A 45,939-nucleotide genomic window follows, 5' to 3' on the forward strand; every position below is an offset into this window, starting at 1 on the left:
GCCCGGCCGATTCGGGCGGGGCCGGCGGCGCACACCCCTCGCCGCGGGCAGGCTGCGGAGCAACAGCCGACGGCGCGCGCCCCGCGCCGCCGGGGGACAGGCCCGCCTTGAGCTTGTCGACGCCTTCGGGCGGGATCTCGTCGAGGCACCCCCAGAGGCCTTCCAGCTCATCCAGGGCGGCCTGATGCTCGGGATCGGCCGCCAGCCAGTCCTGGAGTTCGGCTTCTTCCTCAGGACTCAGGCCATCCTGGCGGCGAACCATCCAGCCGGCCGCGGCAACCTGGACAGGCGCCTGCCCGGCGAGGAAGTCCGCGAGTTCGCGCGCCTCCGCATCGGCATTGCGGGCCGCATCGTTCATGGCGCCGGCCGCTCCCCGCCCTGGCCGCTGCAGTGAAAACGATCGCTGCAGGCCTTGCAGACGAGGATGCCGCGCATGATGTGCTGGGCGACCATGTTGCGCGAGATGCCCATGCGCTCGGCGACCTGCTGGTGGGTCAGGCCGTCGAAACGGTTGAGGATGAAGGCTTCACGGCAGCGCGGGGGGAGGCTTTCGATGGCGTCCGCCATGGCCTCGGCGTAGCGGGCGAAGGCATAGATTTCCTCCGGCTGCTGGTGGCGCGGCGCTGCGGGCTGGCCGGCATCGGGCCGCTCGTCGAGGCTTTCGTGATTGCGCACCGCGCCATGCCGATGGCGGTCGATCAGCAAGTTGCGGGCGATGCGGTACAACAGGGCACGCGGATCGGCAACGGCCTCGCCGGATTGCTGCAGGGTGAGGATGCGGACGTAGCTTTCCTGCGCCAGATCGGCCGCCGCATCGCGGTCGCGGATCTGGCGCACGAGAAACTTCAGCAGTTCGGGGTAATGGCGTTCAAGCACGGTCGGACCGGGACATGTCGGCGCTGAGGCAGCGCATTGCGGAATCCTGGCGGCGGCTTGGCGTTCCGGGGGTGAGAAGAGCACGCATTCTTGCAGATATGGCCCGGAATCGGAACCCGGCGCCCTGCCGCGGCCGATGCCTTTCCGGCCATGAAACGAAAAAACGCAGCGCCTTTCTCCGGCGCTGCGTTTCCTGGCCCGATGCGAACGGGAAGCCGCCTATTCGGGCTGCGCGGGATGCCCCGGCGGGTGCATCACGTCCGGCGCGACCGAATCGCGGCCGACGCCGATGTTCTGGTCGACCGGCGGCAGCGAGTGGGCGATTCCCTTGTGGCAGTCGATGCAAGTCTGGCCCGCGGCAAAGCCGGTCTGGTGCATCTGGTTGGAGCGGCGCCCCTGCACCGAGTAGTCGAAATACTCGTAGTTGTGGCAGTTGCGGCATTCCTGCGAGTTGTTCGCCTTCATGCGCCGCCACTCGTTCTGTGCCAGGCGCAGGCGTTCGCTGGCGAACTTCTCGGGCGTGTCGATGGTGCCCATGATCTTGCCGTACACCTCGCGCGAAGCCTTGACCTTGCGGATCATCTTCGGCACCCACTCCTTGGGCACGTGGCAGTCCGGGCAGGTTGCGCGCACGCCGGTGCGGTTCTGGTAGTGGATGGTGTTGCGGTACTCCTTGAAGACGTTTTCCTCCATCTCGTGGCAGGAAATGCAGAATTTCTCGGTGTTGGTCATTTCCAGGGCCCAGTTGAAGCCGCCCCAGAAGATGACGCCCGCGGCGAAGAGCAGCACGATGGCGCCCCAGCCGGCCCCGCGGATGCGCTGCATCAGGCTCTTTTTGTTGTCGGTCATGACGATCCCCGTTTGTCGATGCGTCAGCGCAGCCCTTCCGCGCGCTGGAACCTGTTCCCGACCAGCGGCTTGGCGTCGGTCTGCGAAACGTGGCACTGCATGCAGAAGTAGCGGCGCGGCGAGATGTTGGACAGTTCGCCGCCGTCACGGTCCTTGAAGTGCGTCAGGCTGACCTTGGTCGCGCCCGAGTCCTTGTAGCGGCTCCAGGCGTGGCAATCCATGCACTTGTTGAAGTTGATCGAGACTTCATAGCCCTCGACCTTGTGCGGGATCAGCGGCGGCTGCTGCACGTATTCGCGATCGATCGGCGCCTGGTCCGGCAGTTGGCGGAAATTGCCCACCTGCAGCTCCTGCTCGGCGACGTCGGCGCCGCGGATGCTCTTGACGCCCTGCGCCATCGCGGCGGACGGCACGACCGCGCCAAAGCCGACTGCGGCAATGAGCGCGAGCACCAGATTTCGGGTTGGGGTCTTTCTCATGACTCGCTCCTGTTGAATCGGGTCGTAATACGGAAAACGTCCTTGCCGCAGACATCCACGCAGCGTCCGCAGGTGGTGCAGTCGGCATCCAGAATGAGGGGGTGGTCCTGCCCCACGCCTTTCAGCGCGGGACGGATGACCTGGGGTTCGGGGCATACGGCGAAGCAGTCCATGCAGTCGTTGCAGGCGCTGCGCTTCGCGGCGGACACCTTGACCAGCGAGGCCCGCCCCAGCAGGGCATAGAAGGCGCCCTGCGGACACAGGTGGCCGCACCAGCCACGCGGCGCGATCAGCAGATCGTAGAAGAAGATGCCGCCAACGATGCCCCAGGCCAGGCCGAAACCGAAGATCAGCCCGCGATGCAGCATCGATACCGGGTTCACCCACTCCCAGGCCAGCGAGCCGGTGACGGCCGCGATCACCAGCACGAAGCCGAGCAGCCAGTGGCGCGTGTTGCCCGCCGGCGCCTTGCCGCCCTTCAGGCCGAGGCGGCGGCGCAGCCAGGCGGCGGCGTCGGTGACGAGGTTCACCGGGCATACCCAGGAGCAGAACAGCCGCCCCCCGACCAGCAGGTAGAAGGCGAGCACGATGCCGCCGCCGATCAGCGCCTCACGGTAGGGCCACTGCCCCGCGGCGAGCTGCTGCGAGACCAGGAAGGGGTCGGTCAGCGGCAGCACCCCGAGCGTCAGGCTGGACGACAGGTTGCCCTTGACGATCCACCACCCGAACCACGGCCCGACGAGGAACAGCGCCAGGATGCCCAGTTGCGACACGCGCCGCAGCAGCAGCCACTTGTGCGCGCGCAGCCAGCCCTTGGTCTCGATCGCCTCGTGCCCGGGACGTGCCGCCACACCGCGCATCGCCGCGCCGCGCACGCTGGTGGGCGGGACCTTGCGTTCCGGCTTGGCGCCGGCAGCCGTTTGCGCGTTCATGGCTTCCACCCCGAATCGAGGCCGCCGCCGGGTAGCTGGGCCGGCTTGTAGTCGGGCACCTGCGGCCCCTCGCCCGGTGCCACCCGGGTGTCGCCGTAGGCCTTGTCCTCCAGGCCGCGTACCGGCAGCTCGACCTGATCGCCGATCAGCGATTCGCCCGCCGCATCCTTCTCTTCCCAGCCGCGCAGGTAGTGCTCGGCCTTCGAGCCCTGCGCCAGCTTGATCGGTAGCACCTTGATCGCCGATTCGCCGGGCAGCACACAGGACTTCTCGCACTTGCCGCAGCCGGTGCAGTGCTCGGAATGCACGGTCGGCAGCAGCATGGCGTGGCGGTCCGAACGCGGGTTGTGCATGCGTTCGAGCGTGATCGCCTTGTCGATGACCGGGCAGACGCGGTAGCACACGTCGCAGCGCAGGCCGAGGAAGTTGAGGCAGTTCTCCTGGTCGATGAGCACCGCCAGCCCCATCTTCGCCTTGCCGATGTCGGTGAGCCCGCGGTCGAGCGCACCGCTCGGACAGGCGACGACACAGGGGATGTCCTCGCACATCTCGCAGGGGATGGCGCGCGCCTCGAAGTAGGGCGTGCCCGTCGCCACGCCGTCGCCGAGCTTGGCCAGCTTCAGCGTGTCGTACGGACAGTCGCGCACGCACAGGCCGCAGCGCACGCAGGCCGCAAGAAAATCATCTTCGGCGAGCGCGCCAGGGGGGCGGATGGCAGTGGCCGGCAATGCCGATGCCTGCTTCGCATACATGCCCGCACCGAGCGCGAGCAGGCCCGCGCCGCCGGCGACGCCCGCCGCGTCCTTCAGGAAGCGGCGGCGCGGCGACGGCGCGCTGGCTGCGGCACGTGCGGTCGGTTTCACTTTGTCGTTCATGGTCATCGCGAGCCCGCGCCCGGGCCGTCCCCCCGGCCGGCGGGGGCTACGGTGCTCGCGTCTCCTGTCGATCAGGCCTTCATCACCTTGACTGCGCACTTCTTGTAGTCGGTCTCTTTCGAGATCGGGCAGGTGGCATCGAGCGTGAGCTTGTTCACCAGCCGGCCCTCGTCGAAGAAAGGCACGAAGATCAGCCCGACCGGCGGCTTGTTGCGACCGCGCGTCTCGAGGCGGGCGACGATCTCGCCACGCCGCGACACCACCTTGACCGCCATGCCGCGCTGCAGGCCGCGCTTGTGGGCGTCGTCCGGGTGCATGAAGATCTGCGCCTCGGGCACCGAGCGGTGCAGCTCGGGCACGCGGCGGGTCATCGAGCCGGTGTGCCAGTGCTCCAGCACGCGGCCGGTGCACAGCCACATGTCGTACTCGGCATCAGGCATTTCGGGCGGGTCCTGGTAGGGCAGCGCGAAGATGATGGCCTTGTTGTCCTTGTAGCCGTAGAACTTCACGCCTTCGCCGGCCTTGACGTAGGGGTCGTAGCCTTCACGGAAGCGCCACAGCGTTTCCTTGTTGTCCACCACCGGCCAGCGCAGGCCGCGCGCCTTGTGATAGACGTCGAAGTCGGCGAGGTCGTGGGCATGGCCGCGGCCGAAGGAGGCGTACTCCTCGAACAAGCCCTTTTGCAGGTAGAAGCCGAGCTCCTTCGATTCGTCGTTCATGTAGCCCGGAATCGCGTGGGCGTTGGCCTTCTCGACGTCGGACAGCGGGAACTTGTTGACCTGGCCGTTGGCGTAAAGCACGTCGTACAGGGTCTTGCCCTTGTACTCGGGCTTCTTCGCGATCAGCTCGGCCGGCCACACTTCCTCGACCTTGAAGCGCTTGGCGAACTGGATGTACTGCCACAGATCGGACTTGGCCTCGCCCGGCGCCGAAACCTGCTGGCGCCAGAACTGGGTGCGGCGCTCGGCGTTGCCGAAAGCGCCTTCCTTCTCGGCCCACATCGCGCACGGCAGGATCAGGTCGGCCGACAGCGCGGACACGGTCGGATAGACGTCCGACACCACGACAAAGGCTTCCGGGTTGCGCCAGCCGGGGTAGATCTCGTCATTGACGTTGGGACCGGCCTGCATGTTGTTGGTGGTCGAGGTCCAGTAGCACTTGATCTTGCCGTCCTTCAGCGCCCGGCTCTGCGCCACCGCGTGGTAGCCGACCTTGGCCGGGATGGTGCCTTCCGGCAGTTTCCACAGCTCTTCGGTGTGATGGCGGTGCGCCGGGTTGGTGACGACCATGTCGGCCGGCAGGCGGTGGGCGAAAGTGCCGACCTCGCGCGCGGTGCCGCAGGCCGAGGGCTGGCCGGTGAGCGAAAACGGGCTGTTGCCGGGCTCGGATATCTTGCCCACCAGCAGGTGGACGTTGTAGATCATGTTGTTCACCCAGGTGCCGCGGGTGTGCTGGTTGAAGCCCATGGTCCAGAACGAGATGACCTTGCGCTTCGGGTCGGCGTACTGCTCGGCGAGCTTGAGCAGGCGGTCTTCCGGCACGCCGGAGAGTTTCGACACCTTCTCCAGCGTGTACTCGGAGACGAAGGCGGCGAAGTCGTCGAAGCTGCAGTCCTTGGCCGCGCCGGTATCGCCCTTGGGCTTGCCGTCGGCGCCCGGATAGCCGTTGCTGGCGGCCTTGGCCTCCAGCGGATGGTTGGGGCGCAGGCCGAAGCCGATGTCGCCCTCGCCGATCTTGAACTTGACGTTGCGATTGACGAACTCGGTATTGACGCGCTTGGTCTGGATGATGTGGTTGCAGATGTAGTTCAGGATCGCCAGGTCGGTCTGCGGCACGAAGATCATCGGATTGTCGGCCAGTTCGTACGAGCGGTGCTCGAAGGTCGACAGCACGTGGACCTGGCAGCCTTCCTTGGACAGGCGGCGGTCGGTGATGCGGCTCCACAGGATGGGGTGCATCTCGGCCATGTTCGAACCCCACAGCACCACCGTGTCGGTGTTCTCGATGTCGTCGTAGCAGCCCATCGGCTCGTCGATGCCGAAGGTGCGCATGAAGCCGGCCACGGCCGAGGCCATGCAATGGCGCGCATTGGGATCGAGGTTGTTGGTGCGGAAGCCCGCCTTCATCAGCTTGGAGGCGGCATAGCCTTCCCAGATCGTCCATTGGCCCGAACCGAACATGGCGATCGAGTCCACGCCGTGTTCCTTGATCGCGGCCTTCCATTTCTGTTCCATGACGTCGAAGGCCTGGTCCCACGAGATCGGCGTGAAGTCGCCGTTCTTGTCGTACTTGCCGTTCTTCATGCGCAGCAGCGGCTGGGTCAGGCGGTCGTCGCCGTACATGATCTTGGACAGGAAATAGCCCTTGATGCAGTTCAGGCCGCGGTTGACCGGCGAGTCCGGGTCGCCCTGGGTGGCGACGATGCGCCCGTTCTGCACGCCCACCAGCACCGAACAGCCGGTGCCGCAGAAGCGGCAGGCCGCCTTGTCCCAGCGCACCTTGGTGCCAGCGCTGGCAACGCCCTGCGCCTGGGTGACCACCGGAATGCCGATGCCGGCCGTCGCGGCGGCCGCAGCCACCGCGTTGTTCTTGATGAATTCGCGTCGATTCATGCTCATTTCATGCCTCCGTCAATTCGAGACCGTCATCGGTATATTCGTAAGCCAGCGTCACTGCCTGCACCTTGGGGGCGAGATTCACCGCGAGGATCGAGTCGGTGACCGACCAGCCCTCGCCATCCTCGACGGTGACCACGATGCGGCCGACCTCCTCGGAAGCGCCATGGATCTCGACCCCCGGGATGCCCGCCAGCGCCGCCTTGATTTCCGGGAAATCCGCGGGCAGCGCCCGCAGCACCAGACTTGCAATCTTCATCGTTCGCTCCCCGTCGGAAATTCGTCCGGCATTCTTTCTGCAGCTTCCGCTCCCAGCGCGATCGCCCGTGTCGGACAGGGCGCGAAGCAGGCGCCGCAACCCGTACAGGCGCTGTCATCCAGCTGCGGCAAGGCCACGCCGCCCAGGCGCGGGCGAAAGCGGATGGCGCCCATGGGGCAGTTCTCGCCGCAGACACGGCATTCGACGCCCGACTCGGCGAGACAGCCATGGCCGATGCTCGCCTTCAGCGCCCACGGCGCCGCGCCGTCCGCGCCACGCACCAGCGCGCGCGGCTCGCAGCGCGCCGCGCACTCGCCACAGAAGGTGCATTCACCCAGGGAGAAATCGGCCGCGGGATAACCGCCGTCGGCACGCACCAGGATGGTGGTCGGACAAGCATCGATGCAGGCATCGCAGCGCGTACAAGCGGCGAGGAAAACCGGCTCCACCAGCGCCCACGGTGGGCGCATGGCAGGGGCCACCGCGCGCATCCTGCCGCGCAGAAAACCCCGTCGAGTGGGTGAAGCCGATTGCACGAAACCTCCCGAACCTTATGTACTACGCCCCATATGTGTGTGCCGATTTAAGCCCACACCGGCAACCCGGTCATTGACTCCGATCAAGAACGGAATCAGATGCAGGACGGAGATCGGCAGCGGGCGCCGGACGGCAAGGGAGGTTCGGAGGGCGGCGCGGAAGAGGAAATCAGACCCGCAGGTGCTCCACGGCCCACACCGCGGCCTCCACCCGTGAACGGAGGTCGAGCTTGCGCAGGATGTGCTTGACGTGGACCTTGACCGTGCCTTCGGCGATCTCGAGCTCGCGCCCGATCATCTTGTTCGACAGCCCGGCGGCGATCTTTTCCAGGATGCGCTGCTCCTGCTCGGTCAGGCCGGCGGCGTCGAGCGACTGCGGCCGCGCCTCGCTGCGCAGCGCCGCGGCCAGCAGGTGGTTGAGCTGGGGCGGAATCACGACCCGGCCGGCGGCGACGGCGACGAGCGCCTCCAGCATCGCCTCGGGTTCCATGTCCTTCAGCAGATAGCCGTCTACGCCGCCGCGCAGCGCGGCGACCACGTCCTCGCCCTGATCCGACACGGTGATCATGACCACCCTCGGCTCGGGCCGCAGCAGGCGCAGCTGGCGCAGCGCCTCCAGACCGTTGAGGTCGCGCATGTTGAGGTCGAGCAGCACCAGATCGGGCTGCAGCGCGCGCGCCATCTCGATGCCTTCGGCTCCGCCGGTCGCCTCGCCCACCAGGCGGAAGCCTTCCACCGTCTGCAGCAACTGGGCGAGCCCCTTGCGGAACAGGGGATGGTCATCGACGATCAGGACGGATTCGACGGACAGGTCGCTCATCAACGGTCTCCTTCTTCTTGTGGGCGTGCATCGGCCGGGGCGACCGGCTGGGGGAAAGGGGGCAAGGTGGAAAAGCTCTGGAAGCTGACGCTGACCCGGGTGCCGCCCTCGCGGCGGCGGCCGATCTCGATCACGCCACCGAGGCTGCGCGCGCGTTCGCGCATGATCGACAGGCCATGGTGGTCGCGGCCGTCGATCGGCCCATCGTCGATGCCGACACCGTCGTCCTCGATCGCGGCCGTGACCTGCCCCATTCCGTCGCACGCCAGGCTGACGCGCGCATGGCGCGCCAGCGCATGGCGCATCATGTTCGACAAGGCCTCGCGCACGATCTGCAGCACGTGCACTTCCTGGTTGGGCGTCAGGCTGCAGCCGGCCAGGCTGATGTCGAGGGCGATGTCGACGCCGGCACGCTCGCCGTATTCGGCCACCGCCGCGCGCAGCAGACTGCCCAGGTCGCCGGACAGCTCTAGACGGAAGGACACGAGGAGTTCGCGCAACTGGCGGTAGGCGTCGTTCACCCCGCTGCGCAGGTCGGCAAGAATCGTGTCCGCCTCGGCCAGGCGGGCCGGATCGGCCAGCGCGCGCTGCAGCAGGCTCATCTGGATCTTCATGTAGGACAGCGCCTGGGCGAGCGAATCGTGCAGCTCGCGCGCGATCACCGAACGCTCTTCCTGCAGCGCCAGCAGCCGTTCCTGCTCGCCGCGCCGGGCTGCACCGAGCGCCATGCCGATGTGGCGCGACAGTGCCTCCACCAGCTGGCGCTGCCAGTCCTCCAGCCCGCCGCCGGCGGGCAGCGCCAGGCGCAGCATGCCGTAATGGTGCTCACGGTCGCGCAGCGGGAAGCGCAGCAGCTTGTGTTCGCCCACGTCGACCGAGGCAGTGGCCGACACCGCGCGACAAGCGCTGCATGCCTCGTCCCCGTTCGCCGTGCGATCGACACAGGGGCCGATGGTCGATGCGATCACCGTCGCCGCCCCGCCCTGGCGGGGCTCGATACAGGCAAAGCTGCCGTGCAGGCCGGCGACATGGTCGATGTCGCGCAAGGTGGCCTCGTATACCGCCGGCTCGGTCGGCGCCTGGTAGAGACGGCCGATCGCGTGGTAGAGCAATTCCAGCGCACGATTGCTGCGCTGCAGCTCGGCAGTCTTCTCGGCCACCCGCTGTTCGAGCGTCTGGTACTGGCGCGAAATCTCGCCCGCCATCAGGTTGAAGGTCGCCCCCACGCGCCCGAGTTCGTCGTGGCCGACATGGGCCACGCGGGCGGAGTAGTCGCCGCGCGCGATCGCCCGCGTCGCCGCCAGCAGCCCGCCCAGCGGCTTGAGCAGCGAAGCGCGCAGCACGACCAGCGCGGCGGCAATGACCACCAGCGTGGCGACGATGGCGCCGGCCAGGATCTGGCGCAGGTCTTCGATGCGCGCCTCGGTGTCCTGCTCCAGCACAAACACCAGCGTATTGAGCTGGTCGACGAAGCGGTCGACATTGCTCAGCAGGGCTTCGATCTGATCGACCGATGTGGCTGGCCCCAGTTGAGCCACCGCCTTCAGGTTGGGCTTGACGTTGAGCCGCCACGACGATTCGACGCCGCGGTAGGTGGCGGCGAACAGTCCGCTGGGCTCGCGCTGCACGATGCGCAGCAATTCCGCATGGCTCAGCAGGCGCTCGAAGTCCGCGATCGCGGCCTCGACCCGCCGCAGTGAAGTCGCTCCGCTCGGCGCGCCGGCCACCACCAGGCCCGCCGCCCTGTGGGTCAGCCGCCGCAGCGCGCCGGCGTGGTTGATCGCGCTGGCGCTGCCCTGGACGCTTTCGGCGACCATCACCGACACGCTCATGCCGGCGAGGCTGATCAGCGCAAGGGCGAGCATGGCGAACGCCACCAGCAACAGAATCGAATGCCTGACGAACAGGCGCGGCATCGCGAACTTCATGCGTATTCTCCAGCCCCCTGTCTTCCAGCGCCCGCCCGGCGCGTTTCCCGGCATTCCGCCCAGCCTACCCCTTTATACCTGCAAGCGCCGGATTGCGCCCGACTCCAGTCACGTCATCCAATGTTTACAAATACTTGCGTCACGTACCGATACCTCTTTGGAGGTATGCCGCAGCCGATCGCGCCGGCGCACCGCCTTTGACGGGGGCGCCCCCCTGTCTAGACTTCGTTCCAGCAAGCAGGAGCGCCCGATGACACGAGCAAAAGCCCCCCCCAGCATTCCCAGCCTGAGCGAGATTGCGCCGTTCGATCTGCTCGACGACACGCGACTGCACCGGCTGGTGGCCGCCTCGCGCTTGGTGCGGGCCGAACGTGGCGAAGTCCTCATCCAGGCCCAGGACACCTCCACCTGTATGCACGTGGTGCTCGATGGCGAAGTGAAGTGCCTGCTGCTCGCGCCCTCGGGCAGCGAAAAGCTGATCAGGATCGTCGGTGCGGGCGACATCTTCGGCGAGGAAGCCGCCCTGCTCGGCCGTCCCGCCATGGCGATGGCCCAGGCCGCGAGCAATACCCGCCTGCTGCATGTCCCGATCGCCCTGGTGCGCGAGGCCATGGCCGCCGTGCCCGCCTTCGCCGAAGCCATGACCACCCGTCTCGCGGCAGCCAGCTACGAGATGATGATGCACATGCAGCTCTGTATCCAGCTCAGCAGCACGCAGCGCGTGGCGCAGTATCTGGCCCAGCTCGCCCCACAGGGCGCGGAGCATGCGGAAGTGCACCTCGCCGCCGACAAGCAGACCATTGCCGCCCAGCTCAACCTCACGCCCGAGACCTTCTCGCGCGTGCTGTCGCGCTTCGTGCGCGACGGCCTGGTGCGCCCGCGGGGCCGCCGGGGCCTGGTGCTGGACAAGGTCAGCCAGCTGCGCCGCGCCGCGGCGCACTAGGACGGCGCAGGCGCCAGCGGCTCGACCGCCGCGGCATGGGCGGGCACGCCGAACCAGCGCCCCAACAGCCGCCAGGTGTCGACGTCGAAGCGCCGGCCCCGGTCGACGGCCTGCAGGTCCTCGCGCCGGTCCACGCTGCCGAGATGGCACCACTGGTCGAACACATGCCAAGCCTCGCATCCCGAATGGGGATCGCGCTCGGCGACCACCACCGCACCCGGCCACGGCCAAGGTTTGACACCGAGCGATGCCAGGCCGCCGCGCAGCCTGGCATCGTGCTCGGCCACCGTCTCGCGACGCGCGCATACGCCCGCGCAGCGCCGCGCCTGAAACGCCGAACAGGCCCCCGTGGTGCCGGATTCCAGCCCGAGGCGGCGCGGACACAGGCGGTACAACAGGGCCAGCTCGCGCAGCCGGTTGTCCACCTCGCGCCGGTTGCGGAACACGCCGTGCAGATCTGCCCAGGCAGCGGGATCGGTGCCGGCAACCGGCACCCGCTCGTAGATCGGCGGCCGCCGGCGGTTGTCGATAAAGCGCAACGCAAAGGCGTCCTCGCCCTCCTCCGGCGCGCGATTGCAGGGCGGCCGCAGGCGCTTGACGCGTTCGGCCTCCAATAGCAGCGAGCCGAGTTCGCCCGCCGTCTCGATCCACTCCACGCGGCGCGTCCGCTCGCGCAGTTCGGCATCCTTGCCCTTGCGCGTGTTGCCGGCGAAATGTTCCCTGACCCGCGCCCGCAGGCTGGCCGCACGGCCGATGAACAGGGGGCGGTCACTGCGCCCTGGCGGCGGCGCCTCCGGCTCGGCATGCAGGAAGTAGACGCCAGGCACATCCGGAATGGCCTCCAGCAGCCCTTCAGGCAGGCCGGGCGGCGACGCCGGCGCCTTCATCGCCCGCTCGGCCGCGCGCAGCAGCGCGTCGGGGGCGAAGCGCGCCTGCGCCATCTGCACGAACTGCCACAAGGCCTCGGTATCGCCCATGGCCCGATGGCGGGCGCCGCACTGCAGGCCGTGGCGCTCGATCAACGCATCGAGGCCGTGGCGGTGATGCTCCGGGAACAGCGCGCGCGACAGCTTGACGGTGCACAGCACATGGGCATCGAACGGCTGCCCGAGGCGGGAGAAGGCATTCTTGATGAAGCCGAAATCGAAGCGGGCGTTGTGGGCGACGAACACGCAATCGGCCAGCAGCGACCGCACGTGATCGGCCAGGGCCTCGAAACGCGGCGCGCCGGCGACCATTTCGTCGGTAATGCCGGTGATCTGCTGGATCAGCGGCGGAATCGGGGCTTCCGGATCGACCAGGCTTTCCCAGCGGTCGACGAGCACGCCATCCTCCACACGGAGAATGGCGATTTCGGTGATGCGGTCGCGCACCGGATGGGCGCCGGTGCTTTCGACATCGATGAAGGCGAGCCGGCGCGGAAGGCTCATGCGTTCAGCGCCCGCCCCTTCCGATGCCGTGTCAGGGACGCAGGACGGCTCAGTGATTGGCGTCGTAATAGTAGGGCTTCACCGGCACGCGCGCTTCGCGGAAACGCTGCTGCTCCTCGACCGATTGCGGCTTGTCCCACCACAGGGCGCGGCCCTTTTTCTGCTCGGACTGCTCCTCGGGATGCTTTGCCATCCATTCGCGCATGAACTTGGTGTGCTCGGATTCGTACATCGCCATCGTCGGCTCCCCATTGAGATGGGCGCAATTCTAGCAGCAGGCGGGGAAACGCGCCGCTGTCACGCGCGCGCATGCGCAACACCTCAGGACGCCCGGCCGTCGCCCTTCACACGGCCGATCCGCACCACCTCCTGCACCCGGCGCACGGCGCGCATCACACGCGCCAGGTGCATGCGGTCGCGCACCTGCAGGGTGAAGTTGAGCGCGGTGTAGGCACCCTGCTCGTTGTCCATGTGCACGCTCTGGATGTTGCAATCTTCCTCGGCGATGGCGCTGGCCACCCGCGCCAGCACGCCGCGCGCATTGCGCGTCAGCACGCGGATACCGACGTCGAACAGACGGTCGTCGCTGCCCGCCTCCCATTCGACGTCCACCCAGCGCCCGCGGTCGCCGCGCAGCTTGGCCACGCTCGGGCAGTCGTGGGTATGCACTTCCAGCCCCTGCCCCTTGCGCAGCGTGCCGATGATCGGATCGCCCGGAATCGGATGGCAGCAGCGCGCAAGCTGCACCGCGATGCCCTCGGACCCCCGGATCGTGATCGCGCCCGCGGGCTTCGGCTTGACGACGTCGGGCCGACCCGACTCCATGTCCTGCGCCTGCGCCAGCCGGCGCGCGACGATGGCCGGCAGGCGCTTGCCCAGGCCGAGGTCGGAGAAGATGTCCTTCTTGTGGCGCACGCCGCGGTCGCGCAGGAAGCGGTCCCAGGCGAAGGTGGAAATCTGCCCCAGGGTCAGGCCGTGCGGCCGCAGCGCCTGGTTGAGCAGGCGCTCGCCCAGCGCGACGGACTCGTCCTGCTGGGCGTTCTTCATGAAATGGCGGATCTGCGCCCGCGCCTTGCCGGTGCGGGCATACGACAGCCAGGCCGGGTTGGGGTTGGCGTGGGCGGCGGTGATGATCTCCACCTGGTCGCCGTTGCCCAGTTCGCTGCGCAGCGGCATCAGGTCGCCGTTGATGCGACAGGCCACGCAGCGGTTGCCGATGTCGGTATGCACCGCGTAGGCGAAATCGACCGGCGTCGAGCCCTTGGGCATCGAGAAGATGGTGCCCTTGGGCGAGAACACGTAGACCTCGCCCGGGAACAGGTCGATCTTGACGTGCTCCAGGAACTCGGTGGCCTCGCCCGAGGCCGACTGCAGTTCGAGCAGCGACTGCAGCCAGGAGTGCGTCTTCTGCTGCAGCTCGGTCAACGTCTTTTCGTCTTCCTTGTACAGCCAGTGCGAGGCCACCCCGGCCTCGGCGATGTGGTGCATCTCGCGCGTGCGGATCTGCACCTCGACCGGCGTGCCGAAGGGGCCGATCAGCGTGGTGTGCAGGCTCTGGTAGCCATTGGCCTTGGGAATGGCGATGTAATCCTTGAACTTGCCCGGCACCGGCTTGTACATCGAATGCAGCGCGCCCAGCGCGAGGTAGCAGCTCGACACTTCGTTCACGATGACGCGGAAACCGTAGATGTCCAGCACCTGCGAAAAGGACAGGTGCTTCTCGACCATCTTGCGGTAGATGCCGTAGAGATGCTTTTCGCGGCCGTTGACCTCGGCGGTGATGCCCCATTGCGGCAGGCGCTCCTCGATCGCCAAGCTGACCTTGCCCACCACCTCGCGGCGGTTGCCGCGCGCAGCGCGGATGGCCTTGGCCAGCACCTGGTAGCGCAGCGGGTACTTGTTGCTGAACGACAGTTCCTGCAGTTCGCGGTACAGGTCGTTGAGGCCGAGCCGGTTGGCGATCGGCGCGTAGATCTCGAGCGTCTCGTTGGCGATGCGGCGCCGCTTGGCCGGACGCATGTGGTCCAGCGTACGCATGTTGTGCAGGCGGTCGGCAAGCTTGATGAGGATGACGCGCAAGTCGCTCGCCATCGCCAGCAGCATCTTGCGGAAATTTTCGGCCTGTGCTTCCTCGTGCGAGCGGAACTCGATCTTGTCGAGCTTGGACAGGCCGTCGACCAGCTCCGCCGACACCTTGCCGAAGCGCTCGGCGATCTCCGCCTTGGGGATGTGGGTGTCCTCCATCACGTCGTGGAGGAGCGCGGCGATCAGCGCCTGCGAATCGAGGTGCCAGTCGGCCACCAGCGACGCCACCGCGACCGGGTGGCTGACGTAGGGTTCTCCACTGACGCGGAACTGCCCGGCATGGGCGTCCGCGGCGAAATGGTAGGCGGCCTCGACGCGGCCCACGTCCTCGGGCCGCAGGTAGGTCAGCAGCTTGGCCTTCAGCCTCTGGAAGTCGAGCGACAGCACGCTTGACCGCGGCGGGCGAAAAGGCTGGTGAGGGGCACCCGGGTTGCTCGCGTCCATGTGTCGCCCCTCATGACCCTGCTCAGGCCTGGCCGCGGTTCAGCATTTCGAGCCCGACCTTGCCGGCCGCGACTTCGCGCAGGGCGATCACGGTAGGCTTGTCCTTGTCGGACGGATCGAGCTCGATCTGCGGCGTGCTGCCGATGGTCAGTTGGCGCGCACGGTAGGTGGCTGCCAGCGTGAGCTGAAAGCGGTTGGGAATTCTCTTCAGGCAGTCTTCGACGGTGATGCGGGCCATGTTCAATCCTGTTCCAAAAAGTCGAAATACTCGGGATGGCGCTGATTCTGATTGGGATAGCGCAGGCGCGCGGCGCGCACCACGGCGACCAGATCGTCCAGCGCCTCATCGATTTCGTTGTTGATTATAACGTAGTCGAATTCCGCCACATGCCGCATTTCCCCGCGCGCGCCCAGCAGGCGGCGGCTGATGACCTCGTCGCTGTCGGTGCCCCGCCCGCGCAGGCGGGACTCCAGCTCATCCATCGACGGCGGCAGGATGAACACCCCCACCGCCTCCGGGAAGGCCTTGCGCACCTGCTGCGCCCCCTGCCAGTCGATCTCGAGCAAGGTATCGCGCCCGGCGGCGATCTGCTCGCGCAGCCACACCCTGGACGTGGCGTAGTAGTTGCCATGCACCTCGGCCCACTCCAGGAATTCACCGCGATCGCGCAGGGCGCGGAAAGTGGGCACATCGACGAAGTGGTACTCCCGCCCGTCCTGCTCGCCGGCGCGCGGCGCGCGCGTGGTGTAGGAGATCGACAACTGTACGCGCGCATCGCGCTGCAGCAGGCCGCGCACCAGCGTGGTCTTGCCGGCGCCGGACGGCGCGGTGACGATGAAGAGGGTACCGGGCATGGAGGCTCTCGCAGATTCGGGAAACACCGCCAGGCAGGCGGGCGAAGGCTGCTATTGTAACGCGCACGGCGTGGCGGATTGCGGCCAGCGTCCGCGGCATGGGCCGCCCGTGCCGACTGGATCGGGCAGGCAATCTACAGGCGAAAGACATGAAGACCCTTGCACTGCTTTCCGGAGAACGCATCCCCGCGCTGGGCATGGGAACCTGGATGATGGGCGAAGACCCGGCGCGCGGCGCCGACGAAATCGCCGCCCTGCAGCACGGGATCGACCTTGGGATGAGGCTGATCGACACCGCCGAGATGTACGGTGAGGGCGCCTCCGAAACCTTGATCGGGGAAGCCATCCGTGACCGGCGGAGCCAGGTCTTTCTCGTCAGCAAGGTCTATCCGCACAACGCCGGCCGGCACTCGATGCCCGCCGCCTGCGAACGCAGCCTGCAACGGCTCGGTGTGGACTGCTTGGACCTGTACCTGCTGCACTGGAGCGGCTCGATTCCGCTCGATGAAACCATCGAGGCCTTCGAGCGCCTGCGGGCCGCCGGCAAGATTCGCCACTGGGGCGTCAGCAACCTGGACGTCCGCGACATGAAAGCCCTGTTCACCGAACCCGCAGGCGAACGCTGCGCCGTCGACCAGGTACTCTACAACCTGTCCCGGCGCGGCATCGAATGGGACCTGCTGCCCTGGTGCCAGGCGCGCAACATGCCGGTGATGGCCTACTCGCCGCTGGAGCAGGCACGGCTGCTGCGCAACCGGGAACTCGCCTCGCTTGCCGCATCACGGGGTGTCACCCCCGCCCAACTGGCGCTGGCCTGGCTGCTCCATCAGAAAGGCGTCATCGCCATTCCCAAGGCCACAGGCCGTAGCCGGGTGGAAGAGAACTTCGGTGCGCTGGATGTCGTTGTCGACGCCAAGCTTCAGGCGGCGTTGGATCGGATTTTTCCGCCGCCTGCCGGTCCCGGTCCGTTGGAGATGATTTGATTTCGGGGCGGATACGGACTGCTCGATCCACGTTTCACAGTGGCTCGCATTCTATAAGGTGGCACCTCCCCTTCTTCAGGTGCGGCCATATCAAAGGCCAACGCATCGCTTACGGCATCCGCCGAAATCTGGTAGCCCATGGCTTGATAGCCACGTCTGCGGCGTTCCCACATGCGCAATAGCGCGGGGTGGCCGACATCGATGAAGTCGATGATGCACACATGGTGCTTGCCGGCGTATGCGCGGCGCAGGCGACCAGCATACTGCTGCAGCGTGCCCTTCCACGAGATCGGCATGGCCAGCACCAGAGTGTCGAGTGGCGGGTGTTCGAATCCTTCCCCGACCAGTCTGCCGGTAGCCAGCAGCACGCGGGGCACGTCGGCGCCCATGGCGTCCAGTTCCGCGGTCAGCGCGGCACGTTGCTTCTTAGACATGCGGCCATGCAGCGCATACAGCGTCTGGATGCGTCCCGTCAGGGCGGCCTGGAGGGCATTCAGGTGTTCGATGCGCTCGGTCAGCACCAGTACCTTGCGCCCCTGGGCAAAAGCCTCGGCGATCGCATCCGCGATGGCTTTCGTGCGATCGCCATCCTTGGCGATTTCCTTGAAGACGTCCTGGATGCCGGTATCGGCGGCCAGACTGATTGGGCCGACAGGTAACGGAGCGACACCTCCAGTACCGGTGTCGTGTGGCCGTTGTATCACTGGGGCCGCCTTCGGCGAACGGCTGAAGGCCGATTCTATGCGGACGAAACGCCGTCCTTGTTTCCACCATGACTAGTCTATCCTAAGCGGAGAATGCCATGAATCTTGAAATCGGCTCGTATGAGGCCAAGACCAAGCTGCCGGAGTTGCTCCGCGGCGTACAGGCGGGCAAGCGCTACACGATCACCCTGCGTGGCGAACCGGTTGCTGACCTGGTGCCAGCCGAAGGTACCAAGCAAGCGGATGCCGTGACGGCCGTCGAGGCAATGCGCCAGTTCATACGCGCGGCGCCGCCCGTCAAGGGGATCGATCTCAAGGCGCTGATCAACAAAGGCCGGGCATGAGTTTCGTGCTCGACAACTTGGTGGCGATGTGCTGGCTGCTGGCCGATGGCAAGCCTGCCGATGTGGCTTACGCCGAGACCGTGCTGGATGCACTGCAGGAACGGCAGGCGCTAGTCCCATCGCTGTGGGCTTTGGAGGCAGGCAATGTCATCGCCAGGGGCGAAGCCAAAGGGCTGCTCACCGAGGCCCGTTCCCAAGAGTTCGTCGCCCTCCTGGGGCGGTTGAACATAGCAATGGATACGGCCACGGCGGCGCACGCCTTGGGCGACCCCCTGCATCTGGCCCGGCGCTACAAGCTGTCGGCCTACGACGCGGCGTACCTGGAATTGGCCCTGCGAACCGGCTCACCGCTTGCGACGCTGGACTCAGACCTCAAGAAGACAGCGCAGGCCGCGGGCGTGCAACCATTCGCCCCGAATTGACCCGCGGCAAGTCGGCATCCCAGATGCCTGCGAGATCCGCGTCGCAGGAGCATCACACGTGCGATAAGGGGACGGGGCGCCCTTACGTCGATAGCCATAGCGCCGCTTGGCTGCCGCCAGCACCTTCATCCGTTCGGTCAATGCAGCTTGTCGGGGTTCGCGTCCACCTCGCGCCTATGCATCCCACTCATGTTCACGTTGCCCACCGGGTTCAGTGGCAGGTCGGGGAACTGCCGCAAGGCGCGGTTGTAGACGGAGCGCTGGCCCCTCATCACGTTGTCACCGGCCGTCGCGCCGCTGACGAACACGTCGTGGCGCAGCATCGCGGCAACGACCTCTTCCTGATCCCGCCTCACACCCCATTCAGCGCCAACTAGGATAATGGTGGAATATCCGGGCTAGCCGCCCTCTCCCACCTGCCCCTAACACAATCGAGTAGCTCACCCCCTATCCCATCCGGAACACGCAGATGCGGCCAATGATCGGAAAGCTCGTCGGAGACAACCTCTATATTCATCGGCAACACCTGGAGAGCCTCCCAGACAAACTCCGCAAAGCGGTAACTCAAGCTCAACGTGTCGCGGCAGAAGCCTTCGAATTAGCAAATGTCTTCAAAATCGGGGCTTCCAACCGCACCGTCTCCCTCCTTCGTTATCCGTCCTTCTTGGAAGAACCGTTCCCCGCCTTGGCGGAGACTTGGCGCGTCCATCTCGACAGCGATCGAGTGAGTTATCGCTCGTATGTAGATTCTCTGAATCCGCCCATCCTGCATAGGAAGGAGCTTCTACTTCCGCCCGACCACCCTGAGCGGGAAGTCTTCGCCGCGCTGACCACTCAAGCTGAACAGCTAGGCTTGTTTGGTGACCACCACCTGATCGGTTTCAAGCGCACGTGGGAAGATAAGATACGCGCAGCCGGGTATTATCTCGATGGTCACACCCTTCTCCCGTTAGGTAACGACGTCTCCGAGGCAGACCAAGGCGACACGCTCGACACAACGGCAGCGGAAATCCAGCGCCACCGCACCGCGCTAAGTCGAGCGGGCCTCTCCGCCCCGATGCAGGCCCTAGCTCGACACGGTCTACTCGGCGCGGAGACCACCCTATTCGACTATGGCTGCGGTCGTGGCGACGACCTGACCGCACTGCGCAGCAACGGAATTGCAGCCAATGGTTGGGACCCCTACTTCGCACCCGACCAGCAGCAGCGGCCCGCCAAGGTCGTCAACCTCGGCTTCGTCATCAACGTCATCGAGGACTTCGACGAGCGCATCGCCGCCCTGCGAGGTGCATTCGAACTTGCAGAAGAACTGCTTGTTGTTTCGACGATGCTTTATGGAAGCGCGCCACCGCCCGGACAACCCTATCGGGATGGCTACCTGACGGGGCGTCAAACGTTCCAGAAATATTTCACCCAGAGCGAACTCAAGGAGTTCGTCGAGTCCGTTCTCGACACTGAGGCCGTCGCAGTCGGGCCGGGCATCATGTTCGTTTTCGCAGATAAGGGGGCTGAGCAGCGATTCCTGTACGGCCGACAACGCAGCCATCATGCCTTGAAGCTACTGGGCTACCGCCGCGCACAGGCAGCTCGCAGCCCGAGGGTGCCACGGCCTTCCAGACGTGAACAACAACTCGCCGCGCATCACGACCTCGTCGACGCGCTGTGGCAGGCAATGCTGAACTTCGGTCGCACGCCCGAGCCATTCGAGTTTGCAGACTACGCGGCAACTGTTGAGGCTTTCGGCTCGTGGGGGCGCGCGACTCGATTCGTATTCGAGGTCAAGGACACCGCAGAGTTCGAGCTCGCGGCAGCCGAGCGTCGCGCTGATCTTCTCGTGTACCTCGCTCTCCAGCTCTTTTCGAAGCGGAAGCGCTACAGCCACCTCGATGAAAGCCTGCAGCGCGACGTCAAAGCGCACTTCGGCGACTACCAGAAGGCCCTCGCCACGGCCCAGGCCTTGCTGCTGAGCGTCGCAGACCCATCCACACTTGATGACGCCTGCCGTGCCGCACAAGCGAAGGGTTTGGGCTACTACGTCGAGAGCGACTACCTGCAACTCCACGCATCCCTTATCGAGCGCTTACCCGCCGTGTTGCGAGTATACTTGGGGTGTGGCTCGATCCTCTATGGCGACCTCGACGGGATCGACCTCGTCAAGATCCACATCCGCTCGGGCAAATTGAGCCTGATGAAGTTCGACGATTTTGACGGCCAGCCCATCCCCCTCATGACCGAGCGGATCAAGATCCGCTTGCGCGATCAGGACATCGACTTCTTCGTCTATGGCTCACCCCATGAGCCCCCGCCCCTGTACTTTAAGTCCCGTTACCTCAACGAGGACTATCGCATGTTCGAGCAGCAGTCCCGCTTCGACGAAGACTTGGAAGCATTGAGCCTCTTCGACCCCGATGGTTTTGGCCCTCCTCTGCAACAACTACAGCAGGCACTAGCATCGCGGCGGCTGGAAGTCTCGAACTATGCGCTTGCCCCGTCCTCAACGATCCCCAGCCTCGACGAACCCTGCGGTGCGCACTTCACCTTTCGGCACTTCATCGAGTGCGGCGAAACCTGGGAGAGGACCAGACTGCACAACGTCCCCCAGCAGGCTGCCACGTTCAACGCTCTTCACGCGCTTGCAACGAACATCCTGGACCCAGTGATCGATTACTTCGGAATGATCCGGCTGACCTACGGTTTCGCCTCGGCCGCACTGACCAAAGAGATACCGGGCCGGATCGCACCGCACCTGGACCAACACGCCGGACACGAGCTGAGCCGCACTGGCAAGCCGATCTGCTCGCGACTTGGCGCTGCAATCGACTTCTTGGTCGAGGACGAAGACATGGTGGAAGTTGCCAAATGGATCACAGACAATATCCCATTCGATAGACTATATATATACGGCCCAAATCGACCCATCCATATCAGCTATGGCCCAGAGGGTACCCACCAAGTCGTAGTGATGAGCCAGACAGCAAGTCAGGGGCGGCTTGTACCCAAAGCGCTCACTCCCGAGAAGTTTGCGGCCTTCGAGTGGCCGAACGGTTGACATCAGCATTAACTATCCGACTCAACAACAAGAAGAGCCTAGACGATGGACGTCAAGAATCTACTGAAAGATATCGCCGACGAAGTAACGGCGGAGAAGTTGGGAAGCATGTCGCAACAGGACCGCATCTATCACGCAGCAGCGCAGCGACTCCTGATGCTCGAGCGGGATCTTCTCGGCCCCGGAGCACCAAAGCCGACCGACGTTCGAGTGGAGCGCCTGCTTGAAGCAATCGAAAAGGAGAGTTTCTGATGTTTCTCCAACGTGTGCTTCTGCGGAACTTTCGCGGTTTCTACGGCGATCAAACCATCGACTTTGCCCCGCTCGGAGCAAACTCGGTCACCGTCATTCACGGTGAGAACGGCGCGGGTAAGACGAACCTCTTGAACGCCATCTTCTGGTGCCTGACGGGCGAGTTCACACCCCGTCTCTCCAATGTAGAGATGCTCCTCAACAAGGCTGCGCGAGACGAATACAAGGAGGCTGAGTGCTTCGTCGAAGTAACGTTCAAGCATGAGGACAAGCAGTACCTTGCCAGACGCACGGTTACGGGGCGCAACCTCTCTTCTCTAGAGGTCATTCCGCTGGATGACGGCGTTGGCAAACCCTTCACCAGTCCTCAGCAGTTTCTCGAAAAGATCATCCCAAAGGGTCTATCTCGCTGGTTCTTCTTCGACGCCGAGGCGATTGGCGAGCTCGAGCTCTCGGGCAGCACGCAGTTCCGCCAGGAATTGAGGAAGGTGCTCGGCTTCGAGTTGGTTGACCGACTTCTGGAAGACCTCGACCGCTGCCTCAGCAAGAAGCAGAGCAGCCTGGCAAAGACCGTCAATTCGAAAGAACTCGACGCCATCCAAGAAGCACGCGAGAAGATCGAGCACATACTTCCAGCGCAGTGCGACAAGGCGAAAGCCCTTGAGCAGCAGCTTGGGATCGCTGATGCCCGTGTTTCTAAGCTCGAGGGCGAGCTTAGAAACCTGCCGAAGAGCAAGCCATTGCAGGACAGTCGCAGCAGGCTCGAAGCACGCCGGAAGAACTGCGTCACAAACAAAAAGGAGCTGCAAGACAGGATCGCCCGTTACGTCGGTGACTCGGCTCCTGCCGTGCTCATCGCGTCAATGGCGGCGCCGTTTCAGGACCAGCTCCACCTCAAGGAAAACTCAGGGCGACTACCCGCCCCCTTCAGTGAGCAGCTTGTCGAGGACATCCTCCGCGACGCGACCTGCGTGTGCGGAAGGCCGGTCGATCACGGTTCATGCGAAGAAGCGAAGATCAAAAGCTTGATGCGCAGTGCATCGACCACAGCCTTTAACCAGCGCGTCCGTGCAATTCAGTACCTGCTCAAGGACATCGAGGCAACCAGAGAGACCTACGGCACATCGCTGGCCGACCTACAGCGGCGCGTCGAAACAAACGACACGGAAATCGCCGAGATTGATGATCAGTTGAAGGAGATCAAACGTCAGCTCGAGCTGATTGACGAAGACTCGATTCAGACGCTGGAGCGCGAACGAAGCGCCGCTGCGACTGATGCGCGCCAACTCTCCCAACAGTTCGCTGTCATCAACGACCAGGTCACCAAGAACGAGGCCCGCCTGCGTGATCTGAAGCTTCAGTACGAAAACACGGCCAAGAAGCTCGGTCACGGCGACGCAGTCAAGAAGCAGATCGACAAGATCAAGCGACTTACAGACTACATCGCGGGCACACTCAAAAAGCAGGAACTTCGTGCGCTCAACTTGCTGCAAATCGAGCTAAACCGGATCCTGACGAACTACTTGACCAAGCATTACAGCGCTCGTATCAACCCGAGGACCTACGAAGTCGAGCTACTCGACGCTCAAGGTCGGGACGTGGGTCGGAGCACTGGTGAAGGTCAAGTGCTCAAGTTCGCCTTCATCACAGCGGTGGTTGCACTTGCGGGCCGCAAGACACAAGAGAAAATCGAGTTTCTGGCCGAACCAACCGTCGCACCGCTCGTCCTCGACGCGCCCTTCTCGGCGCTCGACCCAGAGTACCAAGGTTCCGTTGCCGAGAACCTGGCTAACCAATCCACGCAGCTGGTCCTGCTGATCTCCTCCGCCGCTTGGGGCGACGCAGTTGCAGCGGCCCTCGAGCGCCATGTCGGCAAGCGCTACGTCATCGTTTCCAGACAGCAAGGGCCTCGCGGCAACAAGCCCGTCAAGACCATGCGCATCAACGACCGGGTCCTTACGCTCAACGAATACGACGCCGAGCGCGACGAATCCGTCATCCTGGAGTTCTGACCATGTCCCAGCAAAGTCTTTTCACGGCCGGCAAGACGATCTACTGGCCAGCCGAGTTCGCCGACCTGGTGAGCATGCTCAAGGGGCAGGACTCGCTCGGAAAGCCCTCCCACTCTGCCCTGTACTCGTTCAACACGGGGCCCATCGTCCTCGCGGCCATAATTGGTCTCATCCATGATCGAGAGCGGAACGTCGGCCCTCAGCGCCTCGAGATCAACGTCGACATCTTCGAGCGGCAGAAACTGGTTAACTCGTCGCTTGCCAGCTTCATCCTGCTCATCCCGCTAATCGGCACGAACGATCTCGAGCTGCTTCGGCCCGAGCGTGAGGACGAGCTGCTAGGCAAGTTCCAGCGCTATGCCGCAGGAGGGCTGGAGTACCTGCGCAGCGCCATGTCGCGATCTTCCGACTCGACCGGCTTCGCGGTCATCAGGGCCGAAATCGAAAAAGCCATGATGGCCACGCCGCGCATCATCCAAGCAGCTCGTCGACTCGCGGAGGAAGAGGAAGAAGACATCCGTATCTAAGGGATACCGGCTGGGCCCAGCACTCCGCGACGCGGCGTGGGCCCACCCATCTGAATCAAGAAAGCATGCGGATACGCTCCGCCACAGCCCCCCAGTCGACATCCGGCGTCATGTGACACCAACTGATGCGGACACAGGCGTTCGCTTGATCGTCTGTCATCCCCATCGCCTTGAGCACATGACTCGGGGTGTAGCTCGCTGATGTGCAGGCCGAGCCATTCGAGATTGCGATCAAGTCCTTCAGCGCCACGATCAGCGCTTCGGAATCCAGCCCTCGAAAAGACACGTTCAGCACGTGCGACATCACACGTGTCTGTTCGCCTGTCAGCTTGAAGCTCAGCCCCCTAAAGGCACCCAGCGCCACCTCTCGAATGGCCTTGCAGCGTGCCAACCGCGCTGAGTTGTCACACACCGCCAACTCTGCAGCCTCACCAAGCGCAGCGATCAACGCCACAGGCAGCGTGCCTGGGCGCAGCCCTCGTTCTTGTCCGCCGCCATAAACCAGCGGCTTGAGCGGCACCCGCTCGTACCCCCGCCGTCGTGTGATGAGAGCTCCAACCCCCTTCGGCGCGAAGACCTTGTGACCACTCACACTAATCATGTCGATACGTGGATCACGAAGGCTTTCCAGATCCTTGCCAAATCCCTGCGCAGCATCCGTATGAAGGTACGCGGGATGTCCGTCAAGCGCGCTCGCGAGCTCCTTTAGCGGCTGCAAGACGCCCGTCTCGTTATTCGCCTGCATGATTGACACGAGCAAGGTGTCGTCCCTCAGCGCCGCCTTGAGCGCATCCGGCTCGACGTAACCTCCAGCCCCTACGGCCAGGCGAGTTACCTCGAAGCCGTCTCGCTCCAGAGCCTCAAAGGGTTCCAGCACAGCTTTGTGCTCGATCGCTGTCGTAATCAGGTGCTTGCGACCCGTCGCATGCCCGGCTTCTCTCAAGCCAAGAATCGCCAGGTTGTTACTCTCCGTCGCCCCGCTAGTGAAGATCACTTCATCGCGTTTAACCCCGACCACCGCCCCCACCTGATCACGAGCACGCTGCACGGCTTGCTTGGCCCGCGCACCATACTCGTGCGTGCGGCTACCCTCGTTGCCAAACTCATCGGTCAAGTAGCGCACGAGCACCTCACGGACCTGCGGATCCAGCGGCGTGGTTGCATTGCAGTCCAGATACACGGGATTCAAGTGAGTCCTCTTTGTATGTCAAATCTTGTTCGTTTCACAAACACTGTGTAAACTTTAGTCATACCCAGCGCGCATCCGAAATCGAAGTTTAACGCCCCCGCGATTCATCCGTACAGCACATCCAGACGCGACCGATGGAAACCCAGCCGACACTTACCTTCCCCGTCATCCGTGGGCTTCAAGCGCGGCGCGAATACTACGTGGCGATGTGGTCGCTGCGCATGCTCCGTCAAATCTCGATCTTTGACGAAGACGAGCTGCCGCCCGAGCTGCGCGCACAGCGCACCCTGAACAAGGCGCGTATCCCAGAGATCTCCGGCTACATGCTGGACAACCCAGACGACTACGTCTTTTCGGCCCTCACCGTCTCGATCGATTCGGACGTCGCCTTCGAGCCACTCCCCGGACAGGACAAGCTCGGCCTACTGCGGGTGCCAATGGACGCGCGCTTCATCATCAACGACGGTCAGCACCGGCGTGCGGCGATCATCGAAGCGCTCGAACAGCGCCCCGAGCTCGGGCACGAGACAATTGCCGTCGTGTTCTTCCTCGATATCGGGCTGGAGCGCTGCCAACAGATGTTTGCCGACCTCAACCGGCACGCAATCCGACCGAGCCGTTCCCTTGGCCTGCTCTATGACCACCGTAATGACAAGGCACGCCTAGCGAAGCTCGTCGTCATGAAATCGGACTTCTTCCGAGACATCGTCGACATGGAGAAGTCCTCACTCGCCAAGCGCTCGCGCAAGCTGTTCACGCTCTCCGCCTTTCACAACGCGTGTGCTGACCTCATCAACGGACTCGCGACCGGTGACCTTACCGAAGATGCAAATACGGCACGTACCTACTGGGAGGCTGTGGCCGAGCGCTTTCCAGCATGGAGGCAGGTGCTCGAGGGACGCCTGCCCGCAAGTGAGGTACGCGAGGGCTACATCCACTCTCACGGGATCGCCCTACAAGCTTTGGGACTAGCGGGAAATACACTCCTCAAAAATCACCCAAAAGATTGGAAGAAGCGGCTCGAGTCACTGCAGAAAATAGATTGGTCGCGAGGCAACACAAAGCTATGGGAAGGACGCGCGATGATCGGCGGAAGGATCTCGAAAGTTACTACCAATGTCATTCTCACCACCAACGTCATCAAGAAGGCGCTTTCAGTTCCCCTAGATAGCGAACAGCTGAGAGTCGAAACAGCGCATGGCAGGTGAACGTCAAAGACGGCGTCCAATATCACACTGAGTTCATACCATGGCCAATCAAGCAGTACCCCCCCAGACACAGACTACCGAGCCGCCCAGAATTATCCCGATACAGCCTTCTACTTCCTCACCGCAGGCTCAGCAGACGAAACGCCCCTCAGCATTTAGTGCGCTTGGTTTTCAAGCGACCATCGCCCAGCTGGAGGACGAGATCCGCGCCCTGTACACGGCAGACGACGTGCCATGGATCATTGGTTATTCGGGCGGCAAGGATTCGACAGCTACGCTTCAGCTTGTCTGGTCAGCTGTCGCGGGTCTCCCCAAAGAGAAGCGGAAAAAAACAGTGCACGTCATCTCGACCGACACTTTGGTTGAGAACCCGATTGTCGCCGCCTGGGTGGATCGTTCTATGTCCGTCATGGGGCAAGCCGCTCATGAACGAAAAGTTCCGGTCAAACCTCGGCTCCTCCGACCCGAGGTAGCGGAGTCTTTTTGGGTGAACCTAATTGGACGTGGTTACCCAGCTCCCAGACCAAAATTTCGCTGGTGTACCGAGCGGCTTAAGATTCGTCCGTCCAATCGCTTCATCAGCCAAATCGTTACCGATAATGGTGAAGCTATTCTGTGTATTGGAGCGCGCAAGGAAGAAAGTATTGCCCGAGCGAGAGTACTCGAAAAGAATTCCCGTTTCCGCGTTCGCGATCGTCTGAGTCCTAGTGCAACTCTGCCCGGCTGCATGATCTATACACCCGTTGAAGACTGGACAAGCGATGACATATGGTTTTATCTCAACAACATCAAGAATCCTTGGGGAGCGAGCAATAAGGAACTTATGGGCATGTATGCGGGCGCTTCTGCTGATGGCGAATGCCCGCTGGTGGTAGATAGCTCAAGTCCAAGCTGCGGAGATTCGCGCTTCGGTTGCTGGGTTTGCACGTTGGTTGAGAAAGATAAGTCCATGACCGCGATGATTCAGAACGACGCGGAAAAGGACTGGATGATGCCTCTTCTCGACCTGCGTAATGCACTCGACTTTCGAAACAACAGCATCGACGGGGAGGAGTTCTCTGATCACCACCTGCGTGATTTTCGCCGCTTGACGGGTTCAGTTCAGTTGATGTCTGGCGGAAAGCCTGTTCCGGGTCCTTATACTCAAGAATCCCGGGCTAATTGGTTAACAAAGCTGCTTGCTGCGCAAACATACATTCGTCGTAACGGTCCCGAAGATGTTCGTAACCTCAACCTAATTTCCATTGAGGAGCTCCAAGAGATTCGCCGTATCTGGGTGATGGACAAACACGAGCTTGAGGACACCTTGCCGCGCATCTATTTGGAAGCTACGGGCGAACCGTATCCTGGCCGGCCACTCGATGACAATCTCGTGCTAGGCGAGTCGGAGATGCGCGAACTGGCGAACTTGTGCGAAGGGGACCGGCTTCATTACGAACTCACTCGCGAGCTCCTTAGCCTGACTTTGCAGCAACGCTCGAGTGGTCGCCGCGCCAAACTCAACGAAAAACTTGAAAAAGCCTTTGCACGCCATTTCTATGACGACAAAGAAGACGCGTTGGCGCGTGCGCAAGCACTTGCAGATGAACGAAAACGCAGAAGCGACGAGCGTGAAGGCCGCATGGCTATCGAAACCGAAGATGCGGGGCCGCGGAGATGATTCTAGTCTCCATCGCAATCGAGAACTTTGGCGCCTACGGCGGGTACCAAGAGGCAACACTTACCCCCGAGGAAGGCAAGCCCATCATTCTCTTTGGTGGCATGAACGGTGGTGGCAAGACAACACTGCTCGACGCCATCCAGTTGGCATTCTATGGCGCCAAAGCAAAGCTATCGAACCGTAACCGTCTCAGCTACCGAGAATACCTCCGCCAGAGTATTCATAGAGGAAGCGATCCTGGAGAAGGCGCAAGTATCACACTTCGGTTCCGTCGAATGATGGAAGGCGAAACCCGCAATTTTGAATTGCAGCGGTCTTGGCGCGAGGGCGTTAAGGGTATCGAAGAAACCGTTCGCGTCCGGCGTGACGGTAAGCTCGATGATGTGTTCACCGACCACTGGGATGAGGCGATCGAAGCCTACCTACCGAGCGGTATTTCCCACCTATTCTTCTTCGACGGCGAGCAGGTCAAGGAACTGGCTGAAGGCGGCCATGCAGCGGAAATTCTGGGAACAGCGGTTCATTCCCTGCTCGGGCTCGATCTCGTCGATCGGCTGGAAACGGACCTCAAGTCTTTCGAGCGCCGTAAGAGAGCTGAGGGACTCGATCCCGAAACTGCCCATAAGTTGAACCAGGTTCGTGGAGAACTCAAACATATCGACGTCGCTCAAGAGCAGGCACTCATGCAGGAAGGTGCCCTGGTAAACGAAGCCGGTCGCCTAGGCAAAGAACTTCGGCAAGCGGAGGACAGGTTTCGAGCTGAGGGCGGCGAGCTCTTCTTGCGTCGCCAGGAACTCGACGCCAGCCTCCTCAAATTCAAAGCTGAAAGGGATGCGCTCGAAGGCCAGCTGCGCGAGCTTGTCGCCGGCCCACTCCCCTTCCTGATGGTCGATAGCCTGTTGCGCGAGGCGGAGCAACAATCACGCCACGAGAACGATATTCGCCGCGCACGTGTGCTAATTGACGCACTCGAAGCGCGCGACGATGAGCTTGTCGCCACCTTACACCGAGAGTCGATTACACCAGCTCTGCTCAAAAGAATTGACCAGACCCTGCGCACTGACCGGACGAACCGCATCGGCCTCGCTCAAGAGCCCTTACTACTGGATGCAGACGAAGATCTAGCCCTACACATCGCTCACCTACGAGCGACCGTCTTACCAACAGCGGAAGAGCAAGCGCAAAACCTCGTAAGCAAACTCGCTGCTGTCGAAGAGAATATCGCACGTCAAGAAGGAGAAATCGAACGTATCCCCACGGAGGATCGCATCGCAAACCTTCAAACCGCACTTGACCAAGCACACGCCGCGCACCAAGCCAAGCTCGCAGAACTGGAAGCCGTGCGACTAAACATCAGGGCTCTGAAAACGCAACGGGAGGCGGTTGAAAACAAATTGAACAAACTGAGTGAGCATGATATCGACGCACGCTTCGCAGATGACGACCGGCAGCGCATGCTCAAACACTCGAACAAAGTGCGAGATACACTCACCAAGCTCCGCTCAAGTGTTGTACGTAACCACATCACCCGCATGGAAGCGCTCATGCTTGAGTCTTTCCAGAACCTCCTGCGTAAAAATGACTTGGTAACCGGCTTGAGTATTAACCCCGCCACATTTGAGCCTACCTTGACTGGACGTGACGGCAAGGCGCTGCCGATAGAGCGGCTCTCCGCCGGTGAGCGCCAGCTCTTGGCCACTTCCATGCTCTGGGGACTGGCTCGTGCTTCCGGCCGCCCGGTTCCTACCATCATCGATACGCCGCTGGGTCGGCTCGACTCATCCCATCGAAAGCATCTGGTGGAGCGCTATTTCCCGAATGCCTCGCATCAGGTTCTGCTGCTTTCGACGGACGAAGAGATCGTGGGCAAGTACTACGACTCCATCAAGCCTTACACCACCCGCACCTACCTTCTTGCTCACAACGAGCAAGCAGGGCAAACGACCATTGAATCGGGGTATTTCAACAAATGAGCGCACCTGTCGAGACTATCAGAATCAGCCGCCAAGGCAGGGAACAGCTTATCAAACTGCGCAGGCAGACCGGTATTGAACATTGGAACGTACTGTGTCGATGGGCGTTTTGCGTCTCTTTGCGTGAGAAGACCGCACCTTTACAGACAACCGAGAAGCTTGACGGCGGGGTTGAAATGACTTGGAAGGTGTTTTCGGGTGAGCATGGCGACATCTACTCCGCTCTTTGCTGGCTGCGCGCACAGAAGGATGGATTTCCTGAAGGCGCAGATGGCGTGGCGGCGTGCCTTCGTGCCCATCTTCACCGCGGACTTTCCTATCTTGCATCAGGCAAGGAGACAAGAACGCTTTCGGATCTTGCCACACGTTGGCTCGGAATTGACAGATAAACTAACCGCGAAACACCCACTTGGCGTGCCACTTCAGGTTCTTCTGACTCGGGTAATTCTCAGGTTCTCTGGGAAGCTCAATTTTCCTTCCATGCAGCCCCCCGAGGTTAAGCCCTTTCTTCGTATTTTCCTGCAACTGACTTGAGACGTGAATCTCGTAGTTTTCGTTAATCCCGAACATACCGAGGTGGAACAGCTTCCTGTGAAGGGTGGTCATGGCCACCCCGTTGGAAACCGAGTCATTGCCGCCAACCTGCGGCCAGCAGAGATGTGCGGCCTCAAGGCCAACGTAGGCATCGCCAAATCGCAGTGAATACCCTGTCAATGCACAGGTATTGCGATAGGCGGCAAGAACGGACTCTCGGAAGTCACGTTCTGTATAATTATCTCTGGAATGCGGATCGCTGAGGACTAGATTGAAAAATCGAAGAACCTCATCGTGAATGCTCGCCGGGAAATGGGCGTCCAACAGTTTGTGCACGGCAATCGACTGAAGCTCGAGGTCGCCTAACAAGAGCTTGTAATCAGGTTCAGTTAGGCCACCACGCGCGTTCTGGATTCGGAGCGAACTTACCTTTGGGTCATCATTGCTTGCCCGTTGGTCGAGAGGGCCATCCGCCTCCACCACTGCAAGCCCATCATGCTGAAGCCTCCAAAATGGATACTCAGGATGTACAGTCGCAACTCTTGGTCCGAATCGGCAGAGCGCTTCCGCTAGGACCTGAGAAACCTCATCAAACTTTCGAAGCCGAGGCAACCCCTGCTGAAGGGAAGCTATACACAAGAGAAGATAGAGTGGCTTATGTGGGGCCCGCTGATCCCCTTTCTTGTACACCAGAATTTGATCAAGCCTGGTGAGGAAATGAGCACTCGTGGTCATTTCCCTAGCCCTAGATCAAGTCGTCAATGATGGGCGCAGGCGTCCCGCTTTTCGAAGCCTCGAGCAACAAGGAAATCAGTTCATCCAGAGGCGATGCCGACGCGCCCAGACGTTCTGAAAGAACATGCAAACCGTAGTTTGCGTATTCTTCGAAAGTGGTAATCAAGCCATCTTGAGCTTCTTCCGTGCCATGCAGACACGCACTATCCCCACTGTCGGCAACCTCAATTAGATAGAGGAACCCCCTCCACCCGGGCGTGCTGAAGTAGTTCTCAGGCATCGCTTTTCCACTATCGACCTTTTCAAGAGGGCGCCGCTTACCATCCCTGATTCCTAAAGCTGCCGCGAAGAGCAGGACGCGCCACATTTCCTTGAAAATCGCTCCATCCGACGACGTAAGCCTCTTAATAAAGTCTTCGTGGCAAACGTCACGCTGAATTCGTCTCATAGCTCCAACTCCTTAATCGCCGTGTACTCCTCATTCTTACCAGGGAAATATTGCTGAATAGCCTGTCCGTTCACCACGAGTTCCGGATTGGCACGCTCCGGCATCGTGGGACCGTGATAGGCCAGGTAGTAACGCTTACCCACACGCCCGGTTTCATTTAAAGCACGCTCCACCTGCCCGTTGTATTGCTCCGGGCTGACCAGCAACAACACCTGTGGCGCAAGCTCAGGAATGTTCCGTGCCACGCCATCCCTGAAAATACTAAGCGACCCAAAGGGCGAATCAATCACCACGGGATAAGCGGAGCCCGCCAGATCTCTGAGAATCGTCGGGATCTCTGAACGCCGCTTAGCCAAGGCGACCAAACTGGCGATGAACACCAGCGAGGTAACGGTACGCTCACCCGTGCTCAACGCAGCATCGATCTCCGTTTCGTCACCGTCGCTGCCCGCAACGCGCTTTCGAATGCGCAATGTGTAGTTTTCGGTAAGCTCGGCCCAGTAATCCTTGGCCATAATTTTGCGGAAGTGGCTGTCGATTTCATCATTCAGCAACGGCCGCAAATCTTCCGTTTCAGCCTTCAAAATATTGTCAAGAATTTCGGCACAGTCCTCGACTGCATCCACCCGACGCTGGGCCTTGGCTGCCGCCTCTTCCTTGTCCGCGATTTGGCGAATCTGATTTTCAAGTGCCGAAATTGCCTCTTTTGTCGCTTCAATTTGACCGTCGATGCGACCAAGCGCCGAGTTCTGCGCGTCACGCTCCAGCTGTAGCGACTTGCGTTTCTCTTCCAGCTGTTGGACTTCTTCGTCATCTTTGCCACCGAGCTGCTGATGGATCTCTTCGATCTCCTCGTCGCGTTCCCGGATGTCCCTCAGCAATTCCAAACGCTCAGTATTTAGCTGCTGTAGCTGAGTCTGCGTCGTGCCAATTAGACCTTCGATCAGGCCAATCGCATGATCAAGGGCTCCCACCGCGTTGTTAAAGTCCTGATCGCCTGCAATTGTCAGCAGACTCTCGACGGCCTCGCGCTCGGGTGTACCATCTCCAAGATGTCTTTTACAGATGCACTTGCCGCTGTCGATCAACTCCTGCAAAAATGTATTCAGTACCCGCGCGGGGATCTTCCCCTCACTGCGAAGCCTGGCAACGATTTCTTGGCCGCGCTTTATGAGTCCCGAAGTAAAGAGCGTATAGCCATCGTCCGCTATGAGTTTAGCTAGGCGTCGCGCCACTTCATCGCGCCTACCTATCAACTCGTCGCGTTCCTTGGTGAGCCTAATTCGCTTGTTCTGGAGCTCGTGAGCCTTCTGGTTAGCGGCAAGCTTTGCGTCTACCGTTTCAAGCTCTGCCGCAATCGCGCTGAGATTACCTTGCGTTTGCGTCCGCTCGCCCGCAAGCTTAGTGGCTTCGGTTTCCAAGCCCGCTAACCGCTCAATCAGCTCTCGCTTCTCCTCACTGGTGGACTCTTTTTGTTCACTGCGCAACTTGCCTCGAACATTCTGGTGACGCAGATCGTCGATCGTCGTACGCAACAACTTCAGTCCGAGCATCTGGTGAATGGCTTCGGTGACCTGAGCGCTGTTCCGCTCTTCGGCAAGATAATTGATGCGCTCGCCGTTAAAGAACAGGAAGCCACTGATGCCGTCCGGCACAATCGCCTGGATGCGTTGTTGCGGCCGCTCGCGTGAGAACGTCTGGCCATCCTTCATCACCACGAGCGATAGACTTGTTTTGCCAGCGTCCAGCCTCTGTTGTGCTAGAGAGAGCTGCCGCGTCAGGATGTAGCGGTCGTTGTCGTGCTTGAACGTGAGTTCAACCGTAGCGGCTACTGCGCTCGGATCCTCGGCACGATACGCCAGTCCCTCGTGCAAGATACTGTCAGGCTTCTCGAAGTCATCCTTGAGGCCATCCTTGCCGTAAAGCACCCAAAGCAGTGCCTTAAGTAAAGTGGTCTTTCCGAAGCCGTTCTCCGCGTGAACAATCGTCACGTTACGATCGCGTAAATCCGAAAAGACGATCTCCTGCCGCCCCTTGAACTGGCGAAAGTTCTCAATAACCAGTCGCTCAAGAATCATTTGATAATCCGCTTGATATGGTCATACAGGCGTTGATGGATGTCGCTACGCCGCCTGAGGTGCATGACATCTCGCTCTTCTTTGAGCACATCACGAATGAGCGCTTGATATTCAGGCTGCGCTGCTTTGAAAATTTCTTGAGCACGAGTCAATCGTTTTTCAGATTTGGACATTTCTCACACCCTTCTATAAAGACCACGCCTGAACTGCGAAACTCGTGACCAAGTCTCGCTGGCGCATTTCAATACTTTCGTAGGTCCACTCACCATCCACCAAATATTTAGAAACCTCTTTGGGAGACACCAACGCTAACGCTGCGGCGGTGTATTCATTTCCAGTACCATTACCGATTTTGTAGCCAATTCCTTTATTCTTAATGGATTTATTGATTGTCTCTGGCAACGGCAACAAATTTCCAATTCGCCATAGGTAGTCCTTGAATAGCTCTGAGTCCCTCTCTTTAGCCTCTACTATAGCGGGCCAATCCTTCTTGGTTGGCGTTCGGGGCATAATGTGCTCCAAATTCTGCTCCACCCCATGCGGTAGCGGAACGCTGCCTTTCATCATTGTCTTTTCTATATAGTAAACCGCGAAATAAGCCAGTTTGGTACTCGGGAAAGAAGCTGTTTCTAGCATTGTCAAGAACTGGACGTCCGGAGCATGCTTCCTAAAGACTTGATTTGCCACCTCTACAGCCGACCTACCCTGATTCACCAGGAGAGACGCCTCACTCACTGCAGTCGCTAGAACCTCCACCGAGCCATCCATAACTTTTAAAAAACGAAAAGCAAAATTCATTACTAGGCGAACGTGGCTCTCCAGCCTTTCCTTATCTTTCGAGTGTTTTCTGAAAGCAGCCAACAAATATGGGTAGCAAAGTTTAATACCGAGGACATTCTTAATATCGTTTAGCATGGAGTGTGTATCTGGGCTCCACTTTGAGTCGTAGTTCTCGGTAAGCGCGTCGAACGCTGCAGCATCTTCAGCCAGCTCTCTCGAGTAGCTAAGAGCCAAGCCACTTGCGCTTGCAACGTAGGCTTTTACGTTTTCATACAAGTCATTCGCTTTTACCTTGCCATGGCGCGACAAGTACGAAAAGTGGAGAAGATCGGGGAGACCTAGAATCGCGGACGAATCTACGTGCTGCCGTGCATCTGACCAGTTTTCAATAATCTCCTCACGCTCAGCCGGCAGGGCAACCTTCAGCAACTCGTTCTTTATAAGATCTGCTTGGGACAGCCTAATCCCTCTATTATTAAGAGACTCAAATATGGCATACGCATTTGTATGAGACTGCGCACTGATCCGCAGAACGACCACACATTCAGTCACAAGCCTGAACAGAGATACAAGACGGTTCTTCTTTCGTGCGTCATCTCCGAGCTCATTGATAAAACTATCCAGTTTCCCGTAGCCCGACTCAATTGCTTCATACAATCGATAGATCGCGGATTTCTTCTTGGACAGTTTTGACCTACACCATTCAGTTTCCCAGTACGTCTCCTTTTCAGAGCGTGTCTTGCTTATCAGGCAACTATTGAGAAAGAAGGTTTCTATTTCATTGTTGCTAAAGCTTAGGTTCGTCTCCCAGGCTGCACCGACGAATTGGCCCAAACACTCACGTGCCACTTGTTCATACCCTGAGCGATGAGGCTCAGGCACGTTTAACTTCCCGAGATAGTCAAAGAGAATCGAGATAATCGTTGACAAGGAGGTTAGCCGCTGCTGCCCGTCAACGACTTCAAATTTTCCACTGACGTTGTCTAGTACAACAACCATGGCGCCCAAGAAATAGCCTTCCGGATTCGGTAGCTGCTCATCAACTGAGTACCGCCTGTAATGCTCTATCAAGTCGTCCCATAGCTGCTCGACAGTTTTGGGGGTCCAGACGTAGTCCCTTTGATAGGCGGGAACGCTGTGCTTCAACCTCAGCAGTCCACTCGCGCTTAATGCATCGCCGCTCACCAGAGATTTCGGCACAATTAAAGTTGCCATTTGGCTGAGACTACTCCTCAAATATTCTTTAGTTTTTAGACAAGTCGCTTTTGGTCAGATTTTGATATCGTCATCATCTGCCGCCTTCCTTTGGCGTTCCAGGAACTCCTCGATGTGCGTCCAGGCCATCTTTCATGGCTCTAAGCTTTGCTAGCCCGAGAGAGAACCTGCGGACTAAACCCTCAAACGTGAGGATCGGAAACCCTTTGTACTCCCCTTCCGTCACGATGAGTTTCGGCTTTTATGCGCCGGCCACAGCGCGGAGGCGAGCATTCTCTAGCTCAAGCTCTTGCAAACGCTTCAGGAGATCCCGATCATGTTTCGTCTTTGTCATAGCGAATCAGGTCGATAACAGGTTGTACTTAAGCCTTAGTCCATGAAGATGATGCAGGGCTTCTGGCCCATTCTCTGCCATACGGCAGAATTCTACGATGCGAGTCAATTCTTTCTGGAAAAAGCTACGTTCCATGTTGAAGGCTGAGTCATCGAGTTTACCGCCCAGATCAGGTGGGCTAACGAAAAAGTCGTAAATGATGGCGCGGTTCTTCCCCGGGGCGTTGCGAAGCAGACGCCCACGGCGCTGGATGAATTGGCGCGGGTTGGTGGAACTCGCCAGAAGGAAACCCATTCGCAGCTCGGGCAAATCGATGCCCTCGTCCAGGCAGCGGATGGCGACGACACCATCCAGAAAGCCGCTGCTCAGGTCGCGAAGGATCTCTTCTCTCTCCTGAGCAGTTTCCCGAAAGGTGAAGTTGCGGACCCGCAGACCGTGCTTTTCGCCGAGCAGTCTGGAGACGGCCTGGATCTGACGGATTTCTTCGTCAGTGATGGCGTCGGTCGTTCTACCGTCGCCGCAATAGAAGATCGCCTTTGTCGGTTTTTCCGGCATCTCGGCAATGATCTGATCAAGGGCGCAGAGCTTGTTGACCGCGCCACCCAGCAAGCGAGCCCGCTTTATCAGTAAGCTCATCGCCGCCTTCTCGATGTCATCGTCCACGTCTCGCCCGGGGAAAAGCTTTGCGAGCTTGGCCGTGATCTCCTCGTAGATTTCGGTCTCTTCGTCTGTGAGCTCAACCGGTATCGGATGGTAGCGATAGTTGCAGAGGCGTCCATCAGTGATCGCTTGTGTCAGCGAATACTCGAAGACAATGCCCCCAAAGTAATTGAGCACCACTGAGGTACCGATAGGGTCGTGGTGCCGTTCTGGCGTGGCTGACAGACCAAGGCGCATGTTTATGCCATCGAGGAGAACATCCTTGATCCGCTGGGCGCCCAGGTTGTGAACTTCGTCAGCGATAAGCAAATGATGAACAGATCCGGACGCCACCCTGGGCCGCAGGCGCGCTTGGAATGCCTCACTCATGTAGGTGGCGTTGGTTGTCACCACAGCCATCACGCTGGACATACCAACACCCATCTGCTGGTACCCCTCTTCCAGTTGTGCCTGCCAACGGTCACGCCCTTCGAAACAAGGTATCGGCTGTATTCCAAACGCAGCAATCTCGCGCATCCACTGCTTGCACAGGTTGATGTAGGGGCAGACGATGAGCAGCGCCAGTGGTTTGTTCTTTTCCGCAACCTTGCTGGCGAGCGTCAAGGCTGTAAGCGTCTTGCCCGAGCCTGTCGCCATGGCAAAGATGCCTCTTCCTCCCGCCTTGCTCCATGCGCGGATGGCATCCGCCTGATAAGGCCGTAGCTGGAAACCATCGGGCGGGGCAAATGGGCTCTTCGAAGCCGGCTCTTTGGCAACGTGTCGGTTCATGCCTGCCGGGGGGCGCTCGGGATCTCGATAACGTTCAAGCAGTTCGCGGCTGACGGCAGAAAATTCGAGCACTTGGAGGCCGCGAGTCGAATCGGCCCAGAGCGCTTCGAAGTCATCGATCTTTGACTGAACGCGACCTTCGCCGTCCTTCCAGGAACAGAAAACTTCGACGCTTTCGAAGTTCTCGATGAGACCGCCGGCGGTTTCGTTCGATGACCCCGAGAAGCTGACGTTGTTGTCTGCGGAGTCGGTGAAGACTCCGATCTTCTCGTGGTATAGACCTCGGCTGTAGCCACCCTTCTCATCCAGGCGCAGGGCAATCTTGATCTCGAGTTGTCCGCTGGCGGCCAGCCAGGCCAGGGCATTGAGCCGGTCCTTGATCAATGCGTCTTCGATGTCGGCGAGGCTTCGCGAAGCGATTGCTCGAAGAACAGTGATGGGCTTGTCTGCGGCAGCTTGCAGGGCTGCTACGTCGTCCGGCTCGAGGTACGGGGACACTACGAGGCGCATCTTCCCGCCGCGCGAGGCGAGACTCGCAATGCCACGAGAAGCCAGCGCGAGTCCGGCACTGGTGAAATAGCCTGCTGCCCGCCGATACAGGACGGAATGCTCAAGGCACGGTACGAAGAGGTCGCGGACAAGATCGTCGCGCCCGGTGCGGTACGAAAGCTTAAGAGGAAGCTCAGATAGTGTGCGTGCCATGAAAAACGAGCGCCCGAAAGACAGACGGGCAACCCCTTGTGTCGGTATGCGCTGCGAAGATCAAGCTCGGTTTAATTTGTAACGAGCATACCGCAATTTTCGGGTTTTCTCAGGCGCCGGAGCTCGGTTCCCAGCGGTGTGGCAACAGTTCCCCAATCCGGCTATGGGGCTGAGTAGGCTGACGGCTGAGACACACATCCTTCAGATATGCAAAGGGTCCGTGCCCATTCAGCCGCGCAGACTGAGTCAGAGGATGGCCCGATAGGTCGAGAGCGCCTTGACGGTCTGGACCAGCCCTTGGCGTAGAAGCACGTCGAGGTAGCGGTCCACGTCGAGCGGCGGATGCTTCAACTGCGCCCGCTGTTTCTGTGCTGCCGCGACAACCGCCGCCGGGTCGAGGTCGAACAGGTTGTCGACAAACAGGTCGGGGTGCTGCGCCTCGATGCCATAGGGCGCAAGAGCGGCTTGCGGGAAATCCTTCTCGTTGGAGGTCACGATGACGCTGGCGCTGGCGCTGCAGCGGATCGCTGCGGCAAGCACGTGACGGTCGCCGGGATCCGGCAGGGTCAACCCGGCGATGAGGTCTTCGTGGTCCGTGACCAAGCCATCCGGGATCGCCTGATCCATCAGGGCCGATGTGCGGTCGATCTGTTCGCGGCTCAGGTCAGGCCGCTTGGCCAGCAGGTTGTGCTTCCATTCTTCGTGGATCTGCGGACTCCACCGCGCCCGGAAGCGGCCTGACAGGCCGAGCCACATGAGGAAATCCCGCAACGGCGCCGGGTATAGCACGCATGCGTCGTAGACGGCCGTGAACGGCGACTGCCTCATTCGTAGCCCATGCCCAACTCCTGGGCCTGCTTCGCCAGCGCCGCCATCGCGTCTTCGCTGGTCTGCTCACGCTGGGCCTTGAACCGCATCAGATCGGCAAAGCGGACACGGCGGTGCTTGCCGGCCTTGTGGAAAGGCAGCGCGCCTTCTTCGAGCAGCTTGACCAGGTGCGGCCGGGAGACATTGAGCATGTCGGCGGCCTCTTGCGTCGTGAGTTCGGCATGGACCGGCACCACCTTGACGGCATTGCCCTCGGCGAGTTCGGCCAGAATGTCCACCAGCAGGCGTAGCGCGGACGTGGGCAGTTCCACCCGGTGGGCCTGGTTCTTGTCATCGAAGATCTGGATCTGCTGCGTTTCGAGGCGTGTGGCCAGGAAGGCGGCCAAGGCACGCTGGCCTTCCACGGCAGCCTGAACCTCGCGCTCGACCGGCAGCGACACGTTGGACAGGGCGACGGTAGACATGTGGCTTTCCTGCATTGGGGGAACGGTGTCGACACCATATTCGAAACAAACGAAAATCGCAATAAACGAAACAGATCAGTAGCGGTCTTCACAGCCACGTCAGTCGCGCGAAATGATGGCCCGGGTAATTTTGTCGAACAGTTCGGGGCGTTCTTCGGCAATGAGATCGAGCCAGTCACGCACGGCATCCGCAAACTCGTCCTCCGTACGCACATGGCTCACGTCGATGCCAAGCGAGCGGAACTCATCGACTTCGTGCCGGGTGAAACGCAGCGTTCCTTGAGCAGTTCGAAGCATGGAGGTTCTCCTTGACGTCCCCATCAGCCTCATGCCAGCCGCTTGCGGCGGGCTTCGACCTTGGGCAGATGTCGGCGCTGGCCCAAGGTCTAGAGGATTTCGTCGGCGATAGCCAGGCCAAGGGTCGCTTTTCTGGCCTTCAGGCCGGTTCTTGGCCAGTAAGCGCCATTACTCTGACGCTTGCCCGGAGGCGATGCCGTCACCGTTCCGCGAGCGCACCGTCGCATCAAGCAGTTGCGCCCACCGTTCCAAGGCCACCTTGCGTTCCTCGAAGTAGTCGTACTGGTTGTACACGCCCTCCACATCGCGCAGCTTATGGTTCAACGCCCGTTCGGCGACGAAGCGGTCCACGCCCAGCGCGGCCATGTGCGTGCGGGCCGTGCGCCGCATGTCGTGCACGGTGAAGTGCGCCATGCCGTCCAGCGGCAGGCGGCGCAGCGCGACGTTCAGGGTGTCGGGGCTGACGTGGCCGAAGCGGTTCCGCCTCGCCACGCCGCCCTTCATGTGGATCCGCCGGCGGGCGGGGAACAGGTATTCGCTGTTGCACGCGAACACCTTCACCTCCTCCAGCCACTTCAGCACTTGGGGCACCAGCGGGATGTCGATGGGTTGGCTCGTCTTGGTGCGGGAAGGATGCAGCGACCACACGCCGCGCACCAGGTCGAACTCCGTCCACTTCGCCGACAGCAGTTCCATCTTGCGCACGCACAGCGCAAGCAGCAGCCAGACCGCCAGCTCGTTTTCCCGGCCGAAGTTCGGGGTGTCGCGCATGGCCTTGGCCAGTGCCGCGAGTTCGTCACGGTTCAGCCAGCGCTGCCGGGCAGGCTCGGTGCCGCCCGCGTCGGAGATCTCGAAGCCGGCGGCGGGATTGGCCTCGATCCACCGGCGCTTCACAGCAAAGTGGAACATGCGGAAGAGGTAGCGCAGCGCGTCGTTGGCCACCGTAGGCGCGCCGGCATCGAGGATGCGGGTGAGCACCCTGTCGATGTGCAGCGGCCGCACCTCCGTCACAGCCAGTTTGCCGATCACCGGATTGATGTGCCGGCGGATGATGCGCAGCACGACCTCGGGATGCTTGTAGGTCTTGGCGATGTGGCGGTCGTACCAGGCTTGCGCCAAGTCCGCCACGTCGGTCCGCTCCCGGGCCTTGAGCCGTTCGGCGCGTTTCTCGGCGGCGACATCCACCCCCTGCTGGATGCGCGCCCGGTCCTGGCGAGCCAGTTCGCGGGCATCCTTGAGCGACAGGTCAGGATAGCGGCCGAGCACCTTCTCCCGGCTCATTCCACCGAAGCGGTAGCGCAGAATCCAGGATGCATACCCCTTCGGAGCGCCGACGGAAGTAGCAACAAAAGTCAGTCCGCCACCGATGCCGCGGTCCGCCGGCCCCCTGCTCAACCAGGCACGTAGCGTCTTGTCGGTGATGTGTTCAATCTCAGTCATGGCGCGGTCTCCACAGCGATTCACGAAGAAACTGTGGGGGAAAAATCCGGGCCGGGGCCCGCAAATCGCGGGGCATAAGATTTCCCCCACAATTTACCCCACAGAAAGCGTGCGCTACGCTGAAACCGCCTGCTACGTCATGACCCCAAAAACCACCCTAATCAACTGATTTTCAAGGGGTCTTTGGGATAGCGTGAACCACCCTGAAACCTCACTCGATGTTCTGCACCTGCTCCCGCATCTGCTCGATCAACACCTTCATCTCCATTGCAATACCCGTGATGTCGGTCGCAGGCGATTTCGACGCCAGCGTGTTCGCCTCCCGATTCAATTCCTGCATCAGGAAATCCAGCCGCTTGCCGGCGGCGCCGGGGGCTTTCAGGATGCGTTCGACTTCGTCGAGGTGGGTGCTGAGGCGAGTCAGTTCTTCCGCCACGTCGATGCGCTGGGCGTAGAGGGCGACTTCCTGGCGGATGCGATCTTCGTCCAGGCTGGAGACGGCGTCGCGCAGCTTGGCGGTGAGGCGGTCCTGGTATTCGGTGACGATGGCGGGCATGCGCGGAGAGGCGGTGGCGACCAGTTCGCGCATGCGGGCGACACGCTCGCGGATGGCGTCGGCCAGTTTTTCGCCTTCGCGCTGGCGGGTGGCGACGAGTTCGTCCAGCGCGGCGTCGGCCAGTGCGCGGATGTGCGGCAGCAGTTCGTCGAAGCCGAGGCTGTCGTCGGCGAGCATGCCGGGCCAGCGCAGCAGTTCGTTCACCGACAGCGGCGCTGCGTCCGGGAAGCGCGCGCGCAGCGTGGCCTGCGCTTCGGCGAGCTGGTCGGCGAGCGCGCCGTTCAGCGCCAGGCCGCGCGGGGCGCCGTGGCCGGCCTGCAGGTTCAGGCGGCATTCGACCTTGCCGCGCCCGAGCCGGGCGCTGATGCGCTCGCGGATCGCCGGTTCGGCCTGGCGCAGGTCGTCGCCGATGCGGAAGCCGAGGTCGAGATAGCGCGAATTCACGCTGCGCAGTTCGAGGTGCAGGCTGATGGTGCCCAGGTCGCGGGTCTGGACCGCGAAGCCGGTCATGCTTTGAATCATCGGGGGTCTCCGGGAACCCGGCGCGATGCATTACACTGCGGGTCCCACTCAGGAAAGAGGCTGGGAAAGTCCGGATTCTAGCGCCCACGAAGATGCCGCCTCAAGCCAACTGCGCGCTGCCCGCAGGCTTTCAGCTCGACCAGTACCGCATCGACCGCCAGCTGTCGCTGGGCGGGTTCTCGATCGTGTACCTGGCGCACGACGAACTCGGCACGCCGGTGGCGATCAAGGAATACCTGCCCAACTCGCTCGCGCTGCGCAAGGACGGCGAGATCGAGCCGCAGGTGTCGGACGAGCATCTGCCCGCCTTCCGCTACGGCATGAAGTGCTTCTTCGAAGAAGGACGCTCGCTGGCCAAGCTGATGCATCCCAACGTGGTCCGCGTGCTCAACTTCTTCCGCGCCAACGGCACCGTGTACATGGTGATGCAGTTCGAACGCGGCCGCACGCTGCACGACATCATCCAGAAGCATCGCGGCACGCTGAAGGAGTCCTTCATCCGCACGGTGTTCGTGCGCATGCTCAACGGCCTGCGCGAGGTGCATGCGCACAAGCTGCTGCACCTGGACATCAAGCCTTCCAACATCTATCTGCGCGCCGACGGAACACCCGTGCTGCTCGATTTCGGCGCCTCGCGCCAGACGCTGATGACCGACCAGCCGATCCTGAAGCCGATGTACACCCCCGGATTCGCTTCGCCCGAACAGTACGACCGGCGCGACCAGCTCGGCCCCTGGAGCGACGTCTACAGCGTCGGCGCCGCGCTGCATGCCTGCATCACCGGCAATGCGCCACCGCGCGCGGACGAGCGTGTCAAGCAGGACACGCTGCGTCCGGTCAGCAAGACCCACACGGACCGCTACAGCGCCCAGTTGCTGGGCCTGGTGGACTGGTGCCTGCAGCTCGACCCGCTGGCCCGCCCGCAGAGCGTATACGCCCTGCAGAAGGCGCTGGTGCAGAAAGCCACCGCCACGTCCGAGGCCACGCCGCACACGCGCTGGTTCACCGACCTCGGCAGCCGGCTCAGGGCCTTCATCGGCCGAGGCTGAAGGAGCCCAGCATGCGATTCACCATCTACCAGGAAAGCCGCATCGGCGGGCGCCTGTCCAATCAGGACCGCATCGCCTACTGCTACTCGCGCGACGCGCTGCTGATGCTCGTCGCCGACGGCATGGGCGGGCACCAGCACGGCGAGCTGGCCGCCCACATCGCCGCGCAGTACATTACCCACGCCTTCCAGCGCGATGCCCAGCCCACGCTGCCCGATCCGGCCTACTTTCTGTCGCGCGCGCTGAGCGGCGCGCACCACGCCATCGTCGACGACAGCTTCGACCGCCACCTGACCGAGGCGCCACGCACGACGATCGTCGCCTGCGTGGTGCAGAACGGCACGGCCTGGTGGGCGCACGCGGGCGATTCGCGCCTCTACCTGCTGCGCCGCGGCAGCATCCACCAGCAGACGCGCGACCATTCGCGCGTGCAGTTGCTCATCGAGCAGGGCATCATCCGCCCCGCCGATGCGGCCACCCACCCGGGGCGCAACCGCATCTATTCCTGCCTGGGCGGCACGCATTCGCCGCAGATCGACTACTCGGCGCCCTGCAAACTTCAGGACGGCGACATCATCGCGCTGTGCAGCGACGGCCTGTGGGGCCCGCTCGGCGACGACGCCATCCTGCTCGGGCTGCACGGCACCCCGCCCGCCCAGGCGGTTCCCCGCCTGCTGGGCCAGGCCGAATACCACGGCGGCGACAAGGCGGACAACCTGTCGCTGGTGGCGATGTGCTGGCATGACGACCCGGGTGCGGCGCAGCCCGATGCCATTTCGACGCAGACGATGGCGCTCGACGACTTCGCCACCGAGATGGATCTGTCCAGCCGCGGCACCGGCCGGCTCGTCGACCTCGACGAGGACGAGATCGAACGCGCCATCCGCGAGATCAACGCCGCCATCCACAAATTCGACAAACGATAGGACAAGCTCATGCGACCCAGCCAGCGCCAGCCCGACGAACTCCGCCCCATCCGCCTCACCCGCGGCTTTACCTGCCACGCCGAAGGCTCGGTGCTGGTCGAATTCGGCGCCACCCGCGTGCTGTGCACCGCCAGCGTCGAGGACAGCGTGCCGGGCTTCCTGCGCGGCAAGGGCCAGGGCTGGCTCACCGCCGAATACGGCATGCTGCCGCGCGCCACCCATACGCGCGGCGCGCGCGAGGCGGCCAAGGGCAAGCAAAGCGGCCGCACGCAGGAAATCCAGCGCCTGATCGGCCGCAGCCTGCGCGCGGTGGTGGACCTTTCCGCGCTGGGCGAGCGCCAGATCATCATCGACTGCGACGTCCTGCAGGCCGATGGCGGCACGCGCACCGCCTCGATCACCGGCGCCTGCGTCGCGGTGCACGACGCCCTCGCCGGCCTCGTCGCCGCGGGCAGGCTGGCGCACAGCCCGATGCGCGAATTCGTCGCCGCGGTATCGGTCGGCATCCATCGGGGCACGCCAGTGCTCGATCTGGACTACGCTGAAGATTCCGACTGCGACACCGACATGAACGTGGTCATGACCGAAGGCGGCGGCCTCATCGAGGTGCAGGGCACGGCCGAGGGGGCGGCCTTCTCGCGCGCCGAGCTCGACGCCCTGCTCGACCTCGCCGACGGCGGCATCCGCCGCCTGGTCGAACTGCAACACACCGCCGTGCGTGGAGAAGCCTGACATGAGCAAACGACTGGTACTGGCGAGCAACAACGCCAAGAAGGCGACCGAGATGCAGGCCCTGCTCGCGCCGCTGGGCATCGAGATCATTCCGCAAAGCGCGCTGGGCGTGGGCGAGGCCGAGGAGCCCCACCCCACCTTCGTCGAAAACGCGCTCGCCAAGGCCCGCCACGCCGCGGCGGCCACTGGCCTGCCGGCTGTCGCCGACGACTCCGGCCTGTGCGTCGCGGCGCTCGGCGGCGCGCCCGGCGTGCAGTCCGCCCGCTTCGCCGGCGAGCCGAAATCCGATGCGCGCAACAACGCCTTGCTGCTGGAAGAACTGGCCGCCTTTCCCGAACCCGAACGGCGCGGCGCCTATTTCTGCTCGGTCGTGGTGCTGGTGCGCCATGCCGACGATCCGCAGCCGCTGATCGCCGACGGCGAATGGCACGGCCAGATCCTGCCAGCCGCGCGCGGCGAGGGCGGCTTCGGCTACGACCCGCTGTTCTGGCTGCCCGAACTGGAACAAACCGCCGCCGAACTCGACGCTGCGCTCAAGAACACGCTCAGCCACCGCGGCGCGGCCATGCGCCACCTGCTCGCGCGCCTCGAAGCGCACCCGCTGTAATCCCCCCCCCCCCCC

46 protein-coding genes and 1 pseudogene are annotated in these 45,939 nt (G+C 62.0%); 16 read left to right on the forward strand and 31 right to left on the reverse strand.

The window, feature by feature from the left end:
- From C666_RS08845 to C666_RS08895, 11 genes are all read right to left on the reverse strand, one after another.
- Window positions 1-358, reverse strand: a 358-nt coding sequence (locus C666_RS08845) for a FecR/PupR family sigma factor regulator (RefSeq protein ID WP_004337148.1), incomplete at its 3' end; no start/stop codon positions are given.
- Entirely contained in the window at window positions 355-876 is a 522-nt protein-coding gene (locus C666_RS08850; RefSeq protein ID WP_004337150.1) for an RNA polymerase sigma factor, read from the reverse strand. The genes C666_RS08850 and C666_RS08845, both read right to left, overlap by 4 nt.
- A gap of 219 nt (window positions 877-1,095) precedes the next feature.
- Complete coding sequence (locus C666_RS08855; RefSeq protein ID WP_004337152.1) at window positions 1,096-1,725, reverse strand: NapC/NirT family cytochrome c; 630 nt, start codon at window positions 1,723-1,725, stop codon at window positions 1,096-1,098.
- A gap of 23 nt (window positions 1,726-1,748) precedes the next feature.
- Window positions 1,749-2,204 (reverse strand): nitrate reductase cytochrome c-type subunit, encoded by a 456-nt coding sequence (locus C666_RS08860; protein WP_028792278.1) that lies wholly within the window; start codon window positions 2,202-2,204, stop codon window positions 1,749-1,751.
- Window positions 2,201-3,136, reverse strand: a complete 936-nt coding sequence (gene napH, locus C666_RS08865; protein ID WP_004337157.1) for a quinol dehydrogenase ferredoxin subunit NapH — start codon at window positions 3,134-3,136, stop codon at window positions 2,201-2,203. The genes C666_RS08860 and napH overlap by 4 nt, the downstream gene beginning before the upstream one ends.
- Entirely contained in the window at window positions 3,133-4,011 is an 879-nt protein-coding gene (napG, locus tag C666_RS08870) for a ferredoxin-type protein NapG (RefSeq protein ID WP_004337159.1), read from the reverse strand. Before napG ends, napH begins: the two co-directional genes overlap by 4 nt.
- A 71-nt stretch (window positions 4,012-4,082) precedes the next feature.
- Complete coding sequence (gene napA, locus C666_RS08875; protein ID WP_004337161.1) at window positions 4,083-6,629, reverse strand: nitrate reductase catalytic subunit NapA; 2,547 nt, start codon at window positions 6,627-6,629, stop codon at window positions 4,083-4,085.
- 1 nt (window position 6,630) lies between these two features.
- The gene (locus C666_RS08880; RefSeq protein WP_004337163.1) at window positions 6,631-6,885 is read right to left on the reverse strand and encodes a chaperone NapD; all 255 of its coding nucleotides are present in this window, start codon (window positions 6,883-6,885) and stop codon (window positions 6,631-6,633) included.
- The gene (gene napF, locus C666_RS08885) at window positions 6,882-7,421 is read right to left on the reverse strand and encodes a ferredoxin-type protein NapF (RefSeq protein WP_028792277.1); all 540 of its coding nucleotides are present in this window, start codon (window positions 7,419-7,421) and stop codon (window positions 6,882-6,884) included. The genes C666_RS08880 and napF overlap by 4 nt, the downstream gene beginning before the upstream one ends.
- Before the next feature lie 169 nt (window positions 7,422-7,590).
- Entirely contained in the window at window positions 7,591-8,241 is a 651-nt protein-coding gene (narL, locus tag C666_RS08890; RefSeq protein WP_004337166.1) for a two-component system response regulator NarL, read from the reverse strand.
- Window positions 8,241-10,169, reverse strand: a complete 1,929-nt coding sequence (locus C666_RS08895; protein WP_004337168.1) for a histidine kinase — start codon at window positions 10,167-10,169, stop codon at window positions 8,241-8,243. Before C666_RS08895 ends, narL begins: the two co-directional genes overlap by 1 nt.
- 250 nt (window positions 10,170-10,419) lie before the next feature.
- Here C666_RS08895 and C666_RS08900 point away from each other — a divergent pair, with 250 nt between their 5' ends.
- Window positions 10,420-11,112, forward strand: coding sequence for a Crp/Fnr family transcriptional regulator (locus C666_RS08900; RefSeq protein WP_004337170.1), 693 nt, complete (start codon window positions 10,420-10,422; stop codon window positions 11,110-11,112).
- Here C666_RS08900 and C666_RS08905 read toward each other — a convergent pair.
- The 5 genes from C666_RS08905 to gmk all read right to left on the reverse strand — a co-directional run bounded on the left by C666_RS08905 (window position 11,109) and on the right by gmk (window position 15,926).
- A complete protein-coding gene (locus C666_RS08905; RefSeq protein WP_004337172.1) occupies window positions 11,109-12,542 on the reverse strand; it encodes an exonuclease domain-containing protein in 1,434 nt (477 codons plus the stop codon). The two genes, C666_RS08900 and C666_RS08905, sit on opposite strands and share 4 nt — an antisense overlap.
- Before the next feature lie 49 nt (window positions 12,543-12,591).
- Complete coding sequence (locus C666_RS08910) at window positions 12,592-12,780, reverse strand: DUF3460 family protein (protein WP_004337173.1); 189 nt, start codon at window positions 12,778-12,780, stop codon at window positions 12,592-12,594.
- 83 nt (window positions 12,781-12,863) lie between these two features.
- Entirely contained in the window at window positions 12,864-15,071 is a 2,208-nt protein-coding gene (locus C666_RS08915) for a RelA/SpoT family protein (RefSeq protein WP_028792276.1), read from the reverse strand.
- A gap of 22 nt (window positions 15,072-15,093) precedes the next feature.
- Window positions 15,094-15,309: a DNA-directed RNA polymerase subunit omega gene (gene rpoZ, locus C666_RS08920; protein WP_004337176.1), complete on the reverse strand. Its 216-nt coding sequence runs from the start codon at window positions 15,307-15,309 to the stop codon at window positions 15,094-15,096.
- 2 nt (window positions 15,310-15,311) lie between these two features.
- Entirely contained in the window at window positions 15,312-15,926 is a 615-nt protein-coding gene (gmk, locus tag C666_RS08925) for a guanylate kinase (protein WP_004337177.1), read from the reverse strand.
- A gap of 149 nt (window positions 15,927-16,075) precedes the next feature.
- Here gmk and C666_RS08930 point away from each other — a divergent pair, with 149 nt between their 5' ends.
- A complete protein-coding gene (locus C666_RS08930; RefSeq protein WP_004337179.1) occupies window positions 16,076-16,909 on the forward strand; it encodes an aldo/keto reductase in 834 nt (277 codons plus the stop codon).
- On the opposite strand, the gene C666_RS20430 is transcribed toward C666_RS08930, so the two are convergent.
- Window positions 16,846-17,613, reverse strand: coding sequence for a DEAD/DEAH box helicase (locus C666_RS20430; protein ID WP_154666202.1), 768 nt, complete (start codon window positions 17,611-17,613; stop codon window positions 16,846-16,848). The genes C666_RS08930 and C666_RS20430 overlap by 64 nt on opposite strands.
- 98 nt (window positions 17,614-17,711) lie before the next feature.
- On the opposite strand from C666_RS20430, the gene C666_RS08940 reads away from it, so the two are divergent.
- Window positions 17,712-17,957 carry a type II toxin-antitoxin system Phd/YefM family antitoxin gene (locus tag C666_RS08940; protein ID WP_004337181.1) on the forward strand — a complete coding sequence of 82 codons (246 nt, stop codon included), beginning with the start codon at window positions 17,712-17,714 and terminating at the stop codon, window positions 17,955-17,957.
- Window positions 17,954-18,379 (forward strand): type II toxin-antitoxin system VapC family toxin, encoded by a 426-nt coding sequence (locus C666_RS08945; RefSeq protein ID WP_004337182.1) that lies wholly within the window; start codon window positions 17,954-17,956, stop codon window positions 18,377-18,379. Before C666_RS08940 ends, C666_RS08945 begins: the two co-directional genes overlap by 4 nt.
- Before the next feature lie 137 nt (window positions 18,380-18,516).
- On the opposite strand, the gene C666_RS08950 is transcribed toward C666_RS08945, so the two are convergent.
- Window positions 18,517-18,735 (reverse strand): hypothetical protein, encoded by a 219-nt coding sequence (locus tag C666_RS08950; protein WP_211206732.1) that lies wholly within the window; start codon window positions 18,733-18,735, stop codon window positions 18,517-18,519.
- Window positions 18,736-18,857: 122 nt separating this feature from the next.
- Here C666_RS08950 and C666_RS08955 point away from each other — a divergent pair, with 122 nt between their 5' ends.
- The 4 genes from C666_RS08955 to C666_RS08970 are packed head-to-tail and all read left to right on the forward strand — an operon-like array spanning window position 18,858 to window position 24,219.
- Window positions 18,858-21,428, forward strand: a complete 2,571-nt coding sequence (locus tag C666_RS08955; RefSeq protein ID WP_028792274.1) for a DNA phosphorothioation-associated putative methyltransferase — start codon at window positions 18,858-18,860, stop codon at window positions 21,426-21,428.
- A gap of 45 nt (window positions 21,429-21,473) precedes the next feature.
- Window positions 21,474-21,680 (forward strand): hypothetical protein, encoded by a 207-nt coding sequence (locus C666_RS08960; protein WP_004337186.1) that lies wholly within the window; start codon window positions 21,474-21,476, stop codon window positions 21,678-21,680.
- Complete coding sequence (locus C666_RS08965) at window positions 21,680-23,692, forward strand: AAA family ATPase (RefSeq protein WP_004337188.1); 2,013 nt, start codon at window positions 21,680-21,682, stop codon at window positions 23,690-23,692. Before C666_RS08960 ends, C666_RS08965 begins: the two co-directional genes overlap by 1 nt.
- Before the next feature lie 2 nt (window positions 23,693-23,694).
- The gene (locus C666_RS08970; protein WP_004337190.1) at window positions 23,695-24,219 is read left to right on the forward strand and encodes a DNA phosphorothioation-associated 4-like protein; all 525 of its coding nucleotides are present in this window, start codon (window positions 23,695-23,697) and stop codon (window positions 24,217-24,219) included.
- A gap of 55 nt (window positions 24,220-24,274) precedes the next feature.
- Here the strand turns inward: C666_RS08970 and dndA are convergent, their stop codons facing one another.
- On the reverse strand, window positions 24,275-25,399 hold the full coding sequence (gene dndA, locus C666_RS08975) for a cysteine desulfurase DndA (protein WP_245603930.1): 1,125 nt from the start codon (window positions 25,397-25,399) through the stop codon (window positions 24,275-24,277).
- Window positions 25,400-25,542: 143 nt separating this feature from the next.
- Between dndA and dndB the strand changes: the two genes are divergently transcribed.
- From dndB to dndE, 4 genes are read left to right on the forward strand one after another with little or no spacing between them, the layout of a single operon-like run.
- The gene (dndB, locus tag C666_RS08980; RefSeq protein WP_004337195.1) at window positions 25,543-26,616 is read left to right on the forward strand and encodes a DNA sulfur modification protein DndB; all 1,074 of its coding nucleotides are present in this window, start codon (window positions 25,543-25,545) and stop codon (window positions 26,614-26,616) included.
- A gap of 40 nt (window positions 26,617-26,656) precedes the next feature.
- A complete protein-coding gene (gene dndC / locus C666_RS19320; protein ID WP_081593410.1) occupies window positions 26,657-28,276 on the forward strand; it encodes a DNA phosphorothioation system sulfurtransferase DndC in 1,620 nt (539 codons plus the stop codon).
- Window positions 28,273-30,249 carry a DNA sulfur modification protein DndD gene (gene dndD, locus C666_RS08990; protein WP_004337201.1) on the forward strand — a complete coding sequence of 659 codons (1,977 nt, stop codon included), beginning with the start codon at window positions 28,273-28,275 and terminating at the stop codon, window positions 30,247-30,249. Before dndC ends, dndD begins: the two co-directional genes overlap by 4 nt.
- Complete coding sequence (gene dndE, locus C666_RS19755) at window positions 30,246-30,638, forward strand: DNA sulfur modification protein DndE (protein ID WP_004337203.1); 393 nt, start codon at window positions 30,246-30,248, stop codon at window positions 30,636-30,638. Before dndD ends, dndE begins: the two co-directional genes overlap by 4 nt.
- Window position 30,639: 1 nt before the next feature.
- Here dndE and C666_RS20435 read toward each other — a convergent pair whose 3' ends face one another.
- From C666_RS20435 to C666_RS09035, 12 genes and pseudogenes are all read right to left on the reverse strand, one after another.
- The gene (locus C666_RS20435) at window positions 30,640-31,518 is read right to left on the reverse strand and encodes a phosphorothioated DNA-binding restriction endonuclease (RefSeq protein WP_004337208.1); all 879 of its coding nucleotides are present in this window, start codon (window positions 31,516-31,518) and stop codon (window positions 30,640-30,642) included.
- 10 nt (window positions 31,519-31,528) lie between these two features.
- Window positions 31,529-31,966, reverse strand: coding sequence for a DNA phosphorothioation-associated protein 4 (locus C666_RS09000; RefSeq protein ID WP_004337210.1), 438 nt, complete (start codon window positions 31,964-31,966; stop codon window positions 31,529-31,531).
- Window positions 31,963-34,044 (reverse strand): AAA family ATPase, encoded by a 2,082-nt coding sequence (locus C666_RS09005; protein ID WP_004337211.1) that lies wholly within the window; start codon window positions 34,042-34,044, stop codon window positions 31,963-31,965. Before C666_RS09005 ends, C666_RS09000 begins: the two co-directional genes overlap by 4 nt.
- Window positions 34,041-34,217 (reverse strand): hypothetical protein, encoded by a 177-nt coding sequence (locus C666_RS20440; RefSeq protein ID WP_154666201.1) that lies wholly within the window; start codon window positions 34,215-34,217, stop codon window positions 34,041-34,043. Before C666_RS20440 ends, C666_RS09005 begins: the two co-directional genes overlap by 4 nt.
- A gap of 13 nt (window positions 34,218-34,230) precedes the next feature.
- Window positions 34,231-36,039, reverse strand: a complete 1,809-nt coding sequence (locus C666_RS19760) for a DUF262 domain-containing protein (protein ID WP_081593411.1) — start codon at window positions 36,037-36,039, stop codon at window positions 34,231-34,233.
- Window positions 36,040-36,379: 340 nt separating this feature from the next.
- Complete coding sequence (locus C666_RS09010; protein ID WP_028792272.1) at window positions 36,380-38,503, reverse strand: DNA phosphorothioation system restriction enzyme; 2,124 nt, start codon at window positions 38,501-38,503, stop codon at window positions 36,380-36,382.
- A gap of 109 nt (window positions 38,504-38,612) precedes the next feature.
- Window positions 38,613-38,798 (reverse strand): annotated as a pseudogene (locus tag C666_RS19765) (transposase domain-containing protein); the annotation flags it as partial.
- Window positions 38,750-39,331, reverse strand: a complete 582-nt coding sequence (locus tag C666_RS09015) for a PIN domain-containing protein (RefSeq protein ID WP_004337218.1) — start codon at window positions 39,329-39,331, stop codon at window positions 38,750-38,752. The gene C666_RS09015 and the pseudogene C666_RS19765, both read right to left, overlap by 49 nt.
- Complete coding sequence (locus tag C666_RS09020) at window positions 39,328-39,795, reverse strand: helix-turn-helix domain-containing protein (protein WP_004337220.1); 468 nt, start codon at window positions 39,793-39,795, stop codon at window positions 39,328-39,330. The genes C666_RS09015 and C666_RS09020 overlap by 4 nt, the downstream gene beginning before the upstream one ends.
- 99 nt (window positions 39,796-39,894) lie before the next feature.
- Window positions 39,895-40,092, reverse strand: a complete 198-nt coding sequence (locus C666_RS09025; protein ID WP_004337222.1) for a hypothetical protein — start codon at window positions 40,090-40,092, stop codon at window positions 39,895-39,897.
- Between the two features lie 168 nt (window positions 40,093-40,260).
- Window positions 40,261-41,532 (reverse strand): tyrosine-type recombinase/integrase, encoded by a 1,272-nt coding sequence (locus C666_RS09030; protein ID WP_004337226.1) that lies wholly within the window; start codon window positions 41,530-41,532, stop codon window positions 40,261-40,263.
- A 211-nt stretch (window positions 41,533-41,743) separates the two neighbouring features.
- Entirely contained in the window at window positions 41,744-42,610 is an 867-nt protein-coding gene (locus tag C666_RS09035) for a YicC/YloC family endoribonuclease (RefSeq protein WP_004337228.1), read from the reverse strand.
- 92 nt (window positions 42,611-42,702) lie between these two features.
- Here C666_RS09035 and C666_RS09040 point away from each other — a divergent pair, with 92 nt between their 5' ends.
- From C666_RS09040 to rdgB, 4 genes are read left to right on the forward strand one after another with little or no spacing between them, the layout of a single operon-like run.
- Window positions 42,703-43,659, forward strand: coding sequence for a serine/threonine protein kinase (locus C666_RS09040; protein ID WP_004337231.1), 957 nt, complete (start codon window positions 42,703-42,705; stop codon window positions 43,657-43,659).
- A gap of 11 nt (window positions 43,660-43,670) precedes the next feature.
- Entirely contained in the window at window positions 43,671-44,585 is a 915-nt protein-coding gene (locus C666_RS09045) for a PP2C family protein-serine/threonine phosphatase (protein ID WP_004337232.1), read from the forward strand.
- 9 nt (window positions 44,586-44,594) lie between these two features.
- Window positions 44,595-45,317, forward strand: coding sequence for a ribonuclease PH (rph, locus tag C666_RS09050; RefSeq protein ID WP_004337234.1), 723 nt, complete (start codon window positions 44,595-44,597; stop codon window positions 45,315-45,317).
- A gap of 1 nt (window position 45,318) precedes the next feature.
- Window positions 45,319-45,924 (forward strand): RdgB/HAM1 family non-canonical purine NTP pyrophosphatase, encoded by a 606-nt coding sequence (rdgB, locus tag C666_RS09055; protein ID WP_004337236.1) that lies wholly within the window; start codon window positions 45,319-45,321, stop codon window positions 45,922-45,924.
- Window positions 45,925-45,939 lie beyond the last annotated feature (15 nt).

Source organism: Thauera linaloolentis 47Lol = DSM 12138 (assembly GCF_000310205.1).
Taxonomy (GTDB): domain Bacteria; phylum Pseudomonadota; class Gammaproteobacteria; order Burkholderiales; family Rhodocyclaceae; genus Thauera; species Thauera linaloolentis.

Coding starts and splice junctions, on each gene's coding strand:
- rdgB (WP_004337236.1), top strand. CDS start 45,319: ATGAGCAAACGACTGGTACTGGCGAGCAACAACGCCAAGAAGGCGACC.
- C666_RS08915 (WP_028792276.1), bottom strand. CDS start 15,071: ATGGACGCGAGCAACCCGGGTGCCCCTCACCAGCCTTTTCGCCCGCCG.
- C666_RS09045 (WP_004337232.1), top strand. CDS start 43,671: ATGCGATTCACCATCTACCAGGAAAGCCGCATCGGCGGGCGCCTGTCC.
- C666_RS08930 (WP_004337179.1), top strand. CDS start 16,076: ATGAAGACCCTTGCACTGCTTTCCGGAGAACGCATCCCCGCGCTGGGC.
- C666_RS09010 (WP_028792272.1), bottom strand. CDS start 38,503: ATGGCACGCACACTATCTGAGCTTCCTCTTAAGCTTTCGTACCGCACC.
- C666_RS09015 (WP_004337218.1), bottom strand. CDS start 39,331: ATGAGGCAGTCGCCGTTCACGGCCGTCTACGACGCATGCGTGCTATAC.
- C666_RS09000 (WP_004337210.1), bottom strand. CDS start 31,966: ATGAGACGAATTCAGCGTGACGTTTGCCACGAAGACTTTATTAAGAGG.
- C666_RS08910 (WP_004337173.1), bottom strand. CDS start 12,780: ATGGCGATGTACGAATCCGAGCACACCAAGTTCATGCGCGAATGGATG.
- C666_RS08970 (WP_004337190.1), top strand. CDS start 23,695: ATGTCCCAGCAAAGTCTTTTCACGGCCGGCAAGACGATCTACTGGCCA.
- dndC (WP_081593410.1), top strand. CDS start 26,657: ATGGCCAATCAAGCAGTACCCCCCCAGACACAGACTACCGAGCCGCCC.
- napA (WP_004337161.1), bottom strand. CDS start 6,629: ATGAGCATGAATCGACGCGAATTCATCAAGAACAACGCGGTGGCTGCG.
- C666_RS08965 (WP_004337188.1), top strand. CDS start 21,680: ATGTTTCTCCAACGTGTGCTTCTGCGGAACTTTCGCGGTTTCTACGGC.
- dndD (WP_004337201.1), top strand. CDS start 28,273: ATGATTCTAGTCTCCATCGCAATCGAGAACTTTGGCGCCTACGGCGGG.
- C666_RS09005 (WP_004337211.1), bottom strand. CDS start 34,044: ATGATTCTTGAGCGACTGGTTATTGAGAACTTTCGCCAGTTCAAGGGG.
- C666_RS09030 (WP_004337226.1), bottom strand. CDS start 41,532: ATGACTGAGATTGAACACATCACCGACAAGACGCTACGTGCCTGGTTG.
- gmk (WP_004337177.1), bottom strand. CDS start 15,926: ATGCCCGGTACCCTCTTCATCGTCACCGCGCCGTCCGGCGCCGGCAAG.
- C666_RS08940 (WP_004337181.1), top strand. CDS start 17,712: ATGAATCTTGAAATCGGCTCGTATGAGGCCAAGACCAAGCTGCCGGAG.
- C666_RS08960 (WP_004337186.1), top strand. CDS start 21,474: ATGGACGTCAAGAATCTACTGAAAGATATCGCCGACGAAGTAACGGCG.
- C666_RS09020 (WP_004337220.1), bottom strand. CDS start 39,795: ATGTCTACCGTCGCCCTGTCCAACGTGTCGCTGCCGGTCGAGCGCGAG.
- napH (WP_004337157.1), bottom strand. CDS start 3,136: ATGAACGCGCAAACGGCTGCCGGCGCCAAGCCGGAACGCAAGGTCCCG.
- C666_RS09025 (WP_004337222.1), bottom strand. CDS start 40,092: ATGCTTCGAACTGCTCAAGGAACGCTGCGTTTCACCCGGCACGAAGTC.
- C666_RS08880 (WP_004337163.1), bottom strand. CDS start 6,885: ATGAAGATTGCAAGTCTGGTGCTGCGGGCGCTGCCCGCGGATTTCCCG.
- C666_RS20435 (WP_004337208.1), bottom strand. CDS start 31,518: ATGACCACGAGTGCTCATTTCCTCACCAGGCTTGATCAAATTCTGGTG.
- C666_RS08895 (WP_004337168.1), bottom strand. CDS start 10,169: ATGAAGTTCGCGATGCCGCGCCTGTTCGTCAGGCATTCGATTCTGTTG.
- dndE (WP_004337203.1), top strand. CDS start 30,246: ATGAGCGCACCTGTCGAGACTATCAGAATCAGCCGCCAAGGCAGGGAA.
- narL (WP_004337166.1), bottom strand. CDS start 8,241: ATGAGCGACCTGTCCGTCGAATCCGTCCTGATCGTCGATGACCATCCC.
- C666_RS20440 (WP_154666201.1), bottom strand. CDS start 34,217: ATGTCCAAATCTGAAAAACGATTGACTCGTGCTCAAGAAATTTTCAAA.
- C666_RS09035 (WP_004337228.1), bottom strand. CDS start 42,610: ATGATTCAAAGCATGACCGGCTTCGCGGTCCAGACCCGCGACCTGGGC.
- C666_RS08955 (WP_028792274.1), top strand. CDS start 18,858: ATGATCGGAAAGCTCGTCGGAGACAACCTCTATATTCATCGGCAACAC.
- C666_RS08905 (WP_004337172.1), bottom strand. CDS start 12,542: ATGAGCCTTCCGCGCCGGCTCGCCTTCATCGATGTCGAAAGCACCGGC.
- C666_RS09040 (WP_004337231.1), top strand. CDS start 42,703: ATGCCGCCTCAAGCCAACTGCGCGCTGCCCGCAGGCTTTCAGCTCGAC.
- rpoZ (WP_004337176.1), bottom strand. CDS start 15,309: ATGGCCCGCATCACCGTCGAAGACTGCCTGAAGAGAATTCCCAACCGC.
- napG (WP_004337159.1), bottom strand. CDS start 4,011: ATGAACGACAAAGTGAAACCGACCGCACGTGCCGCAGCCAGCGCGCCG.
- dndB (WP_004337195.1), top strand. CDS start 25,543: ATGGAAACCCAGCCGACACTTACCTTCCCCGTCATCCGTGGGCTTCAA.
- C666_RS08945 (WP_004337182.1), top strand. CDS start 17,954: ATGAGTTTCGTGCTCGACAACTTGGTGGCGATGTGCTGGCTGCTGGCC.
- C666_RS19760 (WP_081593411.1), bottom strand. CDS start 36,039: ATGGCAACTTTAATTGTGCCGAAATCTCTGGTGAGCGGCGATGCATTA.
- rph (WP_004337234.1), top strand. CDS start 44,595: ATGCGACCCAGCCAGCGCCAGCCCGACGAACTCCGCCCCATCCGCCTC.
- C666_RS08860 (WP_028792278.1), bottom strand. CDS start 2,204: ATGAGAAAGACCCCAACCCGAAATCTGGTGCTCGCGCTCATTGCCGCA.
- C666_RS08900 (WP_004337170.1), top strand. CDS start 10,420: ATGACACGAGCAAAAGCCCCCCCCAGCATTCCCAGCCTGAGCGAGATT.
- C666_RS08855 (WP_004337152.1), bottom strand. CDS start 1,725: ATGACCGACAACAAAAAGAGCCTGATGCAGCGCATCCGCGGGGCCGGC.